Below are 53,646 nucleotides of genomic sequence, written 5' to 3'. Positions count from 1 at the left end.
CTGCGCGCGCAACTGGCGCGCGTTCCAGACCATTTCGGAATAGACCGATGGACCAAGGATCTTTTCGCCGCGTGAATCGGTGCGGGCCAGCAGGTCGAAATCAACAAAACTGTCGTTCAGCGGGGTGATCAGCGTGTCGGCCAGAGAATGCGCGACCTGGCTAAGGCGCGTGTGTGACCCGGGGCAGTCGATCAGGATAAAGTCGCTTTCAGCCTCCAACCCGGCAATCGCTGTGGACAGTCGATGGTCGAAGGCGTTTTCACCCGGCTTCAGCGCCGAGGCGTCTGCTTCGGGAAGGTCGTGGTATTGCGCACTGGGCAGGTCCAGCCCGGACTTGCGGCAGAAATTAGCACGGTTTTCCGCATAGCGGCCCATGGTCTTCTGGCGCAGGTCCAGATCAAGCGCGCTGACCCGATGCCCCAACCGGGCGAGCGCCGTCGCCACATGCATGGACACGGTGGATTTGCCCGCGCCGCCCTTTTCGTTGCCGACAACGATGATATGCGCCATGTTTCGTACCCTTTGCCACATTCATAGGTGTGTGGTTTTTTGCGTAACACAATATCCTGTGTTTGACTCGTTGGAAAGGTCAGACACCCTTTCCCAAAGGGGTGTTTGCAACGAAAAACGCCGCCCCGGTCAGGGACGGCGCCGTATTTGTGTATGGCAATGGGATTAAAAGCCCAGGCCTTCGTATTTCTTCTTGAACTTCGACACGCGGCCGCCGGTGTCCAGCAGGCGCGATGTGCCGCCGTTCCAGGCCGGGTGTACAGTCGGGTCGATGTCCAGCGCCAAGGTGTCGCCTTCGGCGCCCCAGGTCGACTTCATCTGGATCACTGTACCATCGGTCATCTTGACGTCGATGGAGTGATATTCTGGGTGAGTATCTTTTTTCATCAGTCCGCTCCTTTCGCTCGGGCTTACGCGTTTGCGCCCGAGGATTTCGGCTTATAGTGGGTGTCTTCTGCGATACGGGCGGATTTACCACGACGCGAGCGCAGATAGTACAGCTTGGCCCGGCGGACACGGCCGCGGCGGACAACGGTGATGCTGTCGATATTGGTCGAATGCAGTGGGAACACACGTTCCACGCCTTCACCGAAGCTGATCTTGCGCACGGTGAACGAGCCAGCAATGCCAGCGCCGTTTTTGCGGGAAATGCAGACGCCTTCGTAGTTCTGCACACGCGAGCGCGACCCTTCGGTCACTTTATAGCCGACACGGATCGTGTCGCCTGCTTTGAAGTCGGGGATATCTTTCCCCAAGGCGGCAACTTGTTCCGCCTCCAGCTGTGCGATCAGGTTCATCGCAACGTCTCCTATCAATGCTCGTGGTTGGTCCACGAAGGTGTCTTGCGCCTCAGAGCTCGTGGTCTTCACCGGGTCCGTCAAAACGCCCGCCAGAGTTCAGGTCACAGTATCTTTTTTTGGGTCGTATTTGCCACGTGCAACCCGAGCAGAAGAAAGCAGAGGCATGTCAAAGCAAAAACGGTCCGCAGACGCTTTCGCGACTCCGAACTTGCGTCTTCTACGCAGAAGTCAGATGCGGATCAAGCCCGGATATCGGGCGCAAGCCAAGCCTGCAGGTATTGAACGATCCTGTCGCGCATGGCGAATTCGCAGTGCAGCGCGCAAAAGTTAAGGGCGATGGCCTGCATCAAAAACGCCTGAATCCCTTCGGCCAGCAAATCGGGCGTCACATCGCGCCGAAACGGGCTGTCTTTTAACCACGCCGACACGATTTTCGCCTGATGTTCAAAGGTCATCGCGATGACGCCGGTCTTGTCGATCGTGGCGGCACCGGAATGTCGGAAGATGACGTCAAAGACATAGCGTTCACAGGACATGAACGCCACCAGCGGCATCAAGGCGTCAACCATATCTGTGATGGTTTGCGGTGTGGGCGCTTTGGCGATCTGGTCAAGGCAGGTGTCTATGCGCGCCCCGATCAGCTGATCCATCAGCTCTTCCTTGTCAGGGAAGTGGGCAAAAAACGTCCCCTTGGCCACACCGGCCCGCAACACGACCTCTTCGACGCGCATCGCCTCGTATCCGTTTTCCTCAATCACCGCCTCGGCGGCGGCGATCAGTTTGGCGCGGGTCTTCAGGGTTCGGGACTGGACAGCTTTCAACATGAGGGCGTTGTGGCATGATTTGTGACCGTGGTCAAATTAGTAGTTGACCGTGGTCAATTTTGGAGTCAATAAAGTGACCACGGTCAATTAATGGAGCGACTCATGTCTGCAAAACGTATCTTTATCCTCGACGGTCACCCCGGAGAGACCTCGCTGTCCCGCCTGATGGCCGAGACATATGCAAAAGCCGCCCGCGCCGCCGGTCACGATGTACGCGTCCGGCATCTGCACGATCTGGACTTTGACGCCGACTATGGCGACGGGGGCTATACCAATCCCAAAACGCTTGAACCGGTGCTGGAACAGGTGCTCAGCGATATCGAATGGAGCGAACATCTGGTGCTGACGACGCCAATGTGGTGGGGCGGAATCCCGGCCAAGCTGAAAGGTCTGATCGACCGGATCCTGCTGCCCGGACGCGCGTTTGATACGCGTAACCTCAGACCGTCAGGTATGCCCGGGCCGATGCTGGCGGGACGAACGGCGCGGGTTATTCTGACGTCCGATACGCCCGGCTGGTTCTTCCGGGTGTTCTATCACAACGCACTGATGCGCCAGTTGAGGGATCAGATTTTGGGATTTGTCGGGTTCAAGCCATCACGGTTCACCCACCTGACGGGTGCAAGTCACCCGAAAGACGGCCTGATAGATCGATGGGTGCGCCGGATCGAGAAAATCGGTGCAAAGGCGGCATAGCGTGCCGGATCAACGCAACCGGGGGGTCTGGAACAGACGCACTTTCAACCCCCCATGCGGGATCGGCGGGCCAGATGTGAACGGCAGCCCGGTTGTCTTGGCAAGGCCGGCTTCGGTTGTGATCATACCAACGCGCCAGCCGGAAAACCGCTCTTTCATCGTCTGTCCAAAAGCGCCGTAGATTGCATAAAGCAATTTCTTGTTGCCAATCCGGGTGCCGTAAGGCGGGTTCACGATGACAAGGCCCGGTGGCCCTTCGGGGCGCTGCAAATCGCTGACCGCTGCATGCGTGAACTCTGTCCACTCCGCAACGCCCGCACGGTCTGCGTTGGCGATGCAGGATTGAATTGCACCAGCATCCCGGTCAGAGCCATAGAACCGATTGGCAGGCTGCACCAAAGTGTTACCGGCTTTCATCGCGTCCCAGGCCACTCGGTCGAAATTGGCCAGGTCTTCAAATGCGAAACGACGGGTTCGACCCGGGTACAGGCCAGCCGCGATTTCGGCGGCTTCGATGACGAACGTGCCTGACCCACACATCGGGTCCAGAACCGGTTCCGTCCCGGTGTAGCCGCATTGGCGCAGGAACATGGCCGCCATGGATTCTCGCATCGGGGCTTTTCCAACGGCAGCCTTGTGCCCGCGCTTGTGCAAGGGCTCGCCCGAGGTATCCAGGCTGAGCGTGCACATGTCGTCTTCGATCCGGACCCGAACGGTCAGCGCGGCATCACTGGCAAGCGGTGCGCCCAGTTCTTCGGTGATCGCACGTTCGACGCGTTGCTGCGCTGCCTTGGCGTGATAGATCCGGGATTTCCTACAGGTGGCTTCGACGCGCACCGGCACATCCTTGCGCAGGATCGAGGCCCAGTCGAGCTTGCGCGACCGTTTGTCGAGCTGCGCCAGATGCATCGTCCGGAATTCGGCAAACCGCGCCAGAACCCGACCAGCCCCGCGCAGTTGCAGGTTGGCGCGCCAGACGTCTGGCCAGTCGCCTTGCATCGTGACGCCACCGGGAACGGTCTTCGGGTCAGCAAAGCCTTTTTCGCGCACCTCATCCGCCAGAACAGTCTCAAACCCCGGCGGGGCCATCAGGAAAACCTCGAACGGATCGCTCATTCGCTGTCGCCACTCTTGCCCTGATACGCGGCCCACAGATCGGGGCGGCGGGTTTTGGTGATTTCTTCGGACATCTCTTGGCGCCATTGCGCAATTTTGCCGTGATGCCCGGACATCAGAACATCGGGTATCCCACGCCCCTTCCATTCGGCAGGTCGGGTGTATTGCGGATGCTCCAACAGACCTGAGGAAAAGCTTTCTTCTTCGGCAGACGCGGCATTGCCCAGAACGCCGGGCAGCAATCGGACGGTGGCATCAATCAACGCCTGCGCTGCGATCTCTCCACCTGTCATCACGAAATCCCCCAGCGAGACCTCCTGAATCGGATAATGCTCAAGCACCCGTTCATCTACCCCTTCGAACCGACCGCACAGCAGCGTGACGCCGTCAGCGCGGGCGAGGTTTTGCATCAGCCCCTGCGTCATCGGCTTGCCACGTGGTGTCAGATAGATCATCGGCCAGTTGGCCGAGGTGCCCTGCATGGACATGTCGATCGCATTGCCCAGAACGTCGGGCCGCAACACCATGCCAGCGCCGCCGCCTGCGGGTGTGTCATCGACATTGCGGTGTTTGCCGGCACCGAACTGGCGCAGGTCGATGGTTTCCAACTGCCACAGCCCTTCCTGCAGTGCCTTGCCGGTCAGGCTTTCGCCCAACACACCGGGGAACGCTGACGGAAACAGGGTGATTACCTTGGCCTTCCAGACGCCATGCAGATCGGGTGTAGGTGTGATCAATTCGCGTGGAATCAGTGTGGGCCGGATGGATTTGCGGCCCAGTGAACGATTGGGCTTTGAGGATTCGTCAGTCACGGTCACTCTCCTGCGCGGCTTTCAGAATAGCCTGTTTTGCCGCCTGTCGCGCGTCGCGATCTGCGTAATCGCGGTTTGCCGCCAGAAGTGCAAGCAAAACGGCGTCGTCCGGGGCGGCGTTGGCGCGCAATGGGACCGCTAGTGTGTCGATGGCTTGATCCGGAACACTGCACAATCGCAACAAAGGGGCGGCCGGCCCGCCGGGAACAGTGGCCGAGACCTCCAATGCCGCGCGATGAACCGGAAATGGCTGTGCCGTGCTGACCGCGTCAACGATATCGTCCAGATTGCTGGCGTCCTTGTGAGTTTCAGCGAACGCCTCCCACGTCATGGTCATGTCCGAGGTTTTCACATGTTCCCAATACGCGCTGCGCAGCCATCCTTCGGATCGGGTGGAATAGAAAAAAACCAAATCCCCATCTGGAAAGGTGATGCCAAACACTCTCGCCATCTCGGCGGCCAAAACCGGGGCCGCGCCATAGTCGGGCAGGTCAGGCCTGCCGGGCAGATGGCCGGACAATTCTTCGGCAGACAAGCATAAGGTTTGATTTGCTTTGGGCGACACCCGCGCCAGCAAATCACTAAAGCGCAAGCTGAATTTGTCGAGCGTAAACGGATCGCGCCATGTCGAATACCCGCGAGCGGCATGCAAAAGGTCACGCATCTGCCCCTTGAGAACGCTGCGCACATAAGGTTTCAGGGCCGGACGATTGCGTTTCAACGTCTGCTGAACCGTGGATGTTCCGGTCTTGTGAAAACCAGCATGGACGACGACCCGCATCAGGTCTGCACAGCCGCGATCCTGTCCGCGAATGGCGCGAGGTCGGGCCATTGCGCGACCGCTGATCGAACCTCGTCCGCCGGGGGGAAGGCGTCGGGCGGTGCGTTTTCGTCCAAAAGGGTCAGGAGTGTTAAAATCAACTCGTGCCGCACACCGGCGTGGGGGCTTTCGAGCAGGCAGGAAAGAGCAAACCCAAGCTCACCGGTTTGCGTCGCGTCGTGCCGGACCGCCGGGCTGGCAAGGTACCGCAGGAACGCGAGGTCGACCTGCGGACTTCCTTCATCGATTTCGGCCATCAACGCGTGAAAGCCGTTGGCCCCGACAGCTGTTTCGAGGTTTTGTACGATTGGATCCAGATCTTGGAGTGTTGCGTCTTCGGGGAGGCTCCACAAGGCCGACAAAGCGGTGTCGCAAGCAAGGTGACCTGCCGGATTTGGTTGCGGGTCGTCAGCATGGTCATCAAGGACCGGAAAGCCGGTTTCGATGGCTTCGGTGGCCGCGTCCGCCATGTCGAACAGCTGATCCTGATCAGGGTCGTATTTGTACCGTGCTACCCCCATTGCGGCGCCAAAGACGGTCAGGCCGAAAGGTGCCCATTGCGACATGGGCAAGGGCCCGGTGATCAACATAAGGCCATGGCCCAGCCCAAAGGCGATGCCCACCACAAGGATCTGGGTCACGCCCATCACAAGCAGGAATGCGGTTTGTCCCATGCTGCCGCGCTTTGCGTCGATGCCGCGCAGCATCTGCATGAGAAAGAATACGGCTGCGAAGGGAAAGATCTGGGACCAGCGCGCGCCGCTCAGACCGGCAAGGACAGGTCCGGCGTACAGCGGCACGGCCATCATTGCGACGCCGGCGCGGCTGTACTTTGGGAGCATCAGAAAAGCCCGTCGGGTGGATCGACGATGATCCGGCCTGTGTTGAGGTCGACCGTCGGAACCGCGGTCAAAGTGAAAGGCAGGAGAACCGTGTTCTTCAGGCCGTCGCCGTGGATTTCCAGAAGATCAGAAGCCCCGTGGTTCTGAACCGAGCGGACTTTGCCCAGCAGCGCGCCGCCGGTGTCATAGACATCGAGCCCGATCAGGTCGGTATAGTAATACTCGTCATCCGGGAGCGACGGCAGCCGGTCACGGGGCGCGTAGAGCCGTATTCCGCGCAGCGCGTCGGCCTGTTCTTTGGTTTCGACCCCGGTCAGGCGGGCCGTGAAGCCGCCCTTGACCGAGCCGGTAAGGTGCACAGAAAGCGTCTGTGACCCGTCTTCGGTCGTGAGCAATCCATAGGTTTCGATGTCAGCGGGTTCGGCGCAAAAGCTTTTCAGCCGCACTTCGCCGCGCACGCCAAAGGCACCGCCGATGGCACCGACACAGATCAGTTCAGTCATTGGGCCGCTCCGACGCTTGGGATGCAATCGGGACGGTCGGGCGGCGCTCGCTTGCGGCGTCGCCCCACCCACCGTCCCGCAGGGCTGCTTATTCGGCGGTTTCTTCTGCCGGGGCAGCCGCGGCTTCTGCTGCTTCAACGGCCTTGGCGGCCTTTTCTTCAGCACGTTCCTTGGCCTTGGCACCAGGTTCGCCGCGCTGCGGGTTGCTGCGCTCTTTCTTGGCCAGAACACCGGCTGCTTCCAGCATGCGCGAAACACGGTCTGTCGGCTGGGCGCCCTTGCCGAGCCAATACTGAACACGTTCCATATCCATTTTCACGCGCTCTTCGCTGTCTTTCGGCAGCAGCGGGTTGTAGGTGCCCAGCTTTTCGATGAAGCGGCCATCACGCGGCATGCGCGAGTCGGCTGCGACGATGCGATAGAAGGGGCGCTTTTTCGAGCCGCCACGGGCCAGACGAATTTTCATTGCCATGTTGATATCTCCTTAGATGGCTTTGACCGGAAAGCTTCCGGTTATCCTTGATGTTTCTTGTGGTGTCGGATGACTTCCTGAATGATGAACTTCAGGAAAGCCTTGGCAAAATCAGGGTCCAGATTGGCCTTGATCGCCAGTTCTTCTAACCGCGCGATCTGTTGCGCTTCGCGCGATGGATCGGACGGGGGAAGGTCGTGTTCGGCCTTGAGCTTACCCACGGATTGGGTGTGCTTGAACCGTTCGGCCAGAGTGTTGACCAGAATGGCATCCAGTCGGTCAATGCTTTCGCGGTGGCCTTTCAGAAGCTCGGCGGCGCGGGCGACATCGTCGCTTAGGGTATCGCTTTCAGACATGGGCATCTCCCCGGTACTGCATGTCGGTTGGGCACCCCAAAAAGGTGCGGAAAAGATCAGTCAATGGCCCAGCCCTTCGGTTTGAAAAGCGGGTCCTGATAGTGGCTGATCTCCATCTCAATTCCGTGCGCCAGCTGCGTTCCGTTCAGCTCTGCGGGCGACGGATGCCGATAAACCGCATCGCTTCCGTCGATGGTGGGGGCAGTCTTGTCCTTGGTGGCTCCCAACCGTTCTGCCAGCCGGATCGAATCCAGGTTCTTGGGGTCGATATAGCTGACCGCGGTGTCCCACTCGCGTTCGGAATAGAAAAAGCGACGGGCGGCATCCACGGCTTCAAGTGCATACCCATGTCCGGCAGCGTCGGGCCAGATCACCCAGGCCAGTTCTTTCTCGGGCCATTTCGCAGGCATCCACCCACCGGCCATGCCATAGGTTTCGTCGGTGATCTTGTCATGGATCATCCACATGCCATAGCCGCGGATTTCCCAATGCCCGATTTCGGCAGCGTACAACATCCAGCTTTCATAGGCATTCAGAGGGCCGCCCATGAACCGCGCACGATAGCTGGTGAACGTCGCTTTGAAATCCGGATAATCCTCGGCCTCAGGGCCGCGCAGAACCAGGCGTTTGGTTTCGATGACAGGAATGTTCTGGGGCATCACGCGGCCTCTTGGAAGAAACGGAAAGTGACGCTTTGCGGCAGCCAGTCCGGCGCGGCGGCCTGCGTATCAAGCATGCCATTGGCGCGTCGTGCCACGGCCAGTGAGGCAACATTGTCGTGGTGCACGCGGGCGATCAGGTCGGTCCAGCGCAGATCGTTCAACACGTGATCAAGGATGCAGAGAACCGCTTCGGTGGCATACCCCTGGCCTTCGACGTCCTTGCTCCACAGGCTCCAGGTCAATTCGGGCACGTCATTGTCATCCAGCTGCATCGGGCCTGCATGGCCAATCCCGTGACCATCCAGATCGATCACGTAACGGCCAAACCCGCGCAGGGGCCAGTGGCCGGCCATCGCAGCGAATTTTTCGAACGCGCGGATGGAATCCGTTGGGCCCCCGACGAACTGCGTGCGGTCGCTGAGGCAATAGGCCCGGAACGCATCCAGATCTTCGGCGGCGATGGGGCGCAGGGTCAGACGTTCTGTTTTGAGATGCGTGGCAGCAATCATGCGACACCTCTGACCTTGGGATGGCGATAAACATGGCAGGGCTTGCCCACCACTTCGCCGGTCCGTTCAAACGTTGCGCCCAGCCGTTCGGCCAACTTGACCGAGCGGGTGTTGGCCGGGTCGATATACGAGATCACGCCATCCAGCCCGCGCTTTTCAGCGCCGTATGCGCGTACCGCCTGAACGGCCTCGAACGCGATGCCTTTGCCTTCGGCCTGCTCGTAGACATGCCAGCCCAGTTCGGTTTCGTCCCAGCCATCGTTGTCGATGAACCCGGTTTTGCCCAAAGGCTCACCGGTCTTGCGGGCGGTGACCGTCCAGAAGCCAAAGCCGCGCAAAGCCCAGTGGCCGAATTGCCCCAGCAACCCGCGCCAACTGCCCCAACGGTCTTGCGGGCCGCCGACAAAGCCAGAGCGATCCGAGGCCATGAAGGTGGCATGCGCTTCAAAATCGTCCTCGCGCGGACCGCGCAGCAACAAGCGTTCGGTTTCGATCACCGGGATGGGCAGGGTGAAGCCGGTCATGAATAGGCCTCGATCCCGCCGTCGGTCAATTCTTGCGGCGCCGGGTGACGATAGACCTGCATCAGACCATGACGGTCATGGGTGAAGTCGCCATCGGGCTTCGCACCCAACCGCAATGCCAGAGCGGCGGATTTGTCGTTACCGTATTTCACCAGGCTGATTGCTGTGTCCCAACCGAGGATGTCATAGGCATAATCCCGAGATGCCACAGCCGCTTCGGTGGCGAACCCTTTGCCTTCGTATCCGTTGAACAGATCCCAGCCAATTTCCGGCTCGGGCCAGCCATGCGGGCAGAACGGTCCGATCATGCCGATGGGCTCAGTCGTGTCTTTCAATGCGACGGTCCAGCGGCCGTATCCTTTGAGCATCCAGTGCCCGATCTCCATCGCGAGCATCCGCCAACTGCCTTCTTTGTCCAGCGGCCCGCCGACAAATTTCGCCCGGTCCGAAGCATAGAATGCTGCGAACGGTTCAAAATCGTCCATACTGGGGCCGCGCAGGATAAGGCGGTCGGTTTCAAGGGTGGGGATCACAGGCACAGGCGCACCCTATCCACCCGCGCAACGCCAAGATTTTTCGTCGAAAAATCTCGCAAGTGGCGGGCGCATTCGCTTGGATATGAAAGGGACAGCGCAAGCATCTCTGGTTACTTCTTCTTCCCGAATCCGCTCAGACCCGAAGGCAGGCCCATGCCGCCACCTAGACCGGGCAATCCGCCGGGCATGCCCTTGCCGCCACCTATCTGTTTGGCGGCTGCTTCCAGGGCTTTGGGGTCCATGCCCGCGGCCATATCTGCAGGCATGCCGCCTTTGCCGAACATGCCTTTCATGGCCTGTTTCAGCATCTTGCCTTTGCCCATCTTGCCCATCTTCTTCATCATGTCCGACATCTGACGGTGCATTTTCAGAAGCTTGTTCAGGTCGCTGACTTCCATGCCGGATCCGGCAGCGATCCGCTTCTTGCGCGACGCCTGAAGCAGTTGCGGATTGGCGCGCTCTTTCTTGGTCATCGACTGGACCATCGCGATCTGACGTTTCAGCATTTTGTCGTCAAACCCGGCATCTTCGACCTGTTTGGCCATCTTGTTCATGCCGGGCATCATCGACATCATGCCTTCCATGCCACCCATCTGTTGCATCTGTTCCAGCTGCATCTTGAGGTCGTTCATGTTGAACTGACCTTTCATCATGCGCTTGACCATACGCTCGGCCTGTTCGGCCTCGATTGTGTCTTGGGCCTTTTCAACCAGCGCAACGATGTCGCCCATGCCCAGAATCCGACCGGCGATCCGTTCGGGTTCAAAGGTTTCCAGGGCGTCCATCTTTTCGCCCAGACCCACGAAGCGGATCGGCTTGCCGGTGACGGCGCGCATCGACAGGGCGGCACCGCCACGGCCGTCGCCGTCCATCCGGGTCAGGACAACGCCGGAAATGCCGATCTTGGCGTCGAATTCTTCGGCGACCTCAACCGCGACCTGACCGGTCAGGCCATCCACGACCAGCAGGGTTTCGCGCGGGTCGACCGCGTTACGGACCTGTTCAACCTCGTCCATCAGAACTTCGTCGATGTGCAGACGCCCGGCAGTGTCGAGCATATAGACGTCATATCCACCCAAGGCGGCCTGCTGCTTGGCGCGCTTGGCAATCTGTACGGGTTTTTCACCCGGAACGATCGGCAACGTATCCACGCCAATCTGCGTGCCCAGCACTTTAAGCTGTTCCATGGCCGCCGGGCGATAAACGTCAAGCGAGGCCATCAAGACCCGTTTGCCTTCTTTTTCGGTCAGGCGCTTGGCCAGTTTGCCGGTGGTCGTGGTCTTGCCCGAGCCCTGCAAGCCGACCATCAGGATCGGCGCGGGTGGGTTGTCGATTTTCAGCTTGCCGGGGTCTTCGTCGCCACGCAGCACGTCTTCCAACGCGTCGTGGACGATCTTGACGACCTGCTGGCCGGGTGTGACCGATTTGGTCACCGATTGACCGGTGGCCTGTTCCTGAACCTTCTTGATGAAATCGCGCGCCACGGGCAGCGACACGTCGGCCTCAAGCAAAGCAACCCGCACTTCGCGCAGAGCGGTTTTGACGTCCTCGTCAGACAGCGCGCCCTGTTTGGTCAGTCGGTCAAAGACGCCGGATAGGCGTTCGGATAGATTTTCAAACATGCCTGCGGCCCTTTCGCCGGTTTCTCTCATGTGCCCTCAACTTAAGAAGGCGCGGTTCAAATCTCAAACACCCTGTGCCAGCAAAGTGGCGTCGTTCCAAACGAAGATGCCCCCACGGGCGTAACACGCTGGTGGGGGGCGATCCCTGAACGACTCAAGGGACCGGAAGATGTGGTACTTCCGGATATTGGATCGGGTGGATACGCGCAAAAGCCAGCCGAGTCAACTTATGCCAGTGTCATCCACCTGTTGACTGCATCGACCAGCCGTTTCGGGCCGCCAGTGTTGGTAAAGGCTTGGACGATGGGATGGTCCCCTGCGCTCATTCCCTTGTCGAAAACCAGGACCGGTCGATACATCGCACCGCCCTTCTTACCGGTGGTTTTCTCAAGTTTGGCATGAGACAGGTCAGTCAAAGGGTGGTGTACTTCTGAATAATCGAACAACGTTCGCCGTCGGATGGTGAGCGTATTGTCAGTCCGGTCAAATATCACCTGAACCCGCCGTACAAACACATTTAGGCCGCCAACGCCCAGTCCTCCACCAAGAACTGCGAAGACAGCCCCGAACAAGATCAGAACAATGTCCCCATCGCGAATCCCTGCCAACGCAGCAAACGCACCGGCACCACCGAAAGCCACAATAAAGAAGACCAATGCGATCCCGATCAGCCACGGTGTGTCGGCGATGATAAGCTGCTCGTGGGTATTGCGGGGGACAGTCATCATGATCGGATCATAGCGAAAGCGATCCGGGGATGTTGAAAAAAGTGGGCAGATCGATCCGTTGCAGAACCACTTTCCGGTTGTGCTCCAATTCTTGATTTCTCACGATGGGAGAAACGCGCGCGACACTAAGGTGACCCCGGCATGAAGATACTACTGACGGCCTTGATGATCGGTTTTTGGCAGGCCGGATCGCTGCTGGCCGAAGAAACCCGCGAGTCGCTGATCGCGCAGATCGAACTGGCGGATCAGAACGAATACAAAGACGAACGTCACGCAGTCGAGGTGAACGATTGCCAGTTGACGACCTATCGCTGGAAGTATCTTGAGGATGAAGGCTGGGTTTTATGGACGTCGTTCGAATTTCCCATGCTGTTGGTCGATCTGTCGGAGTTCCCCACGGATGGCGCGCTACGCCATTACTTTTTCAGCGAAGGGTCGCCCGGGGATGTGTTCATTGTTTTCAATGCCAAGGACGGCTTCGAATTTACCCACGAAAAACCCTTTCATCGCCCGCAAGAGGGAGAGATTGAACCATCTCCGCGCGGTGACGGAACCACACACTACTTCGAAAAACAGCCGTCGGGATACATTTCTCACACGGGGCCCGATGTCGAACAAAAGGCGCGTTTGTTCACCTCTGGCTATCACCGTTATGTCCAAACCTATTGCGCATTCATTGGGTGACCCCTTTCCCCAAGTTTAGGCTCGGTCGTTGTTCGCGGTGGAATCTGTTCCGCAGAAAATTGGTGGACGGGCTGGTCAAATTCGGGCGCGGCCCCACTTACCTCGAATAATGGCAAAAGCATAAAGGCGCCCCATGACCAGAGTCCTGATCCTCGGCAGTGCGCCGAATGCCGTCGAGGCGCGTGACTGGCCGCGTGAGCAGTTTGACGCAATTGTTGTTATCAACAACGCCTGGCGGGTGCGCAGCGACTGGACTTATTTCATTCACCCCGAGGATTTCCCACAAGACCGTCACCCAAGCGATATCGCCCCAGGGCAGCAGATCGTGACACACACCGACTATATTCCGTCGCAGAACCGCTATGGCGGGGTTGTCTATGCGGGCGCGACGATGGCCTTCACCGCAGCCTATTGGGCGTTGGGTGCATTGCGCCCTGATCACTTGTGTTTCTTCGGGTGCGACATGGTTTATCCCCCGTCCGGCCATACACATTTCTACGGTACGGGCACGGCGGATCCCTTGCGCGACGACATCACGCTGGCCGATCTCACAGCCAAGGCAAACCGGTTCGAGTATTTTGCAGCCCAACAGGACTGTCTGGTCAGCAATCTCAGCCAGAACCCGTCAGCATTGCCCTACCAAAGAACCCATATCGCAGACCTGGATCGATTTATCCCCAAGCGTCGACAAATCGATCTGGACATAGCGCGCCGGGCGTTGGCGTTGGAGCAGGCTGCAGGGTATTTCGTCGGGTCCGGCCGATACTGGGAAGAGGACAAGCAATTCTCGCCCGATGTCATCGCCGAGATTGACAAGGCATGGGCGGAAACGTTTGCCGCTTGCGTCAGCGCGTAATCGATACTTTACAGGCGACACAGACCGGCTTCCCAGACCACCAAGGCAAGATCATGACAAACATTGACGCCTCATCCGCTCACCAGAGCAGCCTTCCCGTCAGTTCGGACGCTTTGCTGGCCCAGCTTGACGATTGGGGGCTGGCGTACCGCCTGCACGAACATGTGCCGTTGCGGACTGTAGAGGACTCCAAAGCCGTCGAAAGCCAGTTCATGGTTCCCGGCGAAAACGCGCTGCGGATCAAGAACCTGTATCTGCGCGACAAGAAAAAGCGGAATTATCTAGTCACGCTGGAACAGAACCGCGACATCGACCTTAAGGCGCTGGGTGCCGAACTGGGTGTCGGAAGCCTGTCTTTCGGATCTGCCGACCGGTTGATGCAAAATCTGGGAATTCGTCCGGGGGCTGTCAGCCCTTTGGCCATGATCACCGGATCGGAAAAGAACGTCACCTTCTATATGGATGCGGCGGCGCAGGCGGCGGATGTGATTTACATGCATCCGCTGGTCAATGACCGGACCGTTGCGATGGCGCGACAGGACGTGCTTCGGTTTTTTGACCTGACGGGGTGTGAGGTGAACTGGCTCCCCTAAGGGGGAAAGACCGGTGGGTCACCGGTCTTCCCAATTCTTCTGATCAGGCTGCGATCCGGTCGATGGCTGCGTCAGCCGCCTTTTGCGAGCCTTCGGGGTCAATCGCCAGACGGTCTGCGGCGACAAGCTCAACGTCTTTGATCCCCATGAAACCAAGGATGTGCTGGACATAGCCCGAGGCAAAGTCGATCTCGGACCCGACCGCAGTCCCGCCCGAGGCAATTGCCACGATGGCGCGCTTGTCCGTCAACAAACCCTGCGGACCCTCGGCTGTATATCGAAACGTTTCCCCGGCGCGGGCAACCAGATCGATCCAGGCCTTGAAGGCTGCCGGGACCGAAAAGTTGTACACGGGCAGGCCGATCACGATGGCATCGGCGGCGCGCAGTTCCTCGACCAATTCGTCAGACAGGGCCAGCGTTTCGCGCTGGGCGTCGCTTCGCTGGTCTGCCGGAGTGAAATTGGCGTTCACCCAGTCCTCGGTGATCAGGGGCAGGGCAGTCGACAGATCACGCCGAACGCTGCTGTATGGCTGAAGCCGGGCCAGAATACGATCAGTCATGGCGCGGGTGGTTGACCCTTCACGGCGGGCCGAGGCATCGATGTGCAGAACAGTGCGTGTCATATGAGGCGTTCCCTTTTGAAATCCGGTTATGTGCGGTTGCCTCAATAAATGACTATTGCATTTTCGAACGCAATATATGAAAAATCACATCAAATGTTAGTTTTTGCACATTGGTCGAGGCGATATCATGGACAATTGGGACGAGGTACGCACCGCCTATCAGGTGGCGCGTATGGGCACGGTCAGCGGTGCCGCCGAGGTTCTGGGCGTGCATCACGCGACGGTTATCCGCCATATCGATGCGCTGGAAAACCGGCTGGGCGTGAAGCTGTTTCAAAGACATGCGCGCGGGTATACCGCGACCGAGGCCGGTACAGACCTGTTGCGAGTGGCTCAAGCGACCGAGGATCAGTTCAGCCAGTTGGCCGGACGATTAAAGGGGCAGGGCGATGACGTGACCGGAGAACTGGTCGTAACGTCGCTGGAATCCCTCGCGCCGCTTCTGGTTCCTGTGATGAGCGACTTTCAGTCCGCACATCCGGGCCTGATCGTCCGCTATCTGACGGGCGAACGTCTGTTCCGGCTGGAATACGGCGAAGCGCATGTTGCGATACGGGCGGGCAACGTCCCGGATCAACCAGACAATGTCGTGCAGTCCTTCGTGTCTCAGGACATCGGTCTTTACGCAAGCAAAGCCTATGTCGACAAATACGGACTTCCCGCGTCGCTGGAAGAATTCCCATCGCACCGTTTTGTTGGCAACGACAATGAAAACAGCCGTGCGCCGTTCAACAAATGGTTCCGCGAGCGCGTCCCGGGCGATGCGATCACCTTTCGCTGCACAAACGGGTTCGCTTTGGAAGAGGCTGTATTGTCGGGCGCGGGCATCGGGTTTCTGTCGGTCTGGGCCGCACAACGCCACCCCGATCTGATCGAAGTGATGCCAGCCCTTCCCGATTGGTCGGGCCGGTTGTGGCTGGTGACCCATGTCGATCTGCACCGGACCTATAAGGTACAAGCCTTTCTGAGTTTCCTGAAAGAGCGTGCAAAGGGCTGGGTTAAATGAGCCCCCATCTTCAGGGCCACCTCGCCATGCTGACGTTTTCGGCCCTTGTCGCCGGATCGTTCTCATTGGGGGCGACAGCCGCGAACGAGATCGCGCCAGCGGCGCTGAATGCCGCGCGGTTCTGGATTGCGGCGGTGATCATCGGAACAGCGGCCTTTGCCATGGGCAAGGTCAATCGCCGCGCCTTTCAGGCGCCCTGGCGCTATCTGATCCTGGGCGGTCTGTTCGCCGGGTACTTCGTGTTGATGTTCTACGGCCTCAAAACCGCCGCCCCGGTCAGCGCCGCTGCGGTCTTTACCCTGACGCCTGTCATGTCCGGCGTCTTCGGCTGGTTGCTGTTGCGACAGGTTACGACCCCACGCATGGCGGCCGCGCTGGCGATTGGCGGCGCCGGGGCGTTGTGGGTCATTTTTGACGCCAACTGGGATGCGGCCTTTGCGTTCCGGGTCGGTGAGGGCGAGATCATCTATTTCTTCGGCTGTATCCTGCATGCGCTGTATACGCCGATGGTACCCAAACTGAACCGGGGTGAACCGCCGGTTGTGTTCACCTTTGGCATGCTGCTGGCCGGCGGCGCGATCCTATTGGTGTTCGGCTGGTCCGACATCCGCGCGACCGACTGGGCCAACCTGCCGCCTATCGTCTGGATCTGCCTGTTCTATCTGGCGATCTTTGCCAGTGCCGCAACTTTTGTCCTGTTGCAGTTCGCATCGCTGCGGCTGCCCTCGGCCAAGGTCATGGCCTATACCTACCTCACGCCCAGCTGGGTGATTTTGTGGGAAGTCGCGCGCGGCAATGGTGCGCCCCAAGGGCTGGTTCTGGTCGGAATCGCGATGATCGTGCTGGCGCTGGTCATGTTGCTGAAACAAGAGGGATGATAGGGTCGCCGCACGACCTCCTTGATAAGAAGGCCAACATGCCGGACCAATCGATCACCCTGACCATGACTGCGGCAGCGATGCCCGGCGCGACGTTGTTGTGCCCAATCGGCATGTCGACGCCGCATGTGTCAGCCATAGGGTTCAGGTGGACCGGAGGGCGTGGGCACATTGTATCCGACCCGACTTCGGGCCAAAATGCTGTGGTGCTGGCGCCCGACGCGGCAAACCTGAGGTTGCGCTGGTCTTATGCGCTGGGCGGTCTGGCCTATCCTGAGATCATGTTTGCCAAACGCGACACCCGTTTTGCCCGCGCCGCTGACGCACTGGTCACCCAAGCCCGCCACGTGGTTGCGCAGGCCCCCGGCGATCCGGTCAAGGCGCTGGCCGATCATGTCGCGGCGCAATTCACCTATGGCCATCCAGATACGCGGTTCTACGACAATCATGACAATATCCCGCAACTCTGCTCGATCACGGAAGGGTCTTGTGTCGATATCAATGCCTATTTCATTGCCGCATGCCGGACCGCCGGGATCGACGCCGGATATGTAACCGGGTGCTTTTTGCCCGCCGAAAAGCGGACCCACTGCAACGATATGCACTGTTGGGTCGTGACCCGGCTTGGGGGTGAGGTCCGGGAATGGGACATTGCCCATCACCTGAAGATGAATACGCGCGACATCCAGCCCGGCCTGAACCCAAAACCGGGTGCGCGCGTTCCACTGGCCCATTCCATGGGGCTGAATTTCCCGACCGAAGGGGTTTCGGACCTCAAACTGATTGGAGAACCGATGTGGCTGGATGCCTCCGGTACGTTCCATGAGGCAAATCCGGAAATCAGCTTTCAGGGCTATGAGGTTCTGAACCAAGCTCGGATTTAAGGAACCGTTCGAAGGCGTCCAGATTGACCGGCTCGAACTGTCCGAACCCCTGCATCCAGACACTGGCATCTTTCATCGCGTCGGGTTGCAATTTGCACCATTTCACCCGCCCGCGCTTTTCCTGCGCAATCAGCCCGGCGCGGGTCAGGATCGTCAGGTGCTTCGAGATCGCGGCCAGCGACATTTCGAACGGCTCGGCCACGTCGGTGACAGCCATATCGTCTTCCAGCAACATCGCAAGGATCGCGCGCCGGGTCGGGTCGGCCAAAGCGGCAAAAACGGTATCAAGAGGATTGGCCATGCCTGCCCTTGCCGTGTTGCTCTCGCATCGTCAACCATTTGGTTGAATATGCTCATTTGGCCGGTTTGGCGCTAACGCCACCTGCGACAGAACATCCTTCCCCATTCTTCTCTTTAAAAATACTCATAATATCAAAGCTTTAGGTGCGTATAACCTGCGCCAATCAGTCAATTGACTCTAAGCCCCGCGGGCCTTAGCACCAAGCTCAACAAACGCGTGAGGTATGCGCCCTTGACCGAAGACGACCAAAAGCAGCGCCTGACGCAGCTTGAGGCACGGATCAAGGCCGCAAAGGGCACTCAGAATGAGCCCAAGCCGCGCGCGGACGGTGACTTTTCCCAGGGCGAACTGGCCTGGCGGATGGTGATCGAACTGGTGGCCGGTCTCGGGATCGGCTTTGGCATTGGCTACGGGCTGGACCGCCTGCTCGGGACGCTCCCGATAATGCTGGTGCTGTTTACATTGCTGGGACTTGCGGCGGGCATCAAGACGATGATGCGATCCGCACAAGAGGCCCAGGAGAAAATTGAGGCCGCGCAAGCGGCGATGGATCAGGCCGAACAGGCCGGGACAGAGACGAAGAGGGACTGACACGTGGCAAGCGAAGCGCATGGTGCAGAAGAGGGCGGTCTGGTTTTCCACCCGATGGACCAGTTCATCATCAAGCCGCTTTTCGGCGGTGATACGATAGCGTGGTACACGCCGACCAACGCATCGCTTTGGATGGCACTGGCCGTTCTGGCGATCATCGGTCTGCTGGTTCTGGGATCATCCAAGCGCGCCATCGTGCCGACCCGTATGCAGTCGATCGCTGAACTGGCCTATGGCTTTATCTACAAGATGGTCGAAGACATCTGCGGCAAAGACGGGGTGAAATACTTTCCCTACGTCATGACCCTGTTCATGTTCATCGTCTGCGCCAACTTCCTGGGCCTGCTGCCGCTGTCCTTTACCACAACGTCGCATTTCGCAGTGACCACCGTGCTTGCACTGGCCGTGTTCCTGACCGTGACCATTCTGGGTTTCGTGCTGAATGGCACCAAGTTCCTCGGCTTGTTCTGGGTGTCGAGCGCGCCTCTGGCGCTGCGTCCGGTTCTGGCCATCATCGAACTGATTTCGTACTTCGTGCGCCCTGTCAGCCACTCCATTCGTCTGGCCGGCAACGTCATGGCGGGCCACGCGGTGATCAAGGTGTTCGCAGGCTTTGCGGCCATCACAGTGATCTCACCGGTGTCGGTTCTGGCCATCACTGCAATGTACGGGCTCGAAGTGCTCGTGGCCTTTATCCAGGCTTACGTGTTCACGATCCTGACCTGTGTGTACCTCAAGGACGCACTGCATCCGTCTCACTAATGACCGGTGCGTGACATCACGCACCCCATATCAAACGACAACTTCCAATCGTAAGGAGAATTTATCATGGAAGGCGATCTCGCACACATCGGCGCAGGCCTGGCAGCAATCGGTTCCGGCGCAGCCGCAATCGGTGTTGGTAACGTAGCTGGCAACTTCCTTGCCGGCGCTCTGCGCAACCCTTCGGCTGCTGCGTCGCAGACAGCCACTCTCTTCATCGGCATCGCATTCGCAGAAGCACTGGGCATCTTTGCATTCCTGGTCGCTCTCCTGCTGATGTTCGCCGTCTAAGAGCCTAGGACAACATATCCTTACGGTCGGGCAGCAGGGGAGGTTCCCCGCTGCCCGATAAGGCTAAGTTTCCAAGGAGGCCGACATGGCAACTGAGACCCACGACGCAGGTCACACTGCTGCTGATGCGGCCCACGCCGCTGCTGACAGCGCTCCGGGCATGCCGCAACTTGATTTTGCGACGTACCCGAACCAGATTTTCTGGCTTCTGGTCACGCTTGTCGTGATCTATCTTATTCTGTCGCGCGTGGCCTTGCCCCGGATCGGTGGCATCCTGGCTGAACGTACAGGTACCATCACCAACGATCTGGCCGCAGCCGAAGACCTGAAAGCCAAGGCCGTTGATGCCGAAGCTGCCTATAATCAGGCTCTGGCAGACGCCCGCGTCGAAGCGCAGCGCATTGCTGCCGAAGCCCGCGCAGAAATCCAGGCCGGCCTGGACGACGCCATTGTCAAAGCCGACGCCGAGATCGCCGCCAAAGCTGCAGAATCGGAAAAGGCCATCGCCGAGATCCGTGCCAACGCGCTTGAAAGCATCAAGGCCGTTGCGGATGATACGGCCGTTGAAATCGTGACCGCCATGGGCGGCACCGCAGACGCGGCAGCCGTATCAGACGCCGTCGCAAACCGAGTGAAAGGATAAGATCCATGCGTAATTTGTTCGCCCTTATCCTGTCGCTGGGCGTTGCCAGCCCAGCGCTTGCCGCAAGCGGGCCGTTCTTCTCGCTCGGCAACACGGACTTTGTTGTTCTGATCGCGTTTCTCGTTTTCGTAGGTGTGCTGTTCTACTTCGGTGTTCCGAAGATGATCGGCGGCGCACTGGACGATCGTGCCGCAGGCATCAAGACCGAACTGGACGAAGCCCGCGCGCTGCGTGAAGAGGCCCAGACCCTTCTGGCCTCTTACGAGCGTAAGCAGAAAGAAGTGCAAGAGCAGGCCGAGCGCATCGTCGCCCACGCTCGCGAAGACGCTTCCAATGCCGCTGAGCAAGCCAAGGAAGATCTGAAAGCTTCGATCGCACGCCGTCTGGCGGCTGCCGAAGACCAGATTGCCTCGGCCCAGTCTGCTGCTGTGAAAGAAGTCCGCGACCAGGCCATTCTGATCGCCGTGGCTGCAGCCAAAGACGTCATCGCCAAGCAGATGACGGCTGCCAAAGGTGCAAGCCTGATCGACGACGCCATTGTGCAGGTCGAAAACAAGCTGCACTAAGTGCACACCAAGCTTTTCCCGCAAGGGGATGAAAACCCGGCTATCATGGCCGGGTTTTTTGCTTTGAAAACATAGGTTTTGGCCGCCAGTCGCTCAATTTCATGAGGACATTGGCTTAGCCACGCCCCAATTCGTGATCCAGCCGCTGGCGGGCGATCTCTTCGTGCTGATCGGCTTTTTGCTGGTCTCGCAGAGATTGCTGAACATAGTCCAGATGCGCCTCAACCGCAGCACGGGCGGCAACCGGATCGCGGCTTTGAATCGCGTCGTTGATGCTTCGGTGCTGATCAAGCAGAGCCGCCCGCGAGGTACGCTGCTTGAACATGACTTGCCGGTTATAGAACACGCCTTCGCGAAGCAGATCGAACATTGACCGCATCATGTGCAGCATAACAACGTTGTGGCTGGCATCGATGATGGCAGAATGAAACAGCGCGTCCAGTTTGGCTTCTTCTTCGGGGTTGCGGCGCGACTGGGCGGTTTCCATCTTGTCAAAAATCGCCTGAATAACCTTCAGATCGCTATCCGATCCAAACCGCGCAGCCCGTTCGGCGGCCAGTCCTTCCATATCCCGCCGGAACGAAAGGTAGTCAAAGACGGCTTCGTCGTGGCTTCCGAACAGGCGGATCAACGCGGGTGAAAAGGCCGAGCCCAGAACATCGGCCACATAGATACCGGCCCCGGCGCGGGTGGTCAGCAGACCCTGGTCCTGAAGCTCTGACACTGCGTCGCGCAGAGAAGGGCGCGACACGCCCAGTCGTTCCGACAATTCCCGCTCTGATGGCAGGCGTTCTCCGGGTCTCAGAATACCGCGCAAGATCAGTTTCTCGATCTGGCGAACCACCGACGTGGAGAGTTTCTCGGGTTGGACTTTCTGGAACGGCATAGCGCCTCATAAAATGATCTGGTCAAAACATATGACCAGATCGACCGGGCCACAAGCATTCCCGGAACGCAAAACAGCCCCCGACCGGGGGCTGCTTCGTGGATAAAGGGGCGTCGATTACTCGCCGGGGACCATTGCAGCCTCGGGCATTGCCGAAAAGTGCTGACGGTTCAGCCGCAGGACCAGCGCGATCATGGCACCCTGAAAGGCCAGTGCAATGATGGTCAGGATCCAGTAGGACGTTCCGAATTTGTCGATCACGCCGGCACCGACAAGACCCTTGTTGACGAAGAACTGGATCATGACCGACAGCGCGACACCCGGGCAGACCAATGCATAGGAACCGGGCGAGGTTTTTGACCCGAACACAAAGTCGGTGAAATACCCCTGACGGCGCAACACCAACATTCCAAGCAGCAGAAAGATCACCTGGACTGTCAGCAAGCGGGCCAGAAACACCATCGTTTCGCCAGCGGTGACATGGGCGTCAAACCCGACATGCAGCCCGTGGTTCTGACGCAGGAACAGAATGCCCAGAACGGTCAGGATCGGAACGATGACCATAAGGGTCGGACCGGCTTCCTTGGCGGTTCCGTGGTGCAACATCGAGTTGAAGGCCGTGATCGCTGCGACCACCGTGTAGACGATCGCCGTGAAGCCGAAGAACGTGGACAGGACCAGCGACACGCCAACGGTCACCGTGTTGGTGCTCATCGCGGCAGGAGCGGCCAGACCAACGCCGACCATGGCGACGGCAAATGCTGGCAAAAGCTGGGCGAACGAATTGTTGGCTGTGACATCGAATACACCGCCCTTTGTCAGCACGCGGCCCAGAAAGTCGGCGATGGTTGAAAACGCCCAGACTCCGATGGCCAGGAATGCGACCAGCGCCAAGGGGAACAGATATTCAACAACGCTCCAAAGGCCGGGGACAAAGACCAGCCCCACAATGAACAGGGCGTTCACTGTCATGGCCGTGGCCAAAGGCGCTGCCAACAGCGTCGTTTCGGCGTTCGACGCACGCAGTTTCGTATATGCATCGGTTTTTTTAAACGCGGCGAGGGCAGAGAAATTCCAGATCAGGTATTTGATGTTCAGGAACGCAAACACCGCGATCCCGATCATGGCAAGCAACGCCGCTGATTTCAGAGGCATCGATCCGGTTTCAAACACCGTCATGATGTCTTCAAAGATCGGAACAGGGCGGCCTTTGTGCGGGACCCAGAACATCAGGTACATGAAAAAGGTTACAGCCAAGCCGCCAGCGCCCAGTGAGGCAAGGAAGTAAAGCGGCGAATAGCTGTCAGCGGGTCTTTTGATCGTCAGGGACATGACAGGCTCCAAAATATTCTGATATTGGAATATATATACATTCCAATACAGGAATATTAATTTGATCTGGATCAAGTCTGCCTGAAAGCTTGCGTTAACCAATTGGCGTCACTGTGGCCTGATGCTTCGCCTCTTGCTGATATCATTGCCTTTTCTTGCCGCCTGCAACACTCCGGGGCGATACTTCCAAGGGTTGGATGCGACGCGGATTTCCGTGGGCGAAAGCGAATTTGACGTGCGTTATCGGGGAAACTTGGCCGAAGCCATCCGTGTGAACCACAGATACGCACCCCGATTGGGTCCGATTCGGACTGAGGCGGCCGTTGCCATGGCGCAGGTCAGCGGATGCCATGTGTATGGTGTTCTGGGCGACCAAGCCGTGACAACCGGAATACTTGATTGCGAAACCACCCACGTTGGGGCTGGTCAACACCCTTGACCGAAAGCACGGTGCTTTCGGGCATCGCGGCAACAACGGGCCGGGGCCACGAAACTAGAAACAGGACGCCAGCGCGGCTTACCCTTGGGGGCGCTTGGTCAACTCATCCACGATATGCGGCCAATCCAGATGCTCATCATAATGCCAGTGAACCGTGGGCGTGACAGCATTCGGATCCTCCAGCAGCGCCGCATAGAAATGGGTTTCCCCCGGAATGCTTGCGGTTGCATAAGTTATCGGCGACCCGCATGTGCCGCAAAAGCTGCGCGTCACTCCGGGGGCCGATTGATAGGTCACCGGGGTGCCTTCCCCACTCCACCGCCATTGCCCATCCGGATGTCCAATAAACGTGGTAATCGGAGACGCGGTGGCGCGCCGACAGCTTTCGCAGTGGCAATGACCAACCCAGTTTGAGGGCCCCTGCAGTTCAAAACAAATCGCGCCGCACAGGCAGTGCCCGCTAAGTGGGGTCACGATGCCAGCCAATCCAGTATTGGTCCCTCGACAGCCTCAAGGCACAGAAATAGCCCGACTCCGGCAACCATCGCGCCAGCCAGACGAACCGGAAGATCGTCAGCGCGGTGGTTCAGGATACGATCTGCAACAATGCCAGCCCCAAGGGCCATGACATATTGGATCGCGCCAAGCCCGATCAGATACCCCGCCAGAACCGACGTTGATATGCCGCCCTCTTGGCCTGCGATACTGGCACCAAAGGCGGCACCGTGGAACAGGCCATACCCGGCAAACAAGGTCAGCGTGGTCCAGGGCGCGATCGGTTTGCCACAAGCCAGGACAAACCCGACCAACAGCAGCGACAACGCGATCATGAGTTCCGTCAGAGGGATTTTCCAGCCGGAATAGATCAGGGCACAGCCCAGCAGCATCGTCGCAACATAGGCCAGCGGCCCGCGCAGCGGCATCCCGGCAACCCGCGCCAAAACGCCAACGGCCAGAATAAAGAACAGGTGATCAAACCCCAGAACCGGGTGCCCGATGCCGGACAAAACACCATGGGCAAAGATTTCCATCGGTTGTCCGGCCAGCGGGTGGTGGGCCCAGGCTGGCGCAGCCAGACAAATCAAAAGCAAAGCAACAATGCGAGTCATAGCGATCCTTTAAGGCAATCCGTGTTGCGCCAACCGTGGGCGAGGGCGGTCGCCTCTGTCAATGGATCGTGTTCCATGCAGATGACGGCAATTCCTTGCCGTTTTCCCAATATATTGTGGATATCTGGCCATCGTTTCCTACATGCAGCGTCAAAGGCGTTGACTCAGGCCCAACCTAGGCCGCACATTTTCAACCTGACAAGAATCAACTTCGGACTTGCCTTGCGTTTCAACAAACTCAGACTGACCGGCTTCAAAAGCTTTGTCGATCCGACCGACCTGATCATTGCCGAAGGGCTGACCGGGGTTGTCGGGCCGAATGGCTGTGGCAAGTCGAACCTGCTTGAGGCGTTGCGCTGGGTGATGGGCGAAACCCGCCCCAAGGCGATGCGCGGCGGCGGCATGGAAGACGTGATCTTTGCCGGGGCGGCAACGCGGCCCGCCCGCAACTTTGCCGAAGTCAGCCTGCAGATCGACAACTCTGAACGGCTGGCGCCGTCCGGGTTCAATGACAGCGACGTGCTTGAAATCGTGCGCCGCATCACCCGGGACGTCGGCAGCGCCTATAAGGCCAACACAAAAGACGTGCGGGCCCGCGACGTGCAGATGCTGTTCGCGGATGCCTCGACCGGGGCGCATTCGCCGTCACTGGTGCGGCAGGGGCAGATCTCGGAACTGATCAACGCCAAGCCAACCGCACGACGTCGTATTCTGGAAGAAGCCGCCGGGATCTCGGGTCTGTATCAGCGTCGGCACGAGGCCGAGCTGAAGCTGAAAGGCACCGAAAGCAACCTTTTGCGGGTTGATGACGTTTTAGAGCAATTGGCGACACAGTTGCAGCAACTGGCCCGTCAGGCCCGTCAGGCGACGCGCTATCGCGAGATCGGCAATCAGTTGCGCCAAGCCGAAGGCATGCTGCTGTATCGCCGTTGGAAAGAGGCTGATGTGGCCCGCGCCGCGGCCGAGGATGTGTTGCGCGAACGGACCACCGAAGCCGCGCGATCAGAAACCGTCGTGCGTCAGGCCGCCAAAGCGCGCCAGGCTGCCGAAGACGCCCTGCCGGCCTTGCGTGAAGAAGAAGCGATTGCCGGGGCCGTCTTGCAGCGATTGCAGGTTCAGCATGACACGCTGGCAGATCAGGAAAAGCAGGCGCAGCAGACCATTCAGACCCTGAGCAACCGGATTGCTCAGCTGTCCAAGGATATTGACCGTGAAAACGGTCTGAACCGCGACGCGGGCGAAACCATCGAGCGGCTTGAGTGGGAAGCGCGGGAACTGGCCAAGGCCAGCGAAGGGCATGATGATCGTCTGGCCGAAGCTGCCGAAATGGCCCGCGAAGCCGCCTCGGTTTTGCAGGATCGCGAAAACCTTCTGTCAAAGGAAACCGAAGATGTTGCCCGCCTGTCAGCGCGGCACCAGTCGGCCAAGCGGTTCCTGGATGACAGCCGCAAGACACTGGCGCGATCAGAAGGTGATGAAACCCGGGCCCGCGAAGCGGTGGATGCGGCGAAAGTCTCGGTCACAAAGGCAGCTGAGCAAGTCGAAACAGCCCAGGTGGCCGAATCACAGGCGGTTCAGGCCGCCACAGACGCCGAAGCCGCCCTCACGCGTATCGACGATGATCGCACCGACACGCAGGCCCGTGAATCCGAGGCGCGTGCGCAGCGCTCCGAGGCTGAAGGCGAGGCCGGGGCGCTGAGAGCCGAGGCGCAAGCGCTGGCCAAACTGGTTGGACGTGATGCCTCGGAAGGCGGGCAGGTGATGGACCTGATGCGCGTCGCGCCCGGCTATGAAAAGGCACTTGGCGCGGCGCTGGCGGATGATCTGCGCGCGCCGATTGTCGACACAGACGGGCCGTCCGGCTGGATGGCATTGCCAGATTACGACGCCGATCAGGCGTTGCCCGTCGGCGCTGAACCATTACAGGCGCATGTCGGCGGCCCCGACGCCATGCGCCGCCGCATTGCCCAGATCGGGCTGATCGAGGCGGAAATGGGTCCGCGCCTGCAACCGATGTTGAAGCCGGGCCAGCGGCTCGTGACACTCGAAGGCGACTTGTGGCGGTGGGACGGATATCGTGCCTGGGCCGAGGATGCGCCTAGTGCTGCGGCGCTGCGGCTTGAGCAGTTGAACCGGCTTGAGGCTCTGAAACAGGAGACCGAGCGCGTCAATGCACGGGCCGAAGGCGCCAAGGCCGCGCACGAAATGCTGTCGCGCAAGCTGGCCGAGGTCACGGCGGCTGACAAGACCGCCCGCGAAGCACGTCGCCTCGCCGATCAGCGGGTTGCCGAAACCGCCCGGATGCTGAGCCGCGCCGAAGCGGATCGCAATCTGGCAGACGGCAAGCTGGAAAACCTTTCGCTTGCCGTGGCGCGCCACAAGGAAGACGCGATGGCAGCGCGGGCACAACTGCGCGAGGCCGAAGCCGGGGCCGCCGAACTGGGCGACCTGGACAGCGCGCGGCTGCAGGTCGAAGACCTGAAACAGACTGTCGAAGCGGCGCGGATCATGATGATGACCCGGCGGTCGTCCCATGATGAACTGCGCCGCGAGGGCGAGGCGCGCACTCGCCGGACACAGGAAGTGGCCAAGGATGTCAGCGGCTGGAAACACCGTCTGGAAACCGCCGGCAAGCGCATCGCCGAACTGGAAGAACGCAAGGCCATGTCCGAGTCCGAGCTGCACGACGCCAGCGCCGCTCCGGGCGAAATTGCAGCCAAACGTGATGAACTGTCCATGGCGATCTCGGATGCCGAGGCCCGCCGGGCAACCGCTGCAGATGCGTTGTCGACTGCAGAAGGCCTGTCGCGCGAAACAGTTCTGGCCGAGCGCGAGGCGGAACGGCTGGCCTCAGAAGCGCGCGAATCCCGCGCCCGGGCCGAAGCCCGCGTCGAGGCGGCGCGTGAAACGGTTGTCTACGCCGCCGAGCGCATCGCCGAAGATCAGCAAGTGACCCCGAACCAATTGCTGAACCAGTTGGACGTCGCCCCTGACAAGATCCCGGCGGCTGACAGCCTGGAGGCGGATGTGAACCGTCTGAAACGCCAGCGCGATTCTCTGGGGGCCGTGAACCTGCGCGCCGACGAAGATTCGCGCGAAGTTCAGGAAGAATATGACACGCTGTCAGCGGAAAAATCCGATCTGGAAGAAGCGATAAAAACGCTGCGCAACGGGATTGCGGGGCTGAACCGCGAAGGCCGCGAACGCCTTTTGACTGCGTTTGAGCAGGTGAACAACAACTTCACGACGTTATTCAAACACCTGTTCGGCGGTGGCGATGCGAACCTTGTGATGGTCGAAAGCGACGATCCGCTTGAGGCCGGGCTTGAGATCATGTGTCAGCCACCGGGCAAGAAACTGTCGACACTGTCATTGCTGTCCGGCGGTGAACAAACGCTGACTGCTCTGGCGCTGATCTTTGCGGTGTTCCTTGCCAACCCCGCGCCGATCTGTGTGCTGGACGAAGTTGACGCGCCGCTGGACGATGCAAATGTGACCCGGTTCTGCGATCTGTTGGACGAAATGTGCCGCCAGACAGACACCCGGTTCCTGATCATCACGCACCATGCGGTGACGATGGCGCGGATGGACCGGCTGTTCGGGGTGACGATGCAGGAGCAGGGGGTTTCCCAGCTAGTGTCGGTCGACCTTAAGAATGCTGAATCGCTGGTGGCGTAACCTGCGCCACGCCTTCGGCGAGAGTATTTGGAAAGAGAAGAAAAGCAGGCGTCTTTCAGAGGCGGTTCAGCAAACCCGGTGTTGGCCAGGCGTCTGCAGGCAGACCAAGGCGGATCTGTTCTTTCTGAACCGCGATGCGGGTGTTTGCGCCCAGGATGCCATCGACCTTGCCGACGTTATGCCCTCGTGCGGCCAGTTTGGTTTGCAGTTGCTTCATCTGAGATCCGTTCAGGCCCGGATCCGGGGTGCCTGCATTATAGATCGCAGCACCTTCCAGCCGGGTGGCGAAGTAGGCGGCGGTCATCACATAGACAAAGCTTTGGTTCCACTCGAAATAGACATCGAAGTTGGGATAGGACAGAAAGGCAGGCCCCTTGTGGCCTTGGGGAAGCAGCAGAGATGCCGGCATGCTGCCATCCGGCAAGCGGCCCTCGCGCGGTTTGATCCCCATGCGCTGCCACTCATCGACGCTGTACTTCTGTGACGGACCGCTGCGCGACAGATCCAGCCCGGCGGGTATACGCACTTCCTGCAACCAGGGTTGCCCGGGGGTCCATCCAAGGGACGACAGCATTTTGGCCCCCGACAGCAAGGCGTCCGGAGCCGAGGATTTCAGTTTGACTTGCCCGTCGCCGTCGCCATCGATGCCGTTCTCAAGGATATCGCGCGGCAGCATCTGGACCATGCCGATCTCACCCGCCCAGGCGCCCGTGGTGCGGGCAGGATCGAAGTCGTCTTGTTCATAAAGCTCAAGCGCGGCGAACACCTGGGGGCGGAACAGGTCAGGACGGCGGCAATCGTGGGACAGGGTCACCAGCGCGTTGAGCGTGTTGAAATCGCCCTGAAAGGCTCCGAAATCGGTCTCAAACGCCCAGAACGCAAGGAGGACGCCCCGCGAAACGCCATATTCGCGTTCGATGCGGTCAAACACGGCGTCGTATTTCTGTGCATTCGAGCGGCCCCGATTGATGCGGTTCTGAGAAATCAGGCGGCGCGAGAAGTCGATGAACGGCTTTTGGAAGACGCCCTGTGCGCGGTCCGCCCTCAGAACAGCCGGATCCTGTTTCACCGATCGAAAGAAGGCATCAACCGTGGCCGGGGCATGGCCGGCGGCAACCGCTTCGGACTTGAGGCCTGTTACGAAGCTGCTGAAGTATCCGCCGCATTGTGCAAAAACGGGGGTCGACAGAAGCAGGCTGGCTATCAGGCAGGCACAAAGGCGCATGAAATCAATGTCCGCAACGTGGGTTCAATGCAGCATAAGGACCATGGCCCAGACCGCTGCCGCAAGAAGGAAGGTCAGCCAAACGCCCCAAAGCACCCGCACCGCGGCATCAATGTCACGTGGCCCGATGTCGGTTCGTGCCCCTTTGTTCACCCAAGGGAAGTCCTGCAATGCGCCGTGATAGCTGCGCGGTCCGGCCAATGCGATCTTAAGCGCACGGGCCATTGCGGCCTCGGGCCAGCCTGCGTTTGGCGACTTATGGCGGCGCGCGTCGGCGGCAATCTCGGGCCAGCGGCGGAACTTGTGCGACAGGCCGGCAATCAGAAAACCGGTCAGGCGGGCGGGGATCAGGTTCAACATGTCGTCCAGTTTGGCGGCGGCCCATCCGAACTGTTCATAGCGCTCGGTCCGATAGCCGATCATGCTGTCGGCGGTGTTGACCACCTTGTAAAGCAGCAGTCCGGGCAAGCCGAACAGCAAGAACCAGAACGCGGGCGCGACAACCCCATCCGACAGATTTTCGGCAGCACTTTCGATGGCCGCCCGCGAAACCTGGGCCTGATCCATCTCCGAGCAATCCCGGCTGACGATACGCGCAACCAACCTGCGGCCTTCTTCAGTGGACAGGCGCAGCGCATCCGCGACCGCCTTGACGTGTTCCACGAGCGAGCGTTGTGCCAGAAGCATCGCAGCGATCAGAATTTCAAAGAAAGGGCCAAGTTGGCTTAACGCCAATCCGATCAGCACGGCAACCAGCGCTAGGATGGCTGCTGCGATCACGCCCATGCGGTGCAAGTTGGGGCCACGATTCAGACCTCGGTCCAGCAGATCGACAAACCGGCCCATTAGCACTGCCGGATGTGGAATCCGGGACCAAAGCCAACGCGGTTCTCCCAGTGCGGCATCCAGAAGCATCGCGGCGATCAGCAAAGAGGCCGTACTCACAATGCGTCCTCCAGGCGGGCCCATGCATTGGCCGGGGGCAGGCCCAGCCGCAGATAGGTGTCAGAATAGGGGAAAATGCGGGACCAGATATGGTGCTGTGCCAGCCTTGTCTGCCACTGGGCAGCGTTGTCGACCCTGTACAGCCGGAACAGGTCGGTTCCACCTGCAATCTCCGCCCCGTTCCGCGTCATCAGGTCATCCAGTCGCCGGGCATCTTGGGTCAGCCGCGTGCGGGTGGTTTCGGCCCAAGCGGTGTTGGTCAGCGCGTCGGTTCCGATGCGCAAGGCCGGGCCTGAAACGGCCCATGGCCCGGTCAATGCCGACAGGCGGTCGATCAGGTCTGGCGCGGCAATTGCAAACCCCAGCCGCAAACCGGCAAGCCCCCAGAACTTGCCAAAGCTTTTCAGAACGAGTGTCCCCGGCCGGGTTGACAGCCGGATCAGGCTGGCCGCGGGCATGATATCGCAAAAGCTTTCGTCAACGACGGTCAGTGGCGCATCGACGTCTGCGGCGCTCCAGGTTCGTCCGTCAGGGTTGTTGGGGTGCACCAGAACCCGCGCCGAAGCCGGACCTGTGTCAGACACCTGCCAGCCCTGCGCCATAAAGGCGGCGGCGTGCTCGTTATACGTTGGTGATGTGATGCGGACCGTGGCGGGCGGGGCAAGCGCGGGGATGCGCGCGATCAGCGCCGAGGCCCCCGGTGCTGGCAGAATGGCAGCCCCATCTGGCACAGACCAGAACGTCCGGGCTGCCTCGACAAGGGCCAGATGCGCCGCGTTGTCGGGCAATGCTGTCCAATCCGCATCGCTAAGGGCGGGCAGCGGATAGGGAACCGGGTTGATGCCCGTCGACAGGTCCACCCAGTCGTCGCGGCAGCCGCCGAACTGCGCTATAGCCGCGTCCACGCCGCCGCCATGATCGCGCGGTTGCGCTGCGATTGGATCTGATTTGGTCAGCATTGCCGTCCTGTTTGCGGGTTTTCCGGACTGTTTCCTTGGTTCAAGCGGAAATCCGCCCGCTGCACAAGCACGACGTGCGTGTGCAAACGGGCTTTGGAAATCGTTAACCATTTGTTAGTAGTTAAAACGACATCACCATTTCTGGGGAGGGGCACCGTATTTTCGGCCACAGACCGAGCCCGTTAGAGATATGAATGTATTGATTGTCGAGAGCAGTCCGGACCTTGGGTCGCTTTGGCAGCGCCACCTGGAGCGGCAAGGCGCTGACGTGCGATTGGCGCGGACGCAGGAAGACGCCATTCTTGCGCTCTACGGAACCGATTTCGATATTCTTGTGTTGGATCTGGTGCTGGAACAGGGCAGCGCGCTGGCGGTTGCCGATTTCGCCAGCTACCGCCGCCCCGAAGCGCGGGTGATCTTTGTCACCAACACTACATTTTTCTCGGACGGATCAATCTTTGCCCACAGCCCCAATGCCTGCGCCTATGTGCAGTCGGGCACCCCGCCCGAGGATCTGGCCGCGATGGTCGAACACTACGCTGCGCTGCGCTGATCCCGCCTGTGCGGCTCCCAATAGTTCAGATCCGGCCCGATTGGGACGATCCGGGTCGGATTGACGCTTTCGTGGCTATAGTAATAGTGCCGCGTGATATGTTTGAAATGCACTGTGTCCGCGACGCCGGGCCATTGGTACAGCTCACGCGTATAGGCCCACAGGTTCGGGTAATCCACGATACGACGGCGGTTGCATTTGAAATGCCCGTGATAGACCGGATCAAAGCGGATCAGGGTCGTGAACAACCGCCAGTCTGCTTCGGTCAGATGGTCGCCCATCAGATAGCGCTGCTTTGAAAGGCGGTCTTCCAGCCAGTCCAGCGTTTCGAAAAGCGGGCCGACAGCCGCGTCATAGGTGTCTTGCCGTGACGCGAAACCGGATTTGTAGACGCCATTGTTCAGCGTGTCATAGACACGGGTGTTGACCTCTTCGATCGCGTCGCGCTGGTCTTCAGGCCAGTAATCGTCCGAATTCCCGGTGATCCCGTCAAACGCCGAATTCAGCATCCGGATGATTTCCGCGCTTTCATTCGACACGATGGTATTGCGCTGCGTGTCCCACAGGATCGGCACCGTCACCCGCCCCGAGTAAGACGGATCAGCGCGCGCGTATATCTCATAAGCATAGTCTGACCCATGCAACTGATCGCCGGTCGCACCGTCAAAGCTGGGATCAAAGGTCCAGCCATTGCTCAGCATATCGGGATTCACCACGGACACTGCGATGTGCGGAGCAAGGCCCTTCAAGGCGCGAAAGATCAGGGTCCGATGCGCCCACGGGCAGGCGTGGCTGACATACAGATGATAGCGGCCCGATTCGGCAGCGAATCCATCCGCTCCGGATGGCCCGGCACTGCCATCTGCGGTGATCCAGTTTCGAAATTGCGACTGTGACCGGATGAATTTTCCGCCCGTCGCCTTGGTGTCGATTCCGGCCTCGTGCCAAACTCCGTCGATCAGTGCGCCCATGGTACCCTCCTGGTCTGATGCTTGTTTACATAGCGTTTCTAGACATCCACACCATTCCCACCCGCGCGCAGCGTCTCTGCGATGCTGCACAGGGCGTCTGGATGCTGCATCTGCACGGTGTGCCTGGCGGGTGACGGACGCCACGGCAAGACGATTCCCGACTTGATTATTCGGGATGCTGAGTCACTCTGACATCATTGAAATGGGGGATTTCGATGACGACGTTTTTGCCTAAAGAAGTACGCGACGGATTGGATGCTGCCCGGATTGCCAGTCTGAAGAAAGCCAGCCGGTTGCGGGTTCAGGTCGGAGATGACTATTTTCGCGTTCTGCGTATGTGGCGTACCGGTTTCGCGGTCGAAGCCGAAAGCGTGCCGCCGTTGCGCGGACTGATCGACCTGTATGACGGGTCTCGCTATTTGTACCAGTGTCTGATCGTCGCCTCGGAAGAGGAGCGCGGCGAGATGGTTTACGAGTTCAAACGCAACACTGCCGCGACCGACCGTGCACCGCTGGACTATACCCGCGACCCCGATGCACCCGTGGCCCTGCTGCCCCGGTCTTGAATCCGGGCGTCCTGCCCTGACAGGTTTTGCGCCTTCGCCTTTTGCGCAGGATTGAATTCCTGCTCGCTGTGATGGACGTTTGTAACCGGCTCAGGTTGGGTCACTTTCAGAATACATCTGCCCAACTGTACCCAGTTCTGGCGAATTGAAGGGAAACTAAAAGGAGAACACGTAAGGTTTGCAAAAATTTATTTTGACTTTAAAAGTTTATGTGAATTTTGGTAATTAGAATAGAGGGTTAAATATGGGTCCTTTGGCGCTTATTCTGCTATTGTCGGGGTTGGCGATAGGGTCACTTCTGATTTCAGACGACGACGACAGCGTCGCGGTGGATGATTCGGACCCAATGGATGAAATGGATGACGAGGAACTTCCAAATGAAACGGAAGTTCCCGACATCATGCCAGATACCGGGGCCTCCTTTGTCCAGACCGAAGATGGCGTGGATATTGAACTCGGGGAAGATGAAACTGGTTCGTTAGCAGTCATTTACTACCTTGATACGCAAGATGATCCGGACGATTTCATCGCAACTGACGAGGCCAGGTTTTACCTTGTGCCCGAAGGCGTGGATTGGTCCGATGCTTCGTGGTAAACGCAAAATGATATCCCGGGGCAAGAAGAAGACAGGTTGTCAGACAATTATGAACTGGAAGATTTTGAACAGGTTTTTGGGCTTGAATTGCTGGGTGTCGTCGACCTGAAGGGTATTGAATCAGAAAGCGACGATCCCCAGGATCGTGTAGGCGACATCAATGCCAATGCGCCGGTCGAAGGGTACTATCTGGAAGCCGCAACAGATGGCGATTATCTCGTTAGTTTCCTGCCCGAAGATTATGTCGTTGTGCGAAATGACACGACCGAAGTTTCGGTAACCGAAGACACCACCGGAAGCGATATCAACGATTGGTTCTCTGCCGACGCCGATGGGATCACCGTCGACGGGGGCGGAGGTGACGACATTCTGGAATCGTCGCATCAGGATGTGACCCTTTTGGGGGGCTCGGGAGATGATGACATCACGGCCCTCGGCGACGGGGCGATTGTATTGGGGGGCGAAGGCGATGACAGCGTCAGCGCCGCTTTTGCAACCGTCGACCTTGGGGCTGGCGACGACGATCTGTCAATGTCGGGTGGCGGGACAGCATATGGCGGTGACGGGGATGATTATCTGTCTGCCTATGGGGATGCCCCAATTGTTCTGTACGGTGACGAAGGCAACGATAACCTTTCTGCGACCGGGACCAACGCGCTGGCTTATGGTGGTGTCGGGGATGACTTCCTCGCCGCCGGTAATGGCGGCGAGGTTCATGGTGAGGATGGGGATGACCACCTGCAACTGGATTCGGGCACAACCGGATTTGCCGGTGCGGGTGACGACCTGATTTCGGTCTGGAACCAATTTCGCGACACGGAAGGCCCGGCCGTGGTCACCACCGGTGACGGCGCCGATACGATCGATGCGCGGGTCTGGAATGCCTCTAACGGAGAGGCGGACGACATCTATCTCCGCGTCACCGATTTCGACCCGGATCAAGACGTCCTGCAGGTCGGCGTGTTTCAAACGCCAAATGACGTCCGCGATGTGGATATCGTCGAAGCCGACGATGGCAGCTATACCGACGTGCGCGTGACGTATACCGGATACTATGGCCAATCACCGGGCATCGCCGTTATCCGGCTTGAGGGCACCACCGGCGTGACCGCCGATCAGATCGTGGTGACCTCTTGATGTCGTAAGCGTTTCCTGACTGCTCGGACCTGCTTATTGCAGGTCCGAAAATGCCGCGCGCAGACGGTCACAGGCCTCTTCCACCCGCGACCTTTGCGTGCCGATGTTGAACCGCAGGAAAGACTCGCCGCCCTGACCAAAGGACGCACCATGGTTGGCGGCGATCTTGGCCTCTTTCTCCACGCGGCGGGTAAATTCAGCGGTGGGCATTCCCGTGCCCGAGAAATCGACCCAGGACAGGAACGTCGATTCCAGCGGCATGGATGTCACCCCCGGTAGGTCGGCAATTGCCGCGTCAAACACTTTGCGATTGCCCTCCAGATACTGCATTTGCGCATCGACCCAGGCCGCGCCCTCGGGTGAATAGGCTGCGGCCAGCGCGGCCTGACCCATGCTGTTGCCAGCCACGCTCAGCGCCAGCATCCGGTCGCGGAAGCGGGCGCGCAGTTTGGGGTCCTGGATGATCACGTTGCCGGTATGCAGGCCTGCGATGTTGAAGGTCTTTGACGGGGCGGTCAGCATTACCAGACGGTCGATCACCGACGGATCGGCCAGCGGCATCGGGATATGTTTGAAGCCCGGATAGACAAGGTCGTGATGAATTTCATCTGAAACCAGCAGCAGATCGTGGCGTTTGGCAAAATCCGCGACCCCCTGAAGTTCGGCCTGGGTCCAGACCCGGCCACCGGGGTTGTGCGGCGAACACAGGATCAGCATGGTTTCCTTGCCGGTCATCTGTGCGTCCCACGCGTCAAAATCCAGCAGATAGCGGCCATTGTCGTTGACCATCTCGCATTCGATCAACTCGCGCCCGGCGTTGCGCACCACCTTTCCGAATGCGTGATAGACGGGCGAGAATACGACAATTCCATCGCCCGGTTGCGTGAACGTATCCAGACACAAGCCGACGGCGTTGACGATTCCGGTGGTGGTAAAGATCCAATCGGGCTCGACACTCCACCCGTGACGCTCCTGCATCCACCACTGTATCGCGCCGTTGAAGCTGACCGAATTGTCGAAGTACCCGAATACCCCGTGCGCGATCATCTCGTGCATCTTGTCCAGAACAACCTGAGGCGCTCGGAAATCCGTATCGGCGACCCACATCGCCAGACCTTCGTCGGCGGGCACGCCATAGATGGCCTCCATCTTGTCCCATTTGGCGCAATCCGTGTTGCGGCGGTCGATAAGCTCGTCGAAATTCATGCCCGTCTCCATGTCCAGCGGCTGCACGCTACCCGGAAATTCCGCAGGTTCAAGGGGCCGTTGCAGCGCGGGCCTTGATCGCCTACATGCAAAAGTATGAAACGCCCTATTCTGATCCACCCCGACCCCCGCCTGAAAAAGGTTTGTGCACCCGTGACCGATATCACCGGTGATCTGCGCAAGCTGGCCAAAGACATGTTGGAAACCATGTATGACGCGCCCGGCATTGGGCTGGCCGCGCCACAGATCGGCGTGCTCGATCGCCTGATCGTGTTGGACTGCGTCAAAGAGGAAGGCGAAACGCCGCGCCCCTTGGTCATGATCAACCCCGAAGTGGTGGCCAGTTCAGACGATCTGAACACCTATGAAGAGGGCTGTTTGTCGATCCCTGAACAATACGCAGATGTGACCCGCCCCGCCGAGGTCGAAGTCACATGGGTCGATGTCGACGGCAACCCGCACAAAGAAGCGTTTGGCGGGCTGTGGGCGACCTGCGTTCAACACGAGATTGACCATCTGAATGGCAAGCTGTTCATCGATTATCTGAAACCAATGAAACGGCAGATGATCACGCGCAAGATGCAAAAGCTGAAACGCGAACAGGCGCGGGTTTAAATGGCGGTCCGGCCTGTGGTCATGTGGCCCGACCCGCGACTGTCGCAAAAATGCGCCCCGGTCGAACACGAACATCTGGATGATCTGATCACCGACATGTTCGACACCATGTATGCCGCGAATGGCCGGGGGCTTGCCGCGCCTCAGATCGGCGTGATGAAGCGGGTCTTTGTCATGGATGTCGGCTGGAAAGAGGGCGAAAAGACCCCGATGGTGATGATCAACCCGACGATCATGGCCGCCGAACGTGTTCCGGTGGTGGCCGAGGAAGGCTGCCTGTCGATCCCGGGTGTGCTGGTGCCGGTTGAACGGCACAAGGCCGTTACCGTGCAGTGGACAGCTCATAACGGTGACATCGACATGGCCGACTTTGACGGGTTCGAAGCCCGCTGTATCCAGCACGAATTTGATCATCTGAATGGCGTCGTGACCTTTGACCACCTCACGCCCGAAGACCGGGCGCAGGTCGAAGGCGCATATCTGAAAGCGACCCAATGACAGTCCGCACCTGCCTGCCCTGGCCTGACAAACGCCTGCGCACCCCCGCCGATGACGTGTCCGAGATCACTGACGATATCCGCGCGATCTGGGACGACATGATCGACACGATGGAAGCGATGCCGGGCGTCGGGCTTGCTGGCCCCCAGATCGGTGTGATGCTGCGTTTGGCCGTGGTGGATGGGTCATCCGAACGGGGCAAGGCGGTGCGTCTGGCCAACCCGGAAATCCTACACGCCTCGACCCAGCTGCGCGAGCATGAAGAGGCCAGCCCGAACTTGCCCGGCGTTTCGGCCAAATTCAAACGCCCGCGCGCTGTAACCGTACGATTTCTGGATCAGAATGGGCAGTTGGCCGAGCGCGACTTTATCGGTGTCGAAGCGACCAGTGTCCAACACCAGATCGACCACCTGAACGGCCGGATGTATTTCGACAACCTCAGCAAGGTCAAACGCGACATGCTGCTGCGCAAGGCCCGCAAGCTTGCCGCCTTGTGACGTGGCGTTTCCGCAAGGAACCCCGGCGAAACGATTGCGTTGCGCCCGACCATGCGGCCTCCTGAGAACAAACAGAAAGGCCCGCGCATGTCCAAGCAACCAAATCTGATTCCGTTCGAGAGCTTTGAAGTCGGCCAGGTGCAAGATTTCGGATCTTACGAGGTGACCGAAGCCGAGGTGATCGAGTTCGCCAGCAAATACGATCCGCAGTTCTTTCATATGGATGCCGAAGCGGCCAAGCAATCGCTGTTCGGCGGGCTTTGCGCCAGCGGCTGGCACACCTGTGCCATGACCATGGCGATGATGGTCGAAAACATGGAAAAGAATAACGGCACCTCGCTTGGTTCGCCCGGCATTGATGAACTGCGCTGGCTGCGCCCGGTATTTCCCGGCAACGTCCTGTCCGTGCGGATGGAGGTGATCGATCTGATCGAACCCAAAAGCCGCCCCGAGATCGGGTTTGTCGTCAACAAGGTGACGACCAGCACGCAGGACGGAACCCCGGTGATGCAGTTCGTCAGCAAAGGGATTTTCCCTAAAACCGCAAAATGACACCGCGCTGGACAACCGGCCCTGCATGAATACTGTGCGCGCAAATCAAACAGGCAAGGGCAGGCACATGCGCGTCGTTTTCATGGGAACCCCCGATTTTTCGGTGCCGGTACTGAATGCTTTGGTGGACGCCGGGCATGACATCGCTTGCGTCTATTGCCAGCCCCCCCGCCCGGCGGGACGCGGCAAGAAAGAACGCCCGACGCCGGTCCATGCCCGCGCTCTGGAACTGGGCCTGCCCGTTCGCCACCCGGTTTCGCTGAAAAGCGCTGATGCGCAGGCTGAATTTGCAGCTCTGAACGCCGATATCGCCGTGGTCGTCGCTTATGGCCTGATCCTGCCGCAACCCATCCTTGATGCACCCACCCACGGATGCCTCAACATCCACGCCAGCCTGCTGCCGCGCTGGCGCGGCGCGGCGCCGATCCATCGCGCGATCATGGCGGGGGATGGCGAAACCGGCGTCTGCATCATGCAGATGGAGGCCGGGCTGGATACCGGTCCTGTGCTGCTGCGACAGGCCACCCCCATCGGGGCCGAAGAAACCACCGCCGAATTGCATGACCGCCTGTCGGTCATGGGGGCCGGGTTGATCGTCGAAGCGCTGGCCAAATTGCCCCAGCTGACGCCTGATCCGCAGCCCGATCAGGGCGTGACCTATGCCCATAAGATCGACAAGGCCGAAGCGCGGGTCGACTGGACCCAACCGGCCGAAACCGTCGACCGTCAGATTCGCGGGCTGTCGCCATTTCCCGGGGCCTGGACCGAGATCGAAGGTCAGCGGGTCAAGCTGCTGGCGTCACGTGTCACGGACGCGCAGGGGAAGCCCGGAACCATTCTGGATGATGCGTTGACCGTGGCGTGCGGCGACGGCGCGGTGCAACTTGTCAGGTTGCAAAGGGCTGGCAAAGGCGCGCAGGATGCTGAAACCTTCTTGCGCGGCTGGCCGGTGCCCAAAGGCACCCGGCTCTGAGGGAGTACAACAATGCACGTCACCCTGTTCGGAACCCTGCTGATCGCCGGAATTGTCGGGTACATTTCCGAGCGGTCAGGTTTTACCCATAACGGGTACTTGCCGTCCGTGTTCATCTGCGTCGGCGGGGCATTGGCGCTGTACCTGTTGCGGGTGATGTTCGGGATCGGCTTCGGGTCGCATGGGATCAATGCTATCGTGTCGTCAATCGGCGCGTTGGTTATCGTACTGTTCCACTGGAAAAAGTGAGGCTGACATGGTGAGCATTCTTGGACTGATCATCATCGGGGCCGCCGCCGGATTTCTGGCGACGCGGATCATGGGGATGGAAGCGGACATTCCGACCACGATGTTCATCGGTATCATCGGCGCGTTGCTGGGCGGTCTGATCCTGCGGGCGCTGCTGACGATGATGGGATGGATGTCCGGGTTTGTCGGCGCGGTTCTGGGCGCGTTGCTGATCATCTGGCTGTGGCAGAGATACCGTAGCCGCTGATCTGTCAGTGTCGCGGCGGACGCGCCTTGTAGACCGGCAACCGCCACCCGAATACCAGTGACCCGGCCCGCAGACTCCAGCAAGCCAGGGCGCCAAGGCCCAAGGCGGCGGGCTGATACACATCCAGCCACACCGCGACCAGCGCAACCAGCGCGCCGACAAAGGCGCAGGTGACGTAAAGTTCGCCCTGTTTCAGCACCAGCGGCACCTCGTTGCAGACAACGTCCCGCATCAGGCCGCCCAGACACCCGGTCGAAATCCCCATCAACACCACAATCACCGCAGGCTGGTTAAGCGTCAGGGCGGCGGCAGTCCCTGCGGCCATGGCGAAGGACAGCGCAAAACTATCCAGCCAGATCAGCAGGTTGTACCGGCTTTCGACCAGATGGGCCGTAAAGAACACGATCAGCGCCGCCGCCACCGACAGGGCAATATAGGCGGGTTGTCCGACCCAGAACACCGGGTGACGGTCCAGCAGCACGTCGCGCACCGTGCCCCCGCCGACCGCTGTCAGGCAGGCGACAAAGGCAAAACCCACGGGATCCAGTTGCGCCCGGCTGGCCACCAGTGCGCCTGTCAGCGCAAAGATCACCACCGACATGTAATCCAGAACCACCAGTACGGACATGGCGTGGCCTATTTCGACTTGAACGGTTTCATACCCTCGCGGGCCAATTCGTCAGCGCGTTCGTTTTCCGGATGCCCGGCATGGCCCTTGACCCATTCCCAAGTCACATCATGGTCCGCCTGCGCTGCGTCCAGACGTTGCCACAGTTCAACGTTCTTCACCGGTTTTTTGGCAGACGTGCGCCAGCCATTCCGCTTCCAGCCATGAATCCAGCCGGTCACACCGTTTTTGACGTAGGTGCTGTCGGTCACGATGGTGATTTTGGCCGCGCGTCCCAGAACCTCCAGGGCGTTGATTGCGGCCAGAAGTTCCATCTGGTTGTTGGTCGTGTTGGCCGCGCCACCCTTGAGTTCGCGCTGTTTGACGATCTTGTCGCCATCCATCGCGCGCATCAGCACGCCCCAACCGCCGGGGCCAGGGTTTCCGGAACAGGCACCATCGGTATAGGCAATAAGATCAGGCATGAGCAGAAATTGAAATCCAGTCTGAGATTGAACCGTCAAGCCCCAGGCCAGAGCCATGGGCGCGGTCGATCAGGGTAAATCCGACCGAGGTCAGACAGCTATCCAACTCGGCCTCGGAATAGTAGGTGTAAAAGCGCCCGATGTCGTCGCGGGCCTCGCCCTCGCCCAGCTTCATGGCGATCATGAAGGCTCCGTTGGGTTTCAACGCGCGATGGATGGCTGCCAGATAGCGTGAGAGATCGGCGCGGGGGGCATGCAACAGGCTGAAATTGGCCCAGATACCGTCATAGACAGCAACTTCGTCGATATCGTCAAAGGTTGCCTGACGGGCCGAAACCCCCGGATGCTGGCTGGCAAGGGCGATCATTTCCGACGACGCGTCCACGGCGTCTACCTTCAGGCCAGCCTGCGCCATGACAGCAGCAGAGCTTCCGGGGCCGCAGCCCAGATCCAGCACGGTCGCGCCAGCCGGGCAGGCGGCCACAAAGGCGACCAGACGCGGATCGGCCGAGTTGTGGTCATCTGTCATCGCCACATAATCAGCGGCCCGCTTGTTATAGACGTCAATGGTATCACGGTCGGTCACAGGAACACTCCTACGGCAAGGCAAAGAACGACGATGGTGGTCAGTATTACGCGCAGCGGCAGCCACCAGCCCGGTGCCAGTTGCCAACGCACAAAGGCCGTGTCGATCAGAAGCAGACCGGCAAAGCCGAAGATCAGGTTCATACCCGCGCTGATCGGTCCGCCGCCGGTCATGAAAAAGGCCCACAGGGCCGGGATCACCGACAGCACATAGGCCGTTGTGGCCTGCCCACCTTGGGCCTTGGTGGCAAAGCCCCAAAGAACGCCGGACATGAAGCTCAGGATGACCGAGCCATAGAACAGCTGCACGTACGGTCCGACAAAACGCGGCCCCAGCATATCCGCGCCCCAGTGCTGCAGCGCGGGGCTGAGATAGGTCAGCGCGCCCCAGACAAAGGGGATAAGGCCAGCCAGACCCAGAACCAGAGGTGCGGTAGGGATGCGAGTCATGGTGCGCTGACCCTCATGCACGCAGAACGCGTGGCACTTTGAACTCCACGTTTTCCACCGCTGTTTCAACCGTTTCGACGGTCACGTCATAGCGGTCTCGAAAGGCATCGATAACTTCGTTCACCAACAGTTCCGGGGCCGACGCCCCAGCGGTGATCCCCACCGACCGGATACCATCCAGCGCGCGCCAGTCGATTTCACTGCTGCGCTGCACCAGCTGCGCATAGGCACAGCCTTCCTTGGCGCCGACCTCGACAAGACGGCGGGAATTGGACGAATTCGGCGCTCCAACCACCAGCATGGCATCGACCTTGGGGGCGACCGCCTTGACGGCTTCCTGCCGGTTGGTGGTCGCATAGCAGATGTCTTTTTTGTGCGGCCCCGCGATGGCCGGAAAGCGGGCGTTCAGCGCGGCAACGATGTCAGCGGTGTCATCAACGCTCAGGGTGGTCTGCGTGACATAGGCCAGCTTGGCAGGATCGCGGACGCTGACCGTGGCAACATCTTCCACCGTTTCGACCAGCAAGACCTCTCCATCCGGAAGCTGGCCCATGGTGCCAACCGTTTCCGGGTGTCCCTTGTGGCCGATCATGATCATCTGCAGGCCGTTGTCCGAATGACGCTGCGCCTCCATATGGACCTTGCTGACAAGCGGGCAGGTGGCATCGACGTAGATCATGTTGCGCCGGGTTGCCTCGGCGGGCACCGATTTGGCGACGCCGTGGGCCGAAAAAATCACCGGGCGGTCATCGGGGCAGTCTTCCAGTTCTTCAACAAAAACAGCCCCCTTGTCGCGCAACCCGTCGACCACGAACTTGTTGTGCACGATTTCGTGGCGCACATAGACCGGCGCGCCCCATTTTTCGAGCGCCATTTCGACGATCTTGATGGCGCGGTCAACGCCAGCGCAAAAGCCGCGCGGGGCGGCCAGGTAAAGGGTCAGGGGTGGTTTGGTCATCAGCAAGCTCTCCGTGCGTCACAGGTAAGCCGATGGGGCGGTGGCGTCCAGCCTTGGACGCATTTCAAATACTCGGCCCCAAATACAAAACGGAGGCACGACAAAGTCGTCCCTCCGCTTGCGCACTTCTCACTTGTTGGCATCATGTCATGTCGACAGATGCATCTTTACCTCTGGATCCACGTTTCAGACACCGATCCCCATCCAATGCCCGAACTGTGGCACTCCAGATCAGTCGGAGCCAGCGTACGCCACACCGCGACCTTCGGCCGGCATTTCCCGTGGCGGACGGCCAATCACATCTTTCAGCTCTTCAAGCTCGATGAAATTGTCGGCCTGACGGCGCAATTCGTCCGATATCATCGGCGGCTGGCTGCGGATGGTCGAAACGACCGATACGCGCACACCTTGCCGTTGCAGGCTGGCCACCAGGGGCCGGAAATCGCCATCGCCCGAGAACAGCACGATATGATCGACGCGCGGCGCCAGTTCCATGGCATCGACGGTAAGTTCGATATCCATGTTCCCTTTGACCTTACGACGCCCCATGCTGTCGGTGTATTCTTTGGCTGGCTTGGTCACCATGGTGAAGCCATTATAGTGCAGCCAATCCACGAGTGGTCGGATCGGCGAATATTCATCGTTCTCAAGCAGGGCCGTATAGTAAAACGCACGCAGCAGTTTCCCGCGACGCATGAATTCCTGGCGCAACAACTTGTAATCGATATCGAACCCAAGCGCCTTCGCAGCTGCGTATAGATTCGATCCGTCGATGAACAGCGCAAGCCGTTCGTCTTTGTAAAACATCAAAATGTCCTTCCGGTATAAATCAAATCGCTGTGTTCTTCCGTGAGTGAGTGCTTAAATTTGGCGATTTGATGACAGTAAGATAAGTGAAATATGTCGCACCGCAAGCCCAATGACATGACGGATTCCCGCCAAACATGACTGAATCATTGCCAGATCAACTGATTGCGCTTGGTGCGAACCTCGCGTCAACGGCGGGGTTGCCCGCTGAAACACTGGTTTTGGCGGTCACAGAACTGGCAAAAAGGGGCATAGTGATTCGCGCCGTCAGCCGATTTTATGTGACTCCGTGCTTCCCGGCCGGGGCCGGACCGGATTTCGTCAATGCAGCTCTGCGGGTACGCTCGGATCTGACGCCGCCTCAGATGTTGGCGCTGCTGCACGAGGTCGAAGCAAAGTTCGGGCGCGTGCGCATCGAACGCTGGGCCGGTCGGTCTCTTGATCTTGATCTGATCGCAACAGGGGACTTGGTCGAACCGGATCAACAGACCGTCGAACACTGGATGCACCTGCCGCCGAACCAGCAGGCACAGGTTGCACCCGATCAGTTGCTGCTGCCGCATCCGCGCCTGCAGGACCGGGGATTCGTTCTGGTGCCGCTGGCGGATGTCGCGCCAGACTGGCGTCATCCGATACTTCAAAAGACGGTGCGCGAACTGCTGGCAGACCTTCCCGCAGCGGAAACAGCAAGCATTCGCCCGTTATAGCGAACAGACACGGCAATCTGCGCTTGTCAAGCAGCAGATTCGCGACTAAATACGGCCTCTCCGGACGATTTCTCACTATTGGAGTGCCCTGATGGCCCGTGTGACGGTTGAAGACTGCGTTGACAAGGTTCCGAACCGCTTTGAACTGGTGATGCTTGCTGCACACCGGGCACGCGAAGTATCCGCAGGTGCTGCGATCACCGTTGATCGCGACAACGACAAGAACCCTGTTGTGGCTCTGCGTGAAATCGCTGACGAAACACAAAGCGCCGATGATCTGCGCGAGCGTCTGATTGAAAGCAACCAGACCCAGATCGAAGTCGACGAACCGGAAGACGATCAGATGGCTCTGCTTATGGGCGCTGAGAACGACAAGCCGGCTGATGACGATATGTCGGAAGAAAAGCTTCTTCGCGCGCTCATGGAAGCACAGGGGCAGGGCTGATTGCCTGACCCCCTCGGGAAACGGATCGGATGATAGCAGCCGAAGACCTGATTGCCCTGGTCCGTAACTACAACCCGAAAACCAACGCCAAGCGCCTTGCCGAAGCTTATGAATTCGGCAAGGAAATGCACGCGGGCCAGTACCGCCACTCGGGCGAACCCTATTTCACCCACCCTGTTGCCGTCGCCGCGATTCTGACTGAACAGCGGTTGGATGATGCAACAATCATCACCGCTCTGCTGCACGACACCATCGAAGACACCAAGGCCAGCTATGGCGTGGTGACCGAAAAATTCGGCGATGAGGTCGCGATGCTGGTCGACGGCGTCACCAAGCTGACCAACCTGCAACTGTCGAGCCGCGAAACCAAGCAGGCCGAGAATTTCCGCAAGCTGTTCATGGCGATGTCCAAGGATCTGCGCGTGATCCTGGTCAAGCTTGCCGACCGCCTGCACAACATGCGCACCATCAAGGCGATGCGGCAGGAAAAGCAGGTCCAGAAAGCCCGCGAAACCATGGACATCTATGCACCGCTGGCCGGTCGCATGGGTATGCAATGGATGCGCGAAGAGCTTGAGGATCTGGCGTTTCGGGTTCTGAACCCCGAAGGCCGCCAGTCGATCATCCGCCGCTTCATCACCCTGCAGCGCGAAACCGGTGATGTGATCCATCGCATCACGGGCGATATGCGGCACGAGCTTGAGAAAGCCGGGATCGAGGCCGAAGTGTTTGGCCGCGCCAAGAAACCCTATTCGATCTGGCGCAAGATGCAGGAAAAGGATCAGGGGTTCTCTCGCCTGTCTGACATCTATGGCTTTCGGATCATCACGAAATCCGAAGAGGATTGTTATCGGACCCTGGGCGCGATCCACCAACGCTGGCGCGCGGTTCCCGGTCGGTTCAAGGATTACATCAGCCAACCCAAGACCAACGGGTACCGCTCGATCCACACCACGGTGTCGGGCCGTGACGGCAAACGGGTCGAAGTACAGATCCGCACCCGCCAGATGCACGACGTCGCCGAAACCGGCGTCGCAGCACATTGGTCTTATCGTGATGGTGTGCGGTCGGAAAACCCGTTCGCCGTGGATCCGGCCAAGTGGATTGCAGGCCTGACCGAACAGTTCGACGCCGAAGAAGATCACGAAGATTTCCTCGAAGCCGTCAAGCTTGAGATGTATTCCGATCAGGTGTTCTGCTTCACGCCCAAAGGGGATGTGGTCAAGCTGCCGCGCGGCGCCACACCCATCGACTTTGCCTATGCGATTCACACCCGGATCGGGCACGCCTGTGTCGGGGCCAAGGTCGACGCCATCCGTGTGCCGCTCTGGACCCGGCTGAAGAACGGTCAATCTGTGGATGTCATAACCGCCGAAGGCCAGACCCCGCAGGTCAGCTGGCTGGACATCGCCACCACCGGCAAAGCCCGCACCGCGATCCGCCGCGCCTTGCGCGAAGCCGATCGTGAGCGGTTCATCAAGCTGGGGCGCGAACTGGCCCGCTCGGCCTTTGACAATGTCGGGCGCAAGGCGACGGACAAGGCGTTGGAAACGGCGGCGCGGCACTTGCGGCTGGTGGATCGCTCAGAACTTCTGGCCCGCCTTGGCAGCGCCGAATTGACCACGCATGACGTGATCCAGGCGGTGTATCCCGAACTTGCCCCGGATGACGGCGAGGCGATCTCGCCCCGACGTGCGGTTGTCGGGCTTGAACCCGGACAATCCTTTGACCGCGCACCGTGCTGTCAGCCGCTTCCGGGCGAGCGCATCGTCGGTATCACCTATCGCGGCAAGGGCGTTGTCGTGCACGCCATCGATTGCGACACGCTGTCCCGATACGAAGACAATCCGGAACGGTGGGTCGATCTGCATTGGCACTCGGGCACCCACCCGGCGGTCTACAGCGCAACCCTTGAGCTGACGATAGGAAACGACGCTGGGGTACTGGGACGTATTTGCACATTGATCGGTGAAAAGAAGGCCAATATCAGCAATCTTGAATTTGCTGACCGAAAGCCTGATTTCTACCGGCTGATGATCACCGTGGAGTTGCGCGATATCGAGCAACTGCATTCCCTGATGCTGATGCTTGAGGCAGAAAGCGACGTGGCTTCGGTCGAAAGATCCAGGAAGAAGGCCGTATCTGGCGCGGCGTCCGACTGACCGCGCGAGGTATTAGGGGAATGGGGGGGTTCGTTTTTGGTTTTCCGACGTCGTGATCCCCGGACGCCTTTTCAGGTCGCGACCGAGTTGGTGTATCCGCGCGGGGGCTGGGGGCGCGCCTTTCGCTATGTCACCCATCGTGTCCGCCGCTTGCCGGATTCTCCTGAACGGATCGGACGCGGAATCTGGGCCGGTGTGTTTGCCGCGTTCACCCCGTTTTACGGTCTGCATTTCCTGATCGCCTTTCTGATCGCCCGGGTGTTGCAGGGCAATCTTCTGGCAGCGCTCAGTTCCACATTCGTGGGCAACCCGCTGACCTATGTGCCGATCGGCGTGATCTCTCTGAAAAGTGGTCATTTTCTGTTGGGAAACCGGTTCGACGAAGGGGAACACCGCAGCTTTGTCGGAAAGTTCGCCGATGCCTGGGGGGATCTGCAGGCCAATTTCATCGCGATGTTCACCGATGCGACCGCCAACTGGGACGGGTTGAAGATCTTTTATGACGAGATCTTTTATCCCTACATGGTGGGCTGTCTGATTCCCGGCGCGGTATTCGGGACTGTGGCCTATTACCTGACTGTGCCCGTGATCCGCGCGTATCAGCAGCGCCGCCGGGCCAAGATCAAGGCAAAATTCGATGAAATCCGCAAAAAGGCCGAGGCAGAGGCTGACGCGGCCGAAAATGCTGGCTAGAATTTGATCAAATTTCTCAAGACCGGAGATTCGTCATGACTGCGGACACCGCCCTTCGCCTTGGAGTGAACATCGATCACGTTGCAACCGTGCGCAATGCGCGGGGCGGGGCCTATCCCGATCCGCTGCGCGCGGCCAAGATCGCCGAACAGGCCGGGGCCGATGGCATCACCGCGCATCTGCGCGAAGACCGTCGTCATATCTCGGATGCGGATATTGATGGCCTGATGGAGGTGCTGTCGATCCCGCTGAATTTCGAAATGGCCGCGACCGAAGAAATGCAGGCCATCGCCCTGCGTCACAAGCCCCATGCCGTCTGCATCGTGCCCGAAAAGCGCGAAGAACGCACAACCGAGGGCGGGCTTGAGGTGGCGCGCGAAGAAAACCGGTTGGCCCATTTTATCGCACCCTTGCGGGATGCCGGGTGCCGCGTGTCGATCTTTATCGCAGCTGATCAGAAACAGATCGAAGCGGCCAACCGGATCGGGGCCGAGGTGATAGAACTGCACACCGGTGCCTATTGCGATGCCTATGCCGAAGGTGATTTTGAAACCCGCGATCGTGAACTGGCCGCGCTGCGCGAGATGTCGGCCTTTGCCCACTCACTGGGGCTTGAGGTGCACGCAGGTCATGGCCTGACCTATGACACCGTGCAGCCTATCGCCGAATTCCCGGATGTACGCGAACTCAATATCGGTCATTTCCTGATTGGCGAGGCAATTTTCCGTGGGCTGGAACCGGCAATTGCCGAGATGCGCAGGCTGATGGACGACGCGCGCAAGGTCACCGGGGCCTAGGGTCAGCGGACAACGGCTGGCCTCACCGCCGAAAAGACTCAGGCTTGATCTGTCCGCAAAAACAGGCTTTGCATCGCAAGATCACGACAGGCGTACAGGAGACCCGCGCATGATCATCGGCATCGGCACAGATCTGGCCAATATCGACCGGATTCAAGGCACGCTGGACAGGTTTGGCGACCGGTTTCGCAATCGTGTCTTTACCGACACCGAACAGGCCAAGGCCAAACGCCGGGTGGAAGAAGCCAGCACTTTCGCCAAACGCTGGGCAGCCAAAGAAGCCTGTTCAAAGGCGCTGGGCACCGGCCTGCGCATGGGCATCAAATGGCGCGACATGGCGGTCAGCAACATCCGGACCGGCCAGCCAGTGATGGAAGTGACGGGCTGGGCCGAGAAACGGCTGGCCGAATTAACGCCGCCCGGCCACGAGGCGATCATTCATGTAACGCTGACCGATGATGAACCCTGGGCACAGGCCTTTGTGGTGATCGAAGCGCGTCTGGTCGCCAATCCCGCGTCATCCGCTTGACTTAACCCCACCCCACCCGCATGAAGCGGCCAAACCCAGCTTACGCGAACGGAGAGCCTTATGGCCGCCAAATCCAACTCGGGAAATGCCATCTGGGAGACGGTTAAAACCATCGTCTATGCCCTGCTGATCGCCGGTGTGTTCCGCACCCTGTTCTTCCAGCCCTTCTGGATCCCGTCAGGATCGATGAAGCAGACGTTGCTGATCGGTGACTTCCTGTTCGTCAACAAGATGGCCTATGGCTATTCCTATGCCTCTTGTCCCAGCGTGATTATCCCGCGGATTGGACTGAATGTGGATGCCGAGGACATCTGTGGCTTCCTCAAAGGCGACAACACCCGGGTCTGGTCGGGTGATCCCGAACGCGGCGATGTGGTTGTGTTCCGCCATCCGGTATCGGGCCGTGATTTCATCAAGCGTCTGATCGGGCTTCCGGGCGACCGGATCCAGGTGAAGGACGGGCTGCTCTATATCAACGACGAGCCGGTCAAGGTCGTAGACGACGGTGTCTTTGAAGAGATTGCCGCGCCGCAGGGGCCTCAGCGGTTGCGCCCCCGCTGCTCCAACGCACCGGTCGGCGAAGGCGGCGTATGTGAAAAACAGCGTCAGATCGAAACCCTGCCGAACGGCGTCTCACATGCGATCCTGAACATCGGCAACCAAAGCATGGACCACACCGGTATCTATCAGGTGCCCGAGGGCCATTTCTTTTTCATGGGGGATAACCGTGACAACTCCAGTGACAGCCGGTTGCCACAGGCTGCGGGCGGCGTCGGATTTGTGCCGTTCGAAAACCTGATTGGCCGCGCGGACCGGATCATGTTCTCATCCGCCGGGTCTTCGATGCTGTACTTCTGGACGTGGCGCGGTGATCGTTTCTTCAAGGGGATCGAGTGAAGCTGTCAGCCGACCTACGTGCGTTTGAAGACCGGATCGGGCATCGGTTCAACCAGCCCGATCTGCTTGTGCGCGCGCTGACGCACGGATCAATCTCGTCCGCCACACGCCCCGACAACCAGCGCCTTGAGTTTCTCGGCGACCGGGTTCTGGGGCTGGTGATGGCGACCGCCTTGCTGGAACAGGACAAAGACGCCAGCGAAGGCCAGCTTGCCCCCCGGTTCAATGCCTTGGTGCGCAAAGAGGCCTGCGCCGACGTGGCCCGTCAGGTCGATCTGGGTGCCGTGCTGAAACTGGGCCGGTCCGAGATGATGTCAGGCGGGCGGCGCAAGCAGGCCCTGCTGGGCGACGCCATGGAGGCGGTCATTGCCGCCGTTTACAAAGACGCCGGGTTTGAAACCGCGTTCGCGATGATCCTGCGCCTTTGGGGCGACCGGGTCCATAAAGTCGAAGAAGACGCCCGCGACGCCAAGACCGCGCTGCAGGAATGGGCTCAGGCCCGCAAACTCGCGCCGCCAAAATACGTTGAAATTGCCCGCGACGGCCCGGATCATGCCCCGCATTTCACGATATCCGCGCAATTGTCGGATGGGCGATCCGCCAAGGCCGCCGCCGGGTCCAAGCGGCAGGCCGAACAGGCCGCCGCTCAGTCCCTGCTGGACCTTGTGACAAAATCCTAAGATCCTTCGATCCAATTTGCCAGCGCTTGCCCGATCTCATCCGGGCTGTCTTCCTGAATGAAATGTGTGCCTTTGACGGTGACTTCGGTCTGGTTTTTCCAGCTTCGGCAGAAATCGCGCTGCTGTCCGATCAGGATCGCGCCGGGATCGGCATTGATGAACAGCTTGGGCAGATCGTTTTCGGCCATCCAGTCGGCATAGTCCGCCACGATCTGATGCACATCTTCGGGCGTTCCACCGATCGGGATCTGGCGCGGCCATGTCAGCGTCGGGCGGCGATCTTCACCGGGGGTCGCGAAGGGCCGGATGTATTCCGCCATCTCGTCGTCACTCATCGCACGAATGATCGACCCCGGCAGAACCTTTTCGACAAAGACGTTCTTCTCAAGCACCATGTCCTCACCGGCGGAGGATCGAAACCCCTGGAAGATGCGGGCCGAGGCCGCGGGCCATTCGTCCCAGCTGACCGGCCTGACAATCCCTTCCATGTAACAGATCCCCTTAACCCGGTCGCGATGGCGATTGGCCCAGTCGAATCCCAGCGCTGATCCCCAGTCATGGATCACCAGCGTCACGTTGCCTGCGTCGCCAATCACCTGCTCCAGCAACCCGTCCAGATAATCGCGGTGTTCGACAAAGCGATAGCTGTCAGGCCCCGGCGTATCCAGCTTGTCCGAATCCCCCATCCCGATCAGATCCGGCACGATGATCCGGCCCATCCCGGCAACATGCGGCACCACGTTGCGCCACAGATAAGACGAGGTGGGATTTCCATGCAGAAACACAATCGGATCGCCGTCGCCCCTTTCGTGATAGGCCATGCGCTTGCCGTTGACCGTGACAAAAGACTTTTCCAGCGGTTGAACCGTCATCTCTGTGCCTCCCCAATGCATATGACCCGCAAACCCTGCCCTGTTCAGCGCCGTCTGTCACGGGACCGTGGCGCGCAAAGGCTGAAAAGCGGAGTGGGACAAACCGCCAAGGCCCGGCTCAGTTCGACGCCAAGGGCCGACAGTAGGGCCCTGGAAGTAATCACCGTACAAACCGATCTGCCAAGGTTGCAATCGCACCCACGGGGATTACCCTTCTCACAACAGATATTTGGTGGAGGCACATTATGCAGCGAAATTTCTTTAACCTTGCAGCCACAACGGCGCTGCTTGGGTTGTTGTGTACCACCCAAGGTGCTGGCGCTCAGGACATGGCGGAAACCATCTATCTTGGCGGGCCTATTCTGACCATTGATGATGACATGCCCCGCGCCGAGGCGGTTGCGGTCAGGGACGGCAAGATAGTCGCTGTTGGATCATTATCCGACATCATGGCGCTGCAGGACGATAACACGAAGCTATTCGATCTGGAGGGGCGCGCCCTGCTGCCCGGGTTTGTCGACAGTCACGGGCATGCCGTGATGGGCGGGCTGCAGGCCCTGTCAGCAAACCTTCTCGCCGCTCCGGACGGCAAGGTCACAGATATTCCCAGCCTTCAGGCCACGTTGCGCGACTGGATGGCCGACAACGCCGCGACGGTTGAAAAGGTTCACCTGATTGTCGGCTTTGGGTACGACCAGTCCCAGTTGACAGAATTGCGCCACCCAACGCGCGAAGACCTTGATGCGGTCTCGACCGATGTTCCTATCATCATTGTGCATCAGTCGGGCCATTTTGGCGTCGCCAACTCCAAGGCGCTTGAACTGACCAATGTCGATGCTGACATGCCCGATCCCGCAGGCGGCATCATCCGACGGCAAGCGGATGGTGCACCCAATGGGGTGCTTGAGGAAAACGCGTTTTTCTTTGTGCTGACCAACCTGCTCGGGGGACTCGGCGAAGAGGGTCTGCGTGCCTTCGCCAACGCAGGCCCCAAGCTTTGGGCGCGGTTCGGGTATACAACTGCCCAAGAAGGGCGCACGGCCCCTCCGATTGTCGAAGTCATGAAAAGCGTCGCGTCCGAAGGCGGCTTTCAGATCGACGTCGTGGTTTACCCCGACATGTTGGTTGATCGCGATTATATCGCGGACAATGTGTCGGAGGACTATGTGAACCGGATGCGCGTTGGTGGCGCAAAACTGACCATCGACGGCTCTCCACAAGGGTTCACGGCTTGGCGGGATCGCCCGTATTATGACCCGGTGGGCGACTATGAACCCGGCTACCTTGGATACCCTGCCGTCAAGAACGAACAGGTGATCGATGCCATTGACTGGGCGTTTGCCAACAATATCCAGATCCTTGTCCACTCCAACGGTGAGGCCGCATCGGACATTCTGCTTGCGTCTATCGATACGGCAACGACCAAATACGGGCCTGCAGATCGCCGCCCCGTTCTGATCCATGGCCAATTCCTGCGCCAGGATCAGGTGGATGCGATGCAAAGGCTTGATGTGTTTCCCTCACTGTTCCCAATGCACACGTTTTACTGGGGCGATTGGCACCGCGAACACACCGTCGGACCCGTCAATGCCGAAAATATCTCACCGACGGGGTGGGTGCGTGAGCGCGGCATGATGTTTGGCTCACACCACGACGCCCCGGTGGCCTTTCCCGACAGCATGCGGGTTCTGGATGCGACCGTGACCCGACGGACCCGGTCCGGTGACA

General features: G+C 59.5%; 68 protein-coding genes (2 of these 68 running past the window's edge). 33 read left to right on the top strand and 35 right to left on the bottom strand.

Annotated elements, in window-relative coordinates:
* From FOY56_RS12655 to FOY56_RS12640, 4 genes are all read right to left on the bottom strand, one after another.
* Positions 1-510: the 5' portion of a division plane positioning ATPase MipZ gene (locus FOY56_RS12655; protein WP_146346209.1), read on the bottom strand. The gene continues 300 nt to the left of window position 1, outside the view; the window shows 510 of its 810 coding nt (coding positions 1-510); it begins with the start codon at positions 508-510; its stop codon lies beyond the left edge, outside the window.
* A gap of 165 nt (positions 511-675) precedes the next feature.
* On the bottom strand, positions 676-897 hold the full coding sequence (rpmE, locus tag FOY56_RS12650; RefSeq protein ID WP_146346208.1) for a 50S ribosomal protein L31: 222 nt from the start codon (positions 895-897) through the stop codon (positions 676-678).
* Between the two features lie 23 nt (positions 898-920).
* A complete protein-coding gene (gene rplS, locus FOY56_RS12645; RefSeq protein ID WP_146346207.1) occupies positions 921-1,307 on the bottom strand; it encodes a 50S ribosomal protein L19 in 387 nt (128 codons plus the stop codon).
* Positions 1,308-1,549: 242 nt separating this feature from the next.
* Complete coding sequence (locus FOY56_RS12640; RefSeq protein WP_146346206.1) at positions 1,550-2,134, bottom strand: TetR/AcrR family transcriptional regulator; 585 nt, start codon at positions 2,132-2,134, stop codon at positions 1,550-1,552.
* A gap of 102 nt (positions 2,135-2,236) precedes the next feature.
* On the opposite strand from FOY56_RS12640, the gene FOY56_RS12635 reads away from it, so the two are divergent.
* Complete coding sequence (locus tag FOY56_RS12635; protein ID WP_146346205.1) at positions 2,237-2,830, top strand: NAD(P)H-dependent oxidoreductase; 594 nt, start codon at positions 2,237-2,239, stop codon at positions 2,828-2,830.
* A gap of 9 nt (positions 2,831-2,839) precedes the next feature.
* Here the strand turns inward: FOY56_RS12635 and FOY56_RS12630 are convergent, their stop codons facing one another.
* The 13 genes from FOY56_RS12630 to FOY56_RS12570 form a co-directional block, all read right to left on the bottom strand.
* Positions 2,840-3,946 (bottom strand): THUMP domain-containing class I SAM-dependent RNA methyltransferase, encoded by a 1,107-nt coding sequence (locus FOY56_RS12630; RefSeq protein WP_146346204.1) that lies wholly within the window; start codon positions 3,944-3,946, stop codon positions 2,840-2,842.
* On the bottom strand, positions 3,943-4,758 hold the full coding sequence (trmD, locus tag FOY56_RS12625; RefSeq protein WP_146346203.1) for a tRNA (guanosine(37)-N1)-methyltransferase TrmD: 816 nt from the start codon (positions 4,756-4,758) through the stop codon (positions 3,943-3,945). The genes FOY56_RS12630 and trmD overlap by 4 nt, the downstream gene beginning before the upstream one ends.
* The gene (locus FOY56_RS12620) at positions 4,751-5,590 is read right to left on the bottom strand and encodes a hypothetical protein (protein WP_146346202.1); all 840 of its coding nucleotides are present in this window, start codon (positions 5,588-5,590) and stop codon (positions 4,751-4,753) included. Before FOY56_RS12620 ends, trmD begins: the two co-directional genes overlap by 8 nt.
* Positions 5,539-6,420: a hypothetical protein gene (locus FOY56_RS12615; protein ID WP_146346201.1), complete on the bottom strand. Its 882-nt coding sequence runs from the start codon at positions 6,418-6,420 to the stop codon at positions 5,539-5,541. Before FOY56_RS12615 ends, FOY56_RS12620 begins: the two co-directional genes overlap by 52 nt.
* Positions 6,420-6,923 (bottom strand): ribosome maturation factor RimM, encoded by a 504-nt coding sequence (gene rimM / locus FOY56_RS12610; RefSeq protein ID WP_146346200.1) that lies wholly within the window; start codon positions 6,921-6,923, stop codon positions 6,420-6,422. The genes FOY56_RS12615 and rimM overlap by 1 nt, the downstream gene beginning before the upstream one ends.
* An 88-nt stretch (positions 6,924-7,011) precedes the next feature.
* A complete protein-coding gene (rpsP, locus tag FOY56_RS12605; RefSeq protein WP_146346199.1) occupies positions 7,012-7,395 on the bottom strand; it encodes a 30S ribosomal protein S16 in 384 nt (127 codons plus the stop codon).
* A gap of 41 nt (positions 7,396-7,436) precedes the next feature.
* The gene (locus FOY56_RS12600; protein WP_425468365.1) at positions 7,437-7,751 is read right to left on the bottom strand and encodes a chorismate mutase; all 315 of its coding nucleotides are present in this window, start codon (positions 7,749-7,751) and stop codon (positions 7,437-7,439) included.
* A 56-nt stretch (positions 7,752-7,807) separates the two neighbouring features.
* Positions 7,808-8,410, bottom strand: a complete 603-nt coding sequence (locus FOY56_RS12595) for a GNAT family N-acetyltransferase (RefSeq protein ID WP_146346197.1) — start codon at positions 8,408-8,410, stop codon at positions 7,808-7,810.
* Positions 8,410-8,922 (bottom strand): GNAT family N-acetyltransferase, encoded by a 513-nt coding sequence (locus FOY56_RS12590; RefSeq protein WP_146346196.1) that lies wholly within the window; start codon positions 8,920-8,922, stop codon positions 8,410-8,412. The genes FOY56_RS12595 and FOY56_RS12590 overlap by 1 nt, the downstream gene beginning before the upstream one ends.
* Positions 8,919-9,446, bottom strand: coding sequence for a GNAT family N-acetyltransferase (locus FOY56_RS12585; RefSeq protein ID WP_146346195.1), 528 nt, complete (start codon positions 9,444-9,446; stop codon positions 8,919-8,921). Before FOY56_RS12585 ends, FOY56_RS12590 begins: the two co-directional genes overlap by 4 nt.
* Entirely contained in the window at positions 9,443-9,985 is a 543-nt protein-coding gene (locus FOY56_RS12580; RefSeq protein ID WP_146346194.1) for a GNAT family N-acetyltransferase, read from the bottom strand. The genes FOY56_RS12585 and FOY56_RS12580 overlap by 4 nt, the downstream gene beginning before the upstream one ends.
* A 107-nt stretch (positions 9,986-10,092) precedes the next feature.
* Entirely contained in the window at positions 10,093-11,604 is a 1,512-nt protein-coding gene (gene ffh / locus FOY56_RS12575; protein WP_146346193.1) for a signal recognition particle protein, read from the bottom strand.
* 227 nt (positions 11,605-11,831) lie between these two features.
* Complete coding sequence (locus FOY56_RS12570) at positions 11,832-12,332, bottom strand: hypothetical protein (RefSeq protein WP_246139477.1); 501 nt, start codon at positions 12,330-12,332, stop codon at positions 11,832-11,834.
* A 141-nt stretch (positions 12,333-12,473) separates the two neighbouring features.
* Between FOY56_RS12570 and FOY56_RS12565 the strand changes: the two genes are divergently transcribed.
* From FOY56_RS12565 to FOY56_RS12555, 3 genes are all read left to right on the top strand, one after another.
* Complete coding sequence (locus tag FOY56_RS12565) at positions 12,474-13,016, top strand: hypothetical protein (RefSeq protein WP_146346192.1); 543 nt, start codon at positions 12,474-12,476, stop codon at positions 13,014-13,016.
* 133 nt (positions 13,017-13,149) lie between these two features.
* On the top strand, positions 13,150-13,872 hold the full coding sequence (locus tag FOY56_RS12560) for a hypothetical protein (protein ID WP_146346191.1): 723 nt from the start codon (positions 13,150-13,152) through the stop codon (positions 13,870-13,872).
* Between the two features lie 62 nt (positions 13,873-13,934).
* Positions 13,935-14,465, top strand: a complete 531-nt coding sequence (locus FOY56_RS12555) for a prolyl-tRNA synthetase associated domain-containing protein (RefSeq protein ID WP_146346391.1) — start codon at positions 13,935-13,937, stop codon at positions 14,463-14,465.
* 43 nt (positions 14,466-14,508) lie between these two features.
* Here the strand turns inward: FOY56_RS12555 and FOY56_RS12550 are convergent, their stop codons facing one another.
* Entirely contained in the window at positions 14,509-15,090 is a 582-nt protein-coding gene (locus FOY56_RS12550) for an FMN-dependent NADH-azoreductase (RefSeq protein WP_146346190.1), read from the bottom strand.
* 127 nt (positions 15,091-15,217) lie between these two features.
* Between FOY56_RS12550 and FOY56_RS12545 the strand changes: the two genes are divergently transcribed.
* Genes FOY56_RS12545 through FOY56_RS12535 form a run of 3 tightly spaced genes read left to right on the top strand, consistent with a single transcriptional unit; the run spans position 15,218 to position 17,858 of the window.
* The gene (locus FOY56_RS12545; RefSeq protein ID WP_146346189.1) at positions 15,218-16,096 is read left to right on the top strand and encodes a LysR family transcriptional regulator; all 879 of its coding nucleotides are present in this window, start codon (positions 15,218-15,220) and stop codon (positions 16,094-16,096) included.
* Positions 16,093-16,974, top strand: a complete 882-nt coding sequence (locus FOY56_RS12540; RefSeq protein WP_146346188.1) for a DMT family transporter — start codon at positions 16,093-16,095, stop codon at positions 16,972-16,974. Before FOY56_RS12545 ends, FOY56_RS12540 begins: the two co-directional genes overlap by 4 nt.
* Positions 16,975-17,012: 38 nt before the next feature.
* On the top strand, positions 17,013-17,858 hold the full coding sequence (locus FOY56_RS12535; RefSeq protein ID WP_222434985.1) for a transglutaminase-like domain-containing protein: 846 nt from the start codon (positions 17,013-17,015) through the stop codon (positions 17,856-17,858).
* Here FOY56_RS12535 and FOY56_RS12530 read toward each other — a convergent pair.
* On the bottom strand, positions 17,815-18,159 hold the full coding sequence (locus FOY56_RS12530; RefSeq protein WP_146346187.1) for an ArsR/SmtB family transcription factor: 345 nt from the start codon (positions 18,157-18,159) through the stop codon (positions 17,815-17,817). The two genes, FOY56_RS12535 and FOY56_RS12530, sit on opposite strands and share 44 nt — an antisense overlap.
* 231 nt (positions 18,160-18,390) lie before the next feature.
* On the opposite strand from FOY56_RS12530, the gene FOY56_RS12525 reads away from it, so the two are divergent.
* From FOY56_RS12525 to FOY56_RS12505, 5 genes are all read left to right on the top strand, one after another.
* A complete protein-coding gene (locus tag FOY56_RS12525; protein WP_146346186.1) occupies positions 18,391-18,750 on the top strand; it encodes an AtpZ/AtpI family protein in 360 nt (119 codons plus the stop codon).
* A gap of 54 nt (positions 18,751-18,804) precedes the next feature.
* Positions 18,805-19,512 carry a F0F1 ATP synthase subunit A gene (locus FOY56_RS12520; RefSeq protein WP_146346389.1) on the top strand — a complete coding sequence of 236 codons (708 nt, stop codon included), beginning with the start codon at positions 18,805-18,807 and terminating at the stop codon, positions 19,510-19,512.
* A gap of 66 nt (positions 19,513-19,578) precedes the next feature.
* A complete protein-coding gene (locus FOY56_RS12515; RefSeq protein ID WP_011048925.1) occupies positions 19,579-19,803 on the top strand; it encodes a F0F1 ATP synthase subunit C in 225 nt (74 codons plus the stop codon).
* Between the two features lie 85 nt (positions 19,804-19,888).
* Positions 19,889-20,446 carry a F0F1 ATP synthase subunit B' gene (locus FOY56_RS12510; protein ID WP_146346185.1) on the top strand — a complete coding sequence of 186 codons (558 nt, stop codon included), beginning with the start codon at positions 19,889-19,891 and terminating at the stop codon, positions 20,444-20,446.
* 5 nt (positions 20,447-20,451) lie between these two features.
* Positions 20,452-21,012: a F0F1 ATP synthase subunit B gene (locus tag FOY56_RS12505; RefSeq protein WP_146346184.1), complete on the top strand. Its 561-nt coding sequence runs from the start codon at positions 20,452-20,454 to the stop codon at positions 21,010-21,012.
* Positions 21,013-21,127: 115 nt separating this feature from the next.
* Here the strand turns inward: FOY56_RS12505 and FOY56_RS12500 are convergent, their stop codons facing one another.
* From FOY56_RS12500 to FOY56_RS12480, 4 genes are all read right to left on the bottom strand, one after another.
* Positions 21,128-21,898 (bottom strand): FadR/GntR family transcriptional regulator, encoded by a 771-nt coding sequence (locus tag FOY56_RS12500; RefSeq protein ID WP_146346183.1) that lies wholly within the window; start codon positions 21,896-21,898, stop codon positions 21,128-21,130.
* Between the two features lie 117 nt (positions 21,899-22,015).
* A complete protein-coding gene (locus FOY56_RS12495; protein ID WP_146346182.1) occupies positions 22,016-23,230 on the bottom strand; it encodes a TsoY family (seleno)protein in 1,215 nt (404 codons plus the stop codon).
* A 517-nt stretch (positions 23,231-23,747) separates the two neighbouring features.
* Positions 23,748-24,143 carry a GFA family protein gene (locus tag FOY56_RS12485; RefSeq protein ID WP_186766324.1) on the bottom strand — a complete coding sequence of 132 codons (396 nt, stop codon included), beginning with the start codon at positions 24,141-24,143 and terminating at the stop codon, positions 23,748-23,750.
* Entirely contained in the window at positions 24,140-24,778 is a 639-nt protein-coding gene (locus FOY56_RS12480; RefSeq protein ID WP_146346179.1) for a HupE/UreJ family protein, read from the bottom strand. The genes FOY56_RS12485 and FOY56_RS12480 overlap by 4 nt, the downstream gene beginning before the upstream one ends.
* Positions 24,779-25,000: 222 nt before the next feature.
* On the opposite strand from FOY56_RS12480, the gene FOY56_RS12475 reads away from it, so the two are divergent.
* Positions 25,001-28,456, top strand: a complete 3,456-nt coding sequence (locus tag FOY56_RS12475) for a chromosome segregation SMC family protein (protein ID WP_146346178.1) — start codon at positions 25,001-25,003, stop codon at positions 28,454-28,456.
* A 55-nt stretch (positions 28,457-28,511) separates the two neighbouring features.
* Here FOY56_RS12475 and FOY56_RS12470 read toward each other — a convergent pair whose 3' ends face one another.
* Genes FOY56_RS12470 through FOY56_RS12460 form a run of 3 tightly spaced genes read right to left on the bottom strand, consistent with a single transcriptional unit; the run spans position 28,512 to position 31,585 of the window.
* Positions 28,512-29,681, bottom strand: a complete 1,170-nt coding sequence (locus FOY56_RS12470) for a lytic murein transglycosylase (RefSeq protein ID WP_146346177.1) — start codon at positions 29,679-29,681, stop codon at positions 28,512-28,514.
* Positions 29,682-29,705: 24 nt separating this feature from the next.
* Entirely contained in the window at positions 29,706-30,626 is a 921-nt protein-coding gene (gene cbiB, locus FOY56_RS12465; RefSeq protein WP_146346176.1) for an adenosylcobinamide-phosphate synthase CbiB, read from the bottom strand.
* Positions 30,623-31,585, bottom strand: a complete 963-nt coding sequence (locus tag FOY56_RS12460) for a threonine-phosphate decarboxylase (protein WP_146346175.1) — start codon at positions 31,583-31,585, stop codon at positions 30,623-30,625. Before FOY56_RS12460 ends, cbiB begins: the two co-directional genes overlap by 4 nt.
* Before the next feature lie 190 nt (positions 31,586-31,775).
* Between FOY56_RS12460 and FOY56_RS12455 the strand changes: the two genes are divergently transcribed.
* A complete protein-coding gene (locus FOY56_RS12455; RefSeq protein ID WP_146346174.1) occupies positions 31,776-32,138 on the top strand; it encodes a response regulator transcription factor in 363 nt (120 codons plus the stop codon).
* Here FOY56_RS12455 and FOY56_RS12450 read toward each other — a convergent pair.
* A complete protein-coding gene (locus FOY56_RS12450; protein WP_146346173.1) occupies positions 32,120-33,109 on the bottom strand; it encodes a glutathione S-transferase family protein in 990 nt (329 codons plus the stop codon). The genes FOY56_RS12455 and FOY56_RS12450 overlap by 19 nt on opposite strands.
* Before the next feature lie 215 nt (positions 33,110-33,324).
* On the opposite strand from FOY56_RS12450, the gene FOY56_RS12445 reads away from it, so the two are divergent.
* The 3 genes from FOY56_RS12445 to FOY56_RS12435 all read left to right on the top strand — a co-directional run bounded on the left by FOY56_RS12445 (position 33,325) and on the right by FOY56_RS12435 (position 35,407).
* Positions 33,325-33,675 (top strand): hypothetical protein, encoded by a 351-nt coding sequence (locus tag FOY56_RS12445; RefSeq protein WP_146346172.1) that lies wholly within the window; start codon positions 33,325-33,327, stop codon positions 33,673-33,675.
* A gap of 244 nt (positions 33,676-33,919) precedes the next feature.
* A complete protein-coding gene (locus FOY56_RS12440; protein WP_146346171.1) occupies positions 33,920-34,270 on the top strand; it encodes a hypothetical protein in 351 nt (116 codons plus the stop codon).
* Positions 34,271-34,306: 36 nt separating this feature from the next.
* Positions 34,307-35,407 (top strand): calcium-binding protein, encoded by a 1,101-nt coding sequence (locus FOY56_RS12435; protein WP_146346170.1) that lies wholly within the window; start codon positions 34,307-34,309, stop codon positions 35,405-35,407.
* 33 nt (positions 35,408-35,440) lie between these two features.
* Here the strand turns inward: FOY56_RS12435 and FOY56_RS12430 are convergent, their stop codons facing one another.
* Positions 35,441-36,613, bottom strand: a complete 1,173-nt coding sequence (locus tag FOY56_RS12430; protein ID WP_146346169.1) for a MalY/PatB family protein — start codon at positions 36,611-36,613, stop codon at positions 35,441-35,443.
* Between the two features lie 96 nt (positions 36,614-36,709).
* Here FOY56_RS12430 and def (FOY56_RS12425) point away from each other — a divergent pair, with 96 nt between their 5' ends.
* From def (FOY56_RS12425) to FOY56_RS12395, 7 genes are all read left to right on the top strand, one after another.
* Positions 36,710-37,228, top strand: coding sequence for a peptide deformylase (gene def / locus FOY56_RS12425; RefSeq protein ID WP_146346168.1), 519 nt, complete (start codon positions 36,710-36,712; stop codon positions 37,226-37,228).
* A complete protein-coding gene (gene def / locus FOY56_RS12420) occupies positions 37,229-37,726 on the top strand; it encodes a peptide deformylase (RefSeq protein ID WP_146346167.1) in 498 nt (165 codons plus the stop codon).
* Positions 37,723-38,223, top strand: coding sequence for a peptide deformylase (gene def / locus FOY56_RS12415; protein WP_146346166.1), 501 nt, complete (start codon positions 37,723-37,725; stop codon positions 38,221-38,223). The genes def (FOY56_RS12420) and def (FOY56_RS12415) overlap by 4 nt, the downstream gene beginning before the upstream one ends.
* Before the next feature lie 87 nt (positions 38,224-38,310).
* A complete protein-coding gene (locus FOY56_RS12410) occupies positions 38,311-38,775 on the top strand; it encodes a MaoC family dehydratase (RefSeq protein ID WP_146346165.1) in 465 nt (154 codons plus the stop codon).
* 67 nt (positions 38,776-38,842) lie between these two features.
* Entirely contained in the window at positions 38,843-39,748 is a 906-nt protein-coding gene (gene fmt, locus FOY56_RS12405) for a methionyl-tRNA formyltransferase (RefSeq protein WP_146346164.1), read from the top strand.
* 12 nt (positions 39,749-39,760) lie between these two features.
* Complete coding sequence (locus tag FOY56_RS12400; RefSeq protein ID WP_146346163.1) at positions 39,761-39,997, top strand: hypothetical protein; 237 nt, start codon at positions 39,761-39,763, stop codon at positions 39,995-39,997.
* A 10-nt stretch (positions 39,998-40,007) separates the two neighbouring features.
* Positions 40,008-40,244 (top strand): GlsB/YeaQ/YmgE family stress response membrane protein, encoded by a 237-nt coding sequence (locus FOY56_RS12395; RefSeq protein WP_146346388.1) that lies wholly within the window; start codon positions 40,008-40,010, stop codon positions 40,242-40,244.
* 4 nt (positions 40,245-40,248) lie between these two features.
* Here FOY56_RS12395 and FOY56_RS12390 read toward each other — a convergent pair whose 3' ends face one another.
* The 6 genes from FOY56_RS12390 to FOY56_RS12365 all read right to left on the bottom strand — a co-directional run bounded on the left by FOY56_RS12390 (position 40,249) and on the right by FOY56_RS12365 (position 44,136).
* A complete protein-coding gene (locus tag FOY56_RS12390) occupies positions 40,249-40,872 on the bottom strand; it encodes a trimeric intracellular cation channel family protein (RefSeq protein WP_146346162.1) in 624 nt (207 codons plus the stop codon).
* A gap of 8 nt (positions 40,873-40,880) precedes the next feature.
* The gene (rnhA, locus tag FOY56_RS12385) at positions 40,881-41,336 is read right to left on the bottom strand and encodes a ribonuclease HI (RefSeq protein ID WP_146346161.1); all 456 of its coding nucleotides are present in this window, start codon (positions 41,334-41,336) and stop codon (positions 40,881-40,883) included.
* The gene (locus tag FOY56_RS12380) at positions 41,329-41,922 is read right to left on the bottom strand and encodes a class I SAM-dependent methyltransferase (RefSeq protein WP_146346160.1); all 594 of its coding nucleotides are present in this window, start codon (positions 41,920-41,922) and stop codon (positions 41,329-41,331) included. The genes rnhA and FOY56_RS12380 overlap by 8 nt, the downstream gene beginning before the upstream one ends.
* Entirely contained in the window at positions 41,919-42,371 is a 453-nt protein-coding gene (locus FOY56_RS12375) for a DUF3429 domain-containing protein (RefSeq protein ID WP_146346159.1), read from the bottom strand. Before FOY56_RS12375 ends, FOY56_RS12380 begins: the two co-directional genes overlap by 4 nt.
* 13 nt (positions 42,372-42,384) lie before the next feature.
* The gene (gene ispH, locus FOY56_RS12370) at positions 42,385-43,329 is read right to left on the bottom strand and encodes a 4-hydroxy-3-methylbut-2-enyl diphosphate reductase (protein WP_146346158.1); all 945 of its coding nucleotides are present in this window, start codon (positions 43,327-43,329) and stop codon (positions 42,385-42,387) included.
* Positions 43,330-43,560: 231 nt separating this feature from the next.
* Positions 43,561-44,136, bottom strand: coding sequence for a LabA-like NYN domain-containing protein (locus FOY56_RS12365; protein ID WP_146346157.1), 576 nt, complete (start codon positions 44,134-44,136; stop codon positions 43,561-43,563).
* A 137-nt stretch (positions 44,137-44,273) separates the two neighbouring features.
* On the opposite strand from FOY56_RS12365, the gene folK reads away from it, so the two are divergent.
* From folK to rnc, 8 genes are all read left to right on the top strand, one after another.
* Positions 44,274-44,843, top strand: a complete 570-nt coding sequence (gene folK / locus FOY56_RS12360) for a 2-amino-4-hydroxy-6-hydroxymethyldihydropteridine diphosphokinase (RefSeq protein WP_146346156.1) — start codon at positions 44,274-44,276, stop codon at positions 44,841-44,843.
* Positions 44,844-44,934: 91 nt separating this feature from the next.
* Positions 44,935-45,288 (top strand): DNA-directed RNA polymerase subunit omega, encoded by a 354-nt coding sequence (rpoZ, locus tag FOY56_RS12355; RefSeq protein WP_146346155.1) that lies wholly within the window; start codon positions 44,935-44,937, stop codon positions 45,286-45,288.
* 29 nt (positions 45,289-45,317) lie between these two features.
* Complete coding sequence (locus tag FOY56_RS12350) at positions 45,318-47,450, top strand: RelA/SpoT family protein (protein WP_146346154.1); 2,133 nt, start codon at positions 45,318-45,320, stop codon at positions 47,448-47,450.
* A 36-nt stretch (positions 47,451-47,486) separates the two neighbouring features.
* Positions 47,487-48,143: a DUF2062 domain-containing protein gene (locus FOY56_RS12345; RefSeq protein WP_146346153.1), complete on the top strand. Its 657-nt coding sequence runs from the start codon at positions 47,487-47,489 to the stop codon at positions 48,141-48,143.
* Positions 48,144-48,178: 35 nt separating this feature from the next.
* Positions 48,179-48,940, top strand: a complete 762-nt coding sequence (locus FOY56_RS12340; RefSeq protein ID WP_146346152.1) for a pyridoxine 5'-phosphate synthase — start codon at positions 48,179-48,181, stop codon at positions 48,938-48,940.
* A gap of 109 nt (positions 48,941-49,049) precedes the next feature.
* Positions 49,050-49,469, top strand: coding sequence for a holo-ACP synthase (gene acpS, locus FOY56_RS12335; protein ID WP_146346151.1), 420 nt, complete (start codon positions 49,050-49,052; stop codon positions 49,467-49,469).
* Between the two features lie 60 nt (positions 49,470-49,529).
* Positions 49,530-50,366, top strand: coding sequence for a signal peptidase I (lepB, locus tag FOY56_RS12330; RefSeq protein WP_146346150.1), 837 nt, complete (start codon positions 49,530-49,532; stop codon positions 50,364-50,366).
* Positions 50,363-51,046, top strand: a complete 684-nt coding sequence (gene rnc, locus FOY56_RS12325; RefSeq protein ID WP_146346149.1) for a ribonuclease III — start codon at positions 50,363-50,365, stop codon at positions 51,044-51,046. Before lepB ends, rnc begins: the two co-directional genes overlap by 4 nt.
* Here rnc and FOY56_RS12320 read toward each other — a convergent pair.
* A complete protein-coding gene (locus FOY56_RS12320) occupies positions 51,043-51,918 on the bottom strand; it encodes a haloalkane dehalogenase (protein WP_146346148.1) in 876 nt (291 codons plus the stop codon). The genes rnc and FOY56_RS12320 overlap by 4 nt on opposite strands.
* Positions 51,919-52,163: 245 nt before the next feature.
* On the opposite strand from FOY56_RS12320, the gene FOY56_RS12315 reads away from it, so the two are divergent.
* Positions 52,164-53,646, top strand: partial view of an amidohydrolase gene (locus FOY56_RS12315; RefSeq protein ID WP_146346147.1) — the 5' portion only. The gene runs 386 nt beyond the window's last position; only the first 1,483 of its 1,869 coding nucleotides appear in the window; it begins with the start codon at positions 52,164-52,166; its stop codon lies beyond the right edge, outside the window.

This window comes from Falsiphaeobacter marinintestinus, assembly GCF_007923355.1.
Taxonomy (GTDB): domain Bacteria; phylum Pseudomonadota; class Alphaproteobacteria; order Rhodobacterales; family Rhodobacteraceae; genus Phaeobacter_A; species Phaeobacter_A marinintestinus.
Note: the sequence above shows the minus strand (reverse complement) of the source record. Positions and strands in the feature narration are given on the sequence as shown.

Bases quoted from the DNA above. Each gene is read 5' to 3' on its own strand.
- rpsP (WP_146346199.1), bottom strand. From the start codon at position 7,395: ATGGCAATGAAAATTCGTCTGGCCCGTGGCGGCTCGAAAAAGCGCCCC.
- FOY56_RS12440 (WP_146346171.1), top strand. From the start codon at position 33,920: ATGGGTCCTTTGGCGCTTATTCTGCTATTGTCGGGGTTGGCGATAGGG.
- FOY56_RS12460 (WP_146346175.1), bottom strand. From the start codon at position 31,585: ATGCTGACCAAATCAGATCCAATCGCAGCGCAACCGCGCGATCATGGC.
- FOY56_RS12600 (WP_425468365.1), bottom strand. From the start codon at position 7,751: ATGTCTGAAAGCGATACCCTAAGCGACGATGTCGCCCGCGCCGCCGAG.
- FOY56_RS12530 (WP_146346187.1), bottom strand. From the start codon at position 18,159: ATGGCCAATCCTCTTGATACCGTTTTTGCCGCTTTGGCCGACCCGACC.
- FOY56_RS12540 (WP_146346188.1), top strand. From the start codon at position 16,093: ATGAGCCCCCATCTTCAGGGCCACCTCGCCATGCTGACGTTTTCGGCC.
- FOY56_RS12375 (WP_146346159.1), bottom strand. From the start codon at position 42,371: ATGACTCGCATCCCTACCGCACCTCTGGTTCTGGGTCTGGCTGGCCTT.
- FOY56_RS12400 (WP_146346163.1), top strand. From the start codon at position 39,761: ATGCACGTCACCCTGTTCGGAACCCTGCTGATCGCCGGAATTGTCGGG.
- rimM (WP_146346200.1), bottom strand. From the start codon at position 6,923: ATGACTGAACTGATCTGTGTCGGTGCCATCGGCGGTGCCTTTGGCGTG.
- rpoZ (WP_146346155.1), top strand. From the start codon at position 44,935: ATGGCCCGTGTGACGGTTGAAGACTGCGTTGACAAGGTTCCGAACCGC.
- def (WP_146346166.1), top strand. From the start codon at position 37,723: ATGACAGTCCGCACCTGCCTGCCCTGGCCTGACAAACGCCTGCGCACC.
- def (WP_146346167.1), top strand. From the start codon at position 37,229: ATGGCGGTCCGGCCTGTGGTCATGTGGCCCGACCCGCGACTGTCGCAA.
- FOY56_RS12505 (WP_146346184.1), top strand. From the start codon at position 20,452: ATGCGTAATTTGTTCGCCCTTATCCTGTCGCTGGGCGTTGCCAGCCCA.
- FOY56_RS12630 (WP_146346204.1), bottom strand. From the start codon at position 3,946: ATGAGCGATCCGTTCGAGGTTTTCCTGATGGCCCCGCCGGGGTTTGAG.
- FOY56_RS12390 (WP_146346162.1), bottom strand. From the start codon at position 40,872: ATGTCCGTACTGGTGGTTCTGGATTACATGTCGGTGGTGATCTTTGCG.
- FOY56_RS12620 (WP_146346202.1), bottom strand. From the start codon at position 5,590: ATGGCCCGACCTCGCGCCATTCGCGGACAGGATCGCGGCTGTGCAGAC.
- FOY56_RS12450 (WP_146346173.1), bottom strand. From the start codon at position 33,109: ATGGGCGCACTGATCGACGGAGTTTGGCACGAGGCCGGAATCGACACC.
- FOY56_RS12520 (WP_146346389.1), top strand. From the start codon at position 18,805: ATGGACCAGTTCATCATCAAGCCGCTTTTCGGCGGTGATACGATAGCG.
- rnhA (WP_146346161.1), bottom strand. From the start codon at position 41,336: ATGCCTGATCTTATTGCCTATACCGATGGTGCCTGTTCCGGAAACCCT.
- FOY56_RS12430 (WP_146346169.1), bottom strand. From the start codon at position 36,613: ATGAATTTCGACGAGCTTATCGACCGCCGCAACACGGATTGCGCCAAA.
- acpS (WP_146346151.1), top strand. From the start codon at position 49,050: ATGATCATCGGCATCGGCACAGATCTGGCCAATATCGACCGGATTCAA.
- FOY56_RS12410 (WP_146346165.1), top strand. From the start codon at position 38,311: ATGTCCAAGCAACCAAATCTGATTCCGTTCGAGAGCTTTGAAGTCGGC.
- FOY56_RS12595 (WP_146346197.1), bottom strand. From the start codon at position 8,410: ATGCCCCAGAACATTCCTGTCATCGAAACCAAACGCCTGGTTCTGCGC.
- FOY56_RS12585 (WP_146346195.1), bottom strand. From the start codon at position 9,446: ATGACCGGCTTCACCCTGCCCATCCCGGTGATCGAAACCGAACGCTTG.
- FOY56_RS12500 (WP_146346183.1), bottom strand. From the start codon at position 21,898: ATGCCGTTCCAGAAAGTCCAACCCGAGAAACTCTCCACGTCGGTGGTT.
- ffh (WP_146346193.1), bottom strand. From the start codon at position 11,604: ATGTTTGAAAATCTATCCGAACGCCTATCCGGCGTCTTTGACCGACTG.
- FOY56_RS12570 (WP_246139477.1), bottom strand. From the start codon at position 12,332: ATGATGACTGTCCCCCGCAATACCCACGAGCAGCTTATCATCGCCGAC.
- FOY56_RS12320 (WP_146346148.1), bottom strand. From the start codon at position 51,918: ATGACGGTTCAACCGCTGGAAAAGTCTTTTGTCACGGTCAACGGCAAG.
- FOY56_RS12365 (WP_146346157.1), bottom strand. From the start codon at position 44,136: ATGTTTTACAAAGACGAACGGCTTGCGCTGTTCATCGACGGATCGAAT.
- fmt (WP_146346164.1), top strand. From the start codon at position 38,843: ATGCGCGTCGTTTTCATGGGAACCCCCGATTTTTCGGTGCCGGTACTG.
- FOY56_RS12615 (WP_146346201.1), bottom strand. From the start codon at position 6,420: ATGCTCCCAAAGTACAGCCGCGCCGGCGTCGCAATGATGGCCGTGCCG.
- FOY56_RS12515 (WP_011048925.1), top strand. From the start codon at position 19,579: ATGGAAGGCGATCTCGCACACATCGGCGCAGGCCTGGCAGCAATCGGT.
- FOY56_RS12350 (WP_146346154.1), top strand. From the start codon at position 45,318: ATGATAGCAGCCGAAGACCTGATTGCCCTGGTCCGTAACTACAACCCG.
- FOY56_RS12340 (WP_146346152.1), top strand. From the start codon at position 48,179: ATGACTGCGGACACCGCCCTTCGCCTTGGAGTGAACATCGATCACGTT.
- FOY56_RS12510 (WP_146346185.1), top strand. From the start codon at position 19,889: ATGGCAACTGAGACCCACGACGCAGGTCACACTGCTGCTGATGCGGCC.
- rpmE (WP_146346208.1), bottom strand. From the start codon at position 897: ATGAAAAAAGATACTCACCCAGAATATCACTCCATCGACGTCAAGATG.
- ispH (WP_146346158.1), bottom strand. From the start codon at position 43,329: ATGACCAAACCACCCCTGACCCTTTACCTGGCCGCCCCGCGCGGCTTT.
- FOY56_RS12480 (WP_146346179.1), bottom strand. From the start codon at position 24,778: ATGACTCGCATTGTTGCTTTGCTTTTGATTTGTCTGGCTGCGCCAGCC.
- FOY56_RS12590 (WP_146346196.1), bottom strand. From the start codon at position 8,922: ATGATTGCTGCCACGCATCTCAAAACAGAACGTCTGACCCTGCGCCCC.
- FOY56_RS12550 (WP_146346190.1), bottom strand. From the start codon at position 15,090: ATGACACGCACTGTTCTGCACATCGATGCCTCGGCCCGCCGTGAAGGG.
- FOY56_RS12640 (WP_146346206.1), bottom strand. From the start codon at position 2,134: ATGTTGAAAGCTGTCCAGTCCCGAACCCTGAAGACCCGCGCCAAACTG.
- folK (WP_146346156.1), top strand. From the start codon at position 44,274: ATGACTGAATCATTGCCAGATCAACTGATTGCGCTTGGTGCGAACCTC.
- FOY56_RS12495 (WP_146346182.1), bottom strand. From the start codon at position 23,230: ATGTCCCTGACGATCAAAAGACCCGCTGACAGCTATTCGCCGCTTTAC.
- FOY56_RS12455 (WP_146346174.1), top strand. From the start codon at position 31,776: ATGAATGTATTGATTGTCGAGAGCAGTCCGGACCTTGGGTCGCTTTGG.
- FOY56_RS12535 (WP_222434985.1), top strand. From the start codon at position 17,013: ATGCCGGACCAATCGATCACCCTGACCATGACTGCGGCAGCGATGCCC.
- lepB (WP_146346150.1), top strand. From the start codon at position 49,530: ATGGCCGCCAAATCCAACTCGGGAAATGCCATCTGGGAGACGGTTAAA.
- FOY56_RS12470 (WP_146346177.1), bottom strand. From the start codon at position 29,681: ATGCGCCTTTGTGCCTGCCTGATAGCCAGCCTGCTTCTGTCGACCCCC.
- rplS (WP_146346207.1), bottom strand. From the start codon at position 1,307: ATGAACCTGATCGCACAGCTGGAGGCGGAACAAGTTGCCGCCTTGGGG.
- FOY56_RS12565 (WP_146346192.1), top strand. From the start codon at position 12,474: ATGAAGATACTACTGACGGCCTTGATGATCGGTTTTTGGCAGGCCGGA.
- FOY56_RS12635 (WP_146346205.1), top strand. From the start codon at position 2,237: ATGTCTGCAAAACGTATCTTTATCCTCGACGGTCACCCCGGAGAGACC.
- def (WP_146346168.1), top strand. From the start codon at position 36,710: ATGAAACGCCCTATTCTGATCCACCCCGACCCCCGCCTGAAAAAGGTT.
- FOY56_RS12560 (WP_146346191.1), top strand. From the start codon at position 13,150: ATGACCAGAGTCCTGATCCTCGGCAGTGCGCCGAATGCCGTCGAGGCG.
- FOY56_RS12445 (WP_146346172.1), top strand. From the start codon at position 33,325: ATGACGACGTTTTTGCCTAAAGAAGTACGCGACGGATTGGATGCTGCC.
- FOY56_RS12545 (WP_146346189.1), top strand. From the start codon at position 15,218: ATGGACAATTGGGACGAGGTACGCACCGCCTATCAGGTGGCGCGTATG.